General features: G+C 68.7%; 51 protein-coding genes and 3 tRNA genes (2 of these 54 running past the window's edge). 26 read left to right on the forward strand and 28 right to left on the reverse strand.

Features of this window, described 5'->3' with window-relative positions; translation table 11 throughout:
* A protein-coding gene (locus tag ACWEQQ_RS10430; protein WP_452348006.1) for a GAF domain-containing sensor histidine kinase crosses the window boundary here: on the reverse strand, positions 1 to 980 show its 5' portion. The gene continues 232 nt to the left of window position 1, outside the view; only the first 980 of its 1,212 coding nucleotides appear in the window; the start codon lies at positions 978 to 980; its stop codon lies off the left edge, out of view.
* A 361-nt stretch (positions 981 to 1,341) separates the two neighbouring features.
* On the opposite strand from ACWEQQ_RS10430, the gene ACWEQQ_RS10435 reads away from it, so the two are divergent.
* Complete coding sequence (locus tag ACWEQQ_RS10435; protein WP_452348007.1) at positions 1,342 to 1,821, forward strand: hypothetical protein; 480 nt, start codon at positions 1,342 to 1,344, stop codon at positions 1,819 to 1,821.
* Position 1,822: 1 nt separating this feature from the next.
* Here ACWEQQ_RS10435 and ACWEQQ_RS10440 read toward each other — a convergent pair whose 3' ends face one another.
* Entirely contained in the window at positions 1,823 to 2,842 is a 1,020-nt protein-coding gene (locus ACWEQQ_RS10440) for a zinc-dependent alcohol dehydrogenase family protein (protein ID WP_452348008.1), read from the reverse strand.
* A 346-nt stretch (positions 2,843 to 3,188) separates the two neighbouring features.
* Complete coding sequence (locus ACWEQQ_RS10445; protein ID WP_452338540.1) at positions 3,189 to 3,782, reverse strand: TetR/AcrR family transcriptional regulator; 594 nt, start codon at positions 3,780 to 3,782, stop codon at positions 3,189 to 3,191.
* Between the two features lie 114 nt (positions 3,783 to 3,896).
* Between ACWEQQ_RS10445 and ACWEQQ_RS10450 the strand changes: the two genes are divergently transcribed.
* Positions 3,897 to 4,799 carry an alpha/beta fold hydrolase gene (locus ACWEQQ_RS10450; RefSeq protein WP_452348009.1) on the forward strand — a complete coding sequence of 301 codons (903 nt, stop codon included), beginning with the start codon at positions 3,897 to 3,899 and terminating at the stop codon, positions 4,797 to 4,799.
* Between the two features lie 16 nt (positions 4,800 to 4,815).
* Here ACWEQQ_RS10450 and ACWEQQ_RS10455 read toward each other — a convergent pair whose 3' ends face one another.
* Both ACWEQQ_RS10455 and ACWEQQ_RS10460 read right to left on the reverse strand, forming a co-directional pair.
* The gene (locus ACWEQQ_RS10455; RefSeq protein WP_452338538.1) at positions 4,816 to 5,643 is read right to left on the reverse strand and encodes a DUF1542 domain-containing protein; all 828 of its coding nucleotides are present in this window, start codon (positions 5,641 to 5,643) and stop codon (positions 4,816 to 4,818) included.
* Positions 5,644 to 5,711: 68 nt separating this feature from the next.
* Entirely contained in the window at positions 5,712 to 6,725 is a 1,014-nt protein-coding gene (locus ACWEQQ_RS10460; protein WP_452338537.1) for a diguanylate cyclase domain-containing protein, read from the reverse strand.
* Between the two features lie 394 nt (positions 6,726 to 7,119).
* Between ACWEQQ_RS10460 and ACWEQQ_RS10465 the strand changes: the two genes are divergently transcribed.
* The 4 genes from ACWEQQ_RS10465 (at position 7,120) to ACWEQQ_RS10480 (ending at position 10,344) form a co-directional block, all read left to right on the forward strand.
* Positions 7,120 to 7,190 (forward strand) — tRNA-Gly (locus ACWEQQ_RS10465).
* 38 nt (positions 7,191 to 7,228) lie between these two features.
* Positions 7,229 to 7,305: transfer RNA gene (locus tag ACWEQQ_RS10470), tRNA-Pro, on the forward strand.
* A 368-nt stretch (positions 7,306 to 7,673) separates the two neighbouring features.
* A complete protein-coding gene (locus tag ACWEQQ_RS10475) occupies positions 7,674 to 8,996 on the forward strand; it encodes a phosphatase PAP2 family protein (protein WP_452348131.1) in 1,323 nt (440 codons plus the stop codon).
* A 61-nt stretch (positions 8,997 to 9,057) separates the two neighbouring features.
* Positions 9,058 to 10,344 (forward strand): glycosyltransferase family 87 protein, encoded by a 1,287-nt coding sequence (locus tag ACWEQQ_RS10480; protein ID WP_452348010.1) that lies wholly within the window; start codon positions 9,058 to 9,060, stop codon positions 10,342 to 10,344.
* An 86-nt stretch (positions 10,345 to 10,430) separates the two neighbouring features.
* On the opposite strand, the gene ACWEQQ_RS10485 is transcribed toward ACWEQQ_RS10480, so the two are convergent.
* Positions 10,431 to 11,237: a LysR family transcriptional regulator gene (locus ACWEQQ_RS10485; protein ID WP_452348011.1), complete on the reverse strand. Its 807-nt coding sequence runs from the start codon at positions 11,235 to 11,237 to the stop codon at positions 10,431 to 10,433.
* A gap of 67 nt (positions 11,238 to 11,304) precedes the next feature.
* On the opposite strand from ACWEQQ_RS10485, the gene ACWEQQ_RS10490 reads away from it, so the two are divergent.
* A complete protein-coding gene (locus ACWEQQ_RS10490) occupies positions 11,305 to 12,198 on the forward strand; it encodes an NAD(P)H-binding protein (protein ID WP_452348012.1) in 894 nt (297 codons plus the stop codon).
* A 100-nt stretch (positions 12,199 to 12,298) separates the two neighbouring features.
* Here the strand turns inward: ACWEQQ_RS10490 and ACWEQQ_RS10495 are convergent, their stop codons facing one another.
* Positions 12,299 to 13,111 carry an Fpg/Nei family DNA glycosylase gene (locus ACWEQQ_RS10495; RefSeq protein WP_452341939.1) on the reverse strand — a complete coding sequence of 271 codons (813 nt, stop codon included), beginning with the start codon at positions 13,109 to 13,111 and terminating at the stop codon, positions 12,299 to 12,301.
* 3 nt (positions 13,112 to 13,114) lie between these two features.
* Positions 13,115 to 13,585, reverse strand: coding sequence for a ribose-5-phosphate isomerase (locus ACWEQQ_RS10500; RefSeq protein WP_040860227.1), 471 nt, complete (start codon positions 13,583 to 13,585; stop codon positions 13,115 to 13,117).
* A 238-nt stretch (positions 13,586 to 13,823) separates the two neighbouring features.
* Between ACWEQQ_RS10500 and ACWEQQ_RS10505 the strand changes: the two genes are divergently transcribed.
* Complete coding sequence (locus ACWEQQ_RS10505) at positions 13,824 to 14,837, forward strand: M48 family metallopeptidase (RefSeq protein ID WP_452348132.1); 1,014 nt, start codon at positions 13,824 to 13,826, stop codon at positions 14,835 to 14,837.
* A gap of 179 nt (positions 14,838 to 15,016) precedes the next feature.
* Here ACWEQQ_RS10505 and ACWEQQ_RS10510 read toward each other — a convergent pair whose 3' ends face one another.
* The gene (locus ACWEQQ_RS10510; protein WP_379398955.1) at positions 15,017 to 15,664 is read right to left on the reverse strand and encodes a mycothiol-dependent nitroreductase Rv2466c family protein; all 648 of its coding nucleotides are present in this window, start codon (positions 15,662 to 15,664) and stop codon (positions 15,017 to 15,019) included.
* 169 nt (positions 15,665 to 15,833) lie between these two features.
* Here ACWEQQ_RS10510 and ACWEQQ_RS10515 point away from each other — a divergent pair, with 169 nt between their 5' ends.
* From ACWEQQ_RS10515 to ACWEQQ_RS10525, 3 genes are all read left to right on the forward strand, one after another.
* Positions 15,834 to 17,030: an NAD(P)/FAD-dependent oxidoreductase gene (locus tag ACWEQQ_RS10515; RefSeq protein WP_452348013.1), complete on the forward strand. Its 1,197-nt coding sequence runs from the start codon at positions 15,834 to 15,836 to the stop codon at positions 17,028 to 17,030.
* A gap of 105 nt (positions 17,031 to 17,135) precedes the next feature.
* The gene (locus tag ACWEQQ_RS10520; protein ID WP_354834706.1) at positions 17,136 to 17,537 is read left to right on the forward strand and encodes a YciI family protein; all 402 of its coding nucleotides are present in this window, start codon (positions 17,136 to 17,138) and stop codon (positions 17,535 to 17,537) included.
* Positions 17,537 to 18,793, forward strand: a complete 1,257-nt coding sequence (locus ACWEQQ_RS10525; RefSeq protein WP_452341937.1) for an RNA polymerase sigma factor — start codon at positions 17,537 to 17,539, stop codon at positions 18,791 to 18,793. The genes ACWEQQ_RS10520 and ACWEQQ_RS10525 overlap by 1 nt, the downstream gene beginning before the upstream one ends.
* A gap of 15 nt (positions 18,794 to 18,808) precedes the next feature.
* Here ACWEQQ_RS10525 and ACWEQQ_RS10530 read toward each other — a convergent pair whose 3' ends face one another.
* Both ACWEQQ_RS10530 and ACWEQQ_RS10535 read right to left on the reverse strand, forming a co-directional pair.
* Positions 18,809 to 19,360 carry a cupin domain-containing protein gene (locus tag ACWEQQ_RS10530; RefSeq protein ID WP_452348133.1) on the reverse strand — a complete coding sequence of 184 codons (552 nt, stop codon included), beginning with the start codon at positions 19,358 to 19,360 and terminating at the stop codon, positions 18,809 to 18,811.
* The gene (locus ACWEQQ_RS10535) at positions 19,339 to 20,175 is read right to left on the reverse strand and encodes a phosphoribosylaminoimidazolesuccinocarboxamide synthase (protein WP_452341936.1); all 837 of its coding nucleotides are present in this window, start codon (positions 20,173 to 20,175) and stop codon (positions 19,339 to 19,341) included. The genes ACWEQQ_RS10530 and ACWEQQ_RS10535 overlap by 22 nt, the downstream gene beginning before the upstream one ends.
* 336 nt (positions 20,176 to 20,511) lie before the next feature.
* Here ACWEQQ_RS10535 and pepN point away from each other — a divergent pair, with 336 nt between their 5' ends.
* From pepN to ACWEQQ_RS10555, 4 genes are all read left to right on the forward strand, one after another.
* A complete protein-coding gene (gene pepN / locus ACWEQQ_RS10540) occupies positions 20,512 to 23,103 on the forward strand; it encodes an aminopeptidase N (RefSeq protein WP_452348014.1) in 2,592 nt (863 codons plus the stop codon).
* A 187-nt stretch (positions 23,104 to 23,290) separates the two neighbouring features.
* A complete protein-coding gene (locus ACWEQQ_RS10545; RefSeq protein WP_354834689.1) occupies positions 23,291 to 23,680 on the forward strand; it encodes a hemophore-related protein in 390 nt (129 codons plus the stop codon).
* A gap of 81 nt (positions 23,681 to 23,761) precedes the next feature.
* Positions 23,762 to 24,364, forward strand: coding sequence for a ClpP family protease (locus ACWEQQ_RS10550; protein WP_452341934.1), 603 nt, complete (start codon positions 23,762 to 23,764; stop codon positions 24,362 to 24,364).
* A complete protein-coding gene (locus ACWEQQ_RS10555; RefSeq protein WP_452348015.1) occupies positions 24,361 to 24,951 on the forward strand; it encodes a ClpP family protease in 591 nt (196 codons plus the stop codon). The genes ACWEQQ_RS10550 and ACWEQQ_RS10555 overlap by 4 nt, the downstream gene beginning before the upstream one ends.
* 69 nt (positions 24,952 to 25,020) lie before the next feature.
* Here the strand turns inward: ACWEQQ_RS10555 and ACWEQQ_RS10560 are convergent, their stop codons facing one another.
* From ACWEQQ_RS10560 to ACWEQQ_RS10580, 5 genes are all read right to left on the reverse strand, one after another.
* Positions 25,021 to 25,410, reverse strand: coding sequence for a helix-turn-helix domain-containing protein (locus ACWEQQ_RS10560; RefSeq protein ID WP_452341933.1), 390 nt, complete (start codon positions 25,408 to 25,410; stop codon positions 25,021 to 25,023).
* Between the two features lie 176 nt (positions 25,411 to 25,586).
* Complete coding sequence (locus ACWEQQ_RS10565; RefSeq protein WP_452348016.1) at positions 25,587 to 26,054, reverse strand: DUF5130 domain-containing protein; 468 nt, start codon at positions 26,052 to 26,054, stop codon at positions 25,587 to 25,589.
* The gene (gene ctaJ / locus ACWEQQ_RS10570; RefSeq protein WP_328289985.1) at positions 26,041 to 26,319 is read right to left on the reverse strand and encodes an aa3-type cytochrome oxidase subunit CtaJ; all 279 of its coding nucleotides are present in this window, start codon (positions 26,317 to 26,319) and stop codon (positions 26,041 to 26,043) included. The genes ACWEQQ_RS10565 and ctaJ overlap by 14 nt, the downstream gene beginning before the upstream one ends.
* Before the next feature lie 77 nt (positions 26,320 to 26,396).
* Positions 26,397 to 27,998 carry a glycoside hydrolase family 13 protein gene (locus ACWEQQ_RS10575; protein WP_452348017.1) on the reverse strand — a complete coding sequence of 534 codons (1,602 nt, stop codon included), beginning with the start codon at positions 27,996 to 27,998 and terminating at the stop codon, positions 26,397 to 26,399.
* 134 nt (positions 27,999 to 28,132) lie between these two features.
* Positions 28,133 to 28,537 (reverse strand): globin, encoded by a 405-nt coding sequence (locus ACWEQQ_RS10580; RefSeq protein ID WP_452348018.1) that lies wholly within the window; start codon positions 28,535 to 28,537, stop codon positions 28,133 to 28,135.
* Positions 28,538 to 28,804: 267 nt separating this feature from the next.
* Between ACWEQQ_RS10580 and ACWEQQ_RS10585 the strand changes: the two genes are divergently transcribed.
* On the forward strand, positions 28,805 to 29,536 hold the full coding sequence (locus ACWEQQ_RS10585; protein WP_354834668.1) for an HNH endonuclease: 732 nt from the start codon (positions 28,805 to 28,807) through the stop codon (positions 29,534 to 29,536).
* 4 nt (positions 29,537 to 29,540) lie between these two features.
* On the opposite strand, the gene ACWEQQ_RS10590 is transcribed toward ACWEQQ_RS10585, so the two are convergent.
* Positions 29,541 to 29,996, reverse strand: a complete 456-nt coding sequence (locus ACWEQQ_RS10590) for a MarR family winged helix-turn-helix transcriptional regulator (RefSeq protein ID WP_452341930.1) — start codon at positions 29,994 to 29,996, stop codon at positions 29,541 to 29,543.
* Between the two features lie 51 nt (positions 29,997 to 30,047).
* On the opposite strand from ACWEQQ_RS10590, the gene ACWEQQ_RS10595 reads away from it, so the two are divergent.
* Positions 30,048 to 30,419: a hypothetical protein gene (locus ACWEQQ_RS10595; RefSeq protein WP_452348019.1), complete on the forward strand. Its 372-nt coding sequence runs from the start codon at positions 30,048 to 30,050 to the stop codon at positions 30,417 to 30,419.
* Between the two features lie 30 nt (positions 30,420 to 30,449).
* On the opposite strand, the gene ACWEQQ_RS10600 is transcribed toward ACWEQQ_RS10595, so the two are convergent.
* Positions 30,450 to 31,088, reverse strand: coding sequence for a helix-turn-helix domain-containing protein (locus tag ACWEQQ_RS10600; RefSeq protein WP_452348020.1), 639 nt, complete (start codon positions 31,086 to 31,088; stop codon positions 30,450 to 30,452).
* 74 nt (positions 31,089 to 31,162) lie between these two features.
* On the opposite strand from ACWEQQ_RS10600, the gene ACWEQQ_RS10605 reads away from it, so the two are divergent.
* Both ACWEQQ_RS10605 and ACWEQQ_RS10610 read left to right on the forward strand, forming a co-directional pair.
* Positions 31,163 to 31,909 (forward strand): AzlC family ABC transporter permease, encoded by a 747-nt coding sequence (locus ACWEQQ_RS10605; RefSeq protein ID WP_452348021.1) that lies wholly within the window; start codon positions 31,163 to 31,165, stop codon positions 31,907 to 31,909.
* A 43-nt stretch (positions 31,910 to 31,952) separates the two neighbouring features.
* Entirely contained in the window at positions 31,953 to 32,270 is a 318-nt protein-coding gene (locus tag ACWEQQ_RS10610) for an AzlD domain-containing protein (RefSeq protein ID WP_379444312.1), read from the forward strand.
* Positions 32,271 to 32,323: 53 nt separating this feature from the next.
* On the opposite strand, the gene ACWEQQ_RS10615 is transcribed toward ACWEQQ_RS10610, so the two are convergent.
* The 8 genes from ACWEQQ_RS10615 to ACWEQQ_RS10650 all read right to left on the reverse strand — a co-directional run bounded on the left by ACWEQQ_RS10615 (position 32,324) and on the right by ACWEQQ_RS10650 (position 45,273).
* Positions 32,324 to 33,052, reverse strand: coding sequence for a dienelactone hydrolase family protein (locus ACWEQQ_RS10615; protein ID WP_452348022.1), 729 nt, complete (start codon positions 33,050 to 33,052; stop codon positions 32,324 to 32,326).
* A gap of 420 nt (positions 33,053 to 33,472) precedes the next feature.
* The gene (locus tag ACWEQQ_RS10620; RefSeq protein ID WP_452348023.1) at positions 33,473 to 34,147 is read right to left on the reverse strand and encodes a hypothetical protein; all 675 of its coding nucleotides are present in this window, start codon (positions 34,145 to 34,147) and stop codon (positions 33,473 to 33,475) included.
* Between the two features lie 13 nt (positions 34,148 to 34,160).
* Positions 34,161 to 34,556 carry an acyl-CoA thioesterase gene (locus ACWEQQ_RS10625; protein WP_379382851.1) on the reverse strand — a complete coding sequence of 132 codons (396 nt, stop codon included), beginning with the start codon at positions 34,554 to 34,556 and terminating at the stop codon, positions 34,161 to 34,163.
* Positions 34,557 to 34,651: 95 nt separating this feature from the next.
* Complete coding sequence (locus ACWEQQ_RS10630; RefSeq protein WP_452348024.1) at positions 34,652 to 39,556, reverse strand: NAD-glutamate dehydrogenase; 4,905 nt, start codon at positions 39,554 to 39,556, stop codon at positions 34,652 to 34,654.
* Positions 39,557 to 40,010: 454 nt separating this feature from the next.
* Positions 40,011 to 41,687, reverse strand: coding sequence for an energy-dependent translational throttle protein EttA (gene ettA / locus ACWEQQ_RS10635; protein WP_452341923.1), 1,677 nt, complete (start codon positions 41,685 to 41,687; stop codon positions 40,011 to 40,013).
* Positions 41,688 to 41,697: 10 nt separating this feature from the next.
* Entirely contained in the window at positions 41,698 to 42,147 is a 450-nt protein-coding gene (locus ACWEQQ_RS10640) for a single-stranded DNA-binding protein (protein WP_354834641.1), read from the reverse strand.
* 130 nt (positions 42,148 to 42,277) lie between these two features.
* A complete protein-coding gene (locus ACWEQQ_RS10645) occupies positions 42,278 to 43,222 on the reverse strand; it encodes a threonine/serine dehydratase (protein WP_379399035.1) in 945 nt (314 codons plus the stop codon).
* A gap of 11 nt (positions 43,223 to 43,233) precedes the next feature.
* Entirely contained in the window at positions 43,234 to 45,273 is a 2,040-nt protein-coding gene (locus ACWEQQ_RS10650) for a cytochrome c oxidase assembly protein (RefSeq protein WP_452348025.1), read from the reverse strand.
* Positions 45,274 to 45,476: 203 nt separating this feature from the next.
* Between ACWEQQ_RS10650 and ACWEQQ_RS10655 the strand changes: the two genes are divergently transcribed.
* Positions 45,477 to 45,550: transfer RNA gene (locus ACWEQQ_RS10655), tRNA-Arg, on the forward strand.
* 406 nt (positions 45,551 to 45,956) lie between these two features.
* On the opposite strand, the gene ACWEQQ_RS10660 is transcribed toward ACWEQQ_RS10655, so the two are convergent.
* Together ACWEQQ_RS10660 and ACWEQQ_RS10665 are read right to left on the reverse strand one after the other, a co-directional pair.
* On the reverse strand, positions 45,957 to 46,838 hold the full coding sequence (locus tag ACWEQQ_RS10660; protein WP_452341884.1) for a pentapeptide repeat-containing protein: 882 nt from the start codon (positions 46,836 to 46,838) through the stop codon (positions 45,957 to 45,959).
* 556 nt (positions 46,839 to 47,394) lie between these two features.
* Positions 47,395 to 48,039, reverse strand: coding sequence for a TetR/AcrR family transcriptional regulator (locus ACWEQQ_RS10665; protein ID WP_452341883.1), 645 nt, complete (start codon positions 48,037 to 48,039; stop codon positions 47,395 to 47,397).
* Positions 48,040 to 48,118: 79 nt separating this feature from the next.
* On the opposite strand from ACWEQQ_RS10665, the gene ACWEQQ_RS10670 reads away from it, so the two are divergent.
* The 6 genes from ACWEQQ_RS10670 to ACWEQQ_RS10695 all read left to right on the forward strand — a co-directional run.
* Positions 48,119 to 49,024: a TIGR03620 family F420-dependent LLM class oxidoreductase gene (locus tag ACWEQQ_RS10670; protein ID WP_452348026.1), complete on the forward strand. Its 906-nt coding sequence runs from the start codon at positions 48,119 to 48,121 to the stop codon at positions 49,022 to 49,024.
* A gap of 210 nt (positions 49,025 to 49,234) precedes the next feature.
* Positions 49,235 to 52,495: an AfsR/SARP family transcriptional regulator gene (locus tag ACWEQQ_RS10675; protein ID WP_452348027.1), complete on the forward strand. Its 3,261-nt coding sequence runs from the start codon at positions 49,235 to 49,237 to the stop codon at positions 52,493 to 52,495.
* Between the two features lie 73 nt (positions 52,496 to 52,568).
* Entirely contained in the window at positions 52,569 to 53,006 is a 438-nt protein-coding gene (locus ACWEQQ_RS10680) for a DUF4267 domain-containing protein (RefSeq protein WP_452341880.1), read from the forward strand.
* A 7-nt stretch (positions 53,007 to 53,013) separates the two neighbouring features.
* Positions 53,014 to 53,475, forward strand: coding sequence for a DUF2871 domain-containing protein (locus ACWEQQ_RS10685; RefSeq protein ID WP_452348028.1), 462 nt, complete (start codon positions 53,014 to 53,016; stop codon positions 53,473 to 53,475).
* Positions 53,472 to 54,935, forward strand: coding sequence for an amidase family protein (locus ACWEQQ_RS10690; RefSeq protein WP_452348029.1), 1,464 nt, complete (start codon positions 53,472 to 53,474; stop codon positions 54,933 to 54,935). Before ACWEQQ_RS10685 ends, ACWEQQ_RS10690 begins: the two co-directional genes overlap by 4 nt.
* A gap of 26 nt (positions 54,936 to 54,961) precedes the next feature.
* A protein-coding gene (locus ACWEQQ_RS10695) for an FAD-binding oxidoreductase (RefSeq protein ID WP_452348030.1) crosses the window boundary here: on the forward strand, positions 54,962 to 56,125 show its 5' portion. 144 nt of this gene lie beyond the right edge of the window; 1,164 of the gene's 1,308 nt are visible here — the first part of the coding sequence; the start codon lies at positions 54,962 to 54,964; the stop codon falls past the right edge of the window.

Raw genomic sequence — 56,125 nt, forward strand, 5'->3', positions numbered from 1 at the left:
ACATTCGACAGTGACTCACGCAGTACGGCCAGCGCCTGCCGCCCGGTCTCCGGCGGCACCCGGGTGTCGAGGGGACCGTCCTGCCGCAGGCTCGGTGTGCAGCCGAGGTGGCGGGCGGCGGTGGACACCAATTCGGTGATCTCACTGCGCAATCCACCCTGCTCACCGGTGGTCGGCGGCAGCGCGAAGAGGGTGGCGCGGATGTCCTGGATGGCGTCGTCCAGGTCGGCCGCCACGCGGGCGAGCCGCTCCCCGATCTCGGGCGCCGGGTTCATCCGGAGCGCGCTCTGCAGAGCCTGGCCCGAGGCGTGGATGCGCTGGATCACGGAGTCGTGCAGGTCGCGGGCGATGCGATCACGCTCCTCGAGGACGGCGATCGTGGCCGCGTCCCGGCGGCGGCGTTCGGTGTCGTGCTGCACCTGGTCGTACATGCGCACATTGACGATCTTCACGGCCGCGATGACGGCCAGCGCCTCGATGATCCGTTCGTCCTCGTCGCTGAACGCGCCCCCGCGCTTGTTCGTGAGGTACAGATCGCCCAGGACCGTGCCGCGATAGCGCAGCGGCACCCCGAGGAAGCTGCGCATGGGCGGATGCCCGTCGGGCCAGGCCGCGAAGGCGGGGCTCTTGGTGAGGTCGGCCAGCCGGACCGGATGCTCCCCGGACAGCACCGTGCCGAGCACGCCCCGGCCGTGCGGCCAGTGCCCGATCCGGCGAATGGTCTCCTCGTCCATACCGACCGGGACGAATTGCGCCAGCTGCCGTTCACCGCTGCCGTTCTCGGGTTCGAGCAAACCCAGTGCGCCGTACTGGGCACCGACCAGCCGGACCGCCGCGGTCACCAGCTGCCGCAGCACCAGATCCACATCCAGGTCCGAGACCACCGTGTACACCGCCTCGACCAGATCGTGTAGCCGTTCTCGCGAGGCCGTCAGTTCACGCAGCTCGTCCGGTACGACACCCCACAGCTCATCGGACATTGGCACAGGCTACCCACAGGCAACCTGAGGACATTTATCTCTCGGGCCGGTGTCGCCGAGAAGAACCACGAAATCAGACCTTTCGGACGAAGACCCAACGCAGCAGTCGCGTTGAGAGCGACTGGGGCACAGGCTTATCCAAGCTTCCCGCGATCACACTGCAGCCACCCCGGGGGAACAGTCGTCACCATCGGCTCGGGCGGCGGTCGCAGGTCTGGTGTCAGCTACTGATGGACTCGCAAGATCAGGTCGAGCAGACCTCTTCCGTGACGCTCGAACGAGTGGTGTTCTGGATGTGGGTCACCGACCCCGGTCTTCAGAACCGGAGCGGATCATTCGAGTGTCAAGGAAGGCGTGCGCCATGACCACGATCCATCTCCACAAGACGACCACCGCGACGCCTGAGCAGTTCCTGGCCGGCCTCACCGACTTCGGGCCGGGCCGGCACGAACTCTTCGGCAACAGCGCAGACAGCTACCTCGAGGTGCATCACGAAGGCCCCCACGACGCCGATGTCACGGAGGGCTCGAGCGGCATCTGGGAACGTCTGCACTACGACTGGAGCGACCCCCATCACGTGGTGATGACGACCACCGACTCCAACCTGTGGGGTGGCGGTTCGGGCCACACCTACACCCTCACGCAGCTCCCCACGGGCATGACCGACGTGGACGCCGTCGTGGTCCGCGACGGCAAGAACCTCAGGGGACGGCTGCTCGCGACGGTGCTCGGACTCTTCGGCACCCGCGTCCTGGGAAGGCCGTTCGAGAAGTCCATCAAGGCCATCGAAGCTCGCGGCGGCGGCGCGAGTGGAAAGAACACGCAGACGCCAGGAAGGTGAACTACGGTTCGAACACCAGCAGCGGTTTGCCCCCGTGTGCGGGAGCTTCGGCCAAATAGACAGCTTCGCTGAACTTTTCGACGAGAATCGGCCGACCCTCCGGCACCCGCAACGCGCCGCTGCCGGCGAGCTGAAGTGTCCGGTCGATCGTCGCGGCCATCCGATCCTTCGGGGTCTCGGTGAACCAGCGGAACAGCCAGAACCCCCGGACGGTCTTGGTTTCATAGATCAGCGAGCGCACGAAGACGGGGATGGTGAGTTTGTCGGGATCGGTCTGGCGGTGCGTGGACAGCGCACCGAAGACGACCAGCTCACCGTGCGGTGCCAGCGCACGCGACACGTCCGCACCCACCTGACCGCTGACACAGTCGATCGCCTTGGACACCCCGTCGTGGCCCGCTATGTCGGCCACTCGTTCGCGCAGGTCCTCGTCCTCCGTGCAGATCACCGCGGTGCCGCCCAACGCGAGAATGTCCTCGACCGCGGATCGACGGCGGACCACATTGAGGGTCTTGAAGCCGACGTGCACGCCGAGCTGGATGACCGACTGGCCCACGGTTGAACCCGCCGCCGTCTGCAGGAGCCATTCACCCGGTCGAACATCGAGTTCATCACCGGTCAGGATTACAGCGGTGAGCGGATTGCTGAGAATCTGCGCGGCCGTGGAATCGCTCATGCCGACGGGAACGGGCAAGACCCGCTCGGCATCGGCAACGACATACTCCTGCCACGTTCCCCTGACTCCGACCGTAATGACGCGTTGCCCGATGGTCAGACCGTCTGTGCCGCTACCGAGTTCGTCGATCACACCAACCGATTCGATTCCGGGCACGGTGGGGAATTCCGGGGCGAATCCGTATCTGCCGCGGACGGTATGCAGGTCGCTGGCATGAACGGGTGCAGCCGCCACCCGGATCCGGACCTCGCCGGGACCAGGCTCCGGAACGGGGCGGGTCCGCAGGTGCAGAACCTCGGACGGCTCGCCCACCGAATCGGCGACAACAGACTGCATGGTTCTCATCTGCCTGACCCTCCTTCGGTCGGATCCAGGTCCCACAGCGGTTCGACGTGCCTATCGTCGCCCCGCCCTACGACGGCGAAGATTCGAAACAGCGCGGCCCAATTCCAGCCCTACCCTCCAATGCTGCCACCGCTGGGGTTGCCGGGCGTTCGTCGCCGGTGTCGGGCAGGCGGGAGGCGGTGTCGAGATAGTCTGCGACCCTGGGGAATCTGGTGCGCAGCCGCGGCTCGGCGCCGAGCAGGGCGACCAGTTCGGCTCGGCGTTGCGGGGTGAGCGCCAGGTCCGTCATCCCATCGATTCCGGGGTCGCCGGCTCGGATTCCGGGGCGTATCGCGCGATTCGGTGTCTAGACCCGTAGACCGTTGATCAAGGCCAGCACCGCGGGTTCGGTTCGGGCGCGGGCGGTTTCGGGATCGTCGGCATTGGCGATGAACATGGCGGCCTCGCCGAGGGCGGAGAGGATCATCAGGGCCAGGGGACGGACGTCGAGGTCGGCGCGCAGGATGCCGGCCTGGATACCGGATTCGAGGCCCGCGACGACCAGGCCCAGGCCGTACTTCTCGTCGACCGCGCGCCACTCCTGCCAGCCGAGCACCGACGGCGCGTCGATGAGGGTGATACGGACACGTTCGGGGTCGACGCAGGAGAGCAGGAAGTTGTGCAGTCCGGCTTCGAGAACGGCCATGGTGTCCGTCGACGGGGCCTCGGCCATGGTCTCGGCGACCTGCTGGAGGATCTCCTGCTGCACCTGTTCGTAGACGGCGCGGAACAGGTCCTTCTTGTCCTTGAACTGGTGATACAGCGCGCCCCGGGAGCTGCCGGCGCGCTCCACGATCTCGGGGGTGCTGACCGCCGCATAGCCGCGCTCGGCGAAGAGTTCGCGCGCGGCGGCCATCAGATTCGCGCGGGTCGACTCGGACCGCTCGGCTTGCCTGATCATCGACACCTTTCTGGCTCGGTGCCTGGATCGTAACGCGAAACCATTGAAAACAGGCAGCCTGTTTGTTAGTTTGAAATCGTCTTCATCGTCACTGCTCCCGGAGGAGTCATCCAGATGACGCACACCATCTCCCCTGAATCCCGCGCCGCCTGGCGCGACCCCGCCCTCGGCGCCCGACGCGAGCTCACCCTGCCGCAGGGCACGCTGACCGTCTTCGACAGCGGCAGCGGCGATCCCGTCGTCTTCGTGCACGGACTGCTGGTCAATGCCAACCTGTGGCGCCGGGTCGTTCCAGCGCTCGCCAGCGAATTCCGCTGCGTGGCAATCGATCTGCCCTTCGGTTCGCACACCACCGCCATGCCCGGCGCCGACCTGAGCGCCCCCGGCCTGGCCCAGCTGGTCATCCAGGCCATCGAGAAACTGGACCTCGGCCCGGTCACCCTGGTGGGCAACGACTCCGGCGGCGCGGTGAGCCAGCTGGTCGTGGCCGCCCGCCCGGACCTCGTCGCCCGCCTGGTGCTGACCTCCTGCGACGCCTACGAGAACTTCCCGCCGCCGTTCTTCGACTACGTCGGCCTGGCCGCCCGCACTCCGGGGGCGCTCGCCTCGCTGGCCCTGAGTCTGCGCATCCGCGCCGTTCGCCGCCTGCCCATCGCCTACGGCTGGCTGGCCCGCGGCCCGATCGACCGCGCGGTCAGCGACTCGTACGCCCTGCCGGTCGGCACCAAGGCCATCCGCGAGGACGTCCGCCGCGCCATCGGCGGCCTGGACAGCCAGTACACCCTCGCCGCCGCAAAGACTTTCGCCGATTTCAAGAAGCCGGTACTACTGGCCTGGTCGGCGGGCGACCGCTTCTTCCCGGACCGCTACGCCGAACGTCTGGCCGCCGAATTCCCCGACGCCCGCATCGAATGGATTCACGATTCGCGCACCTTCTCCCCCGAGGATCAGCCCGAACAGCTGACCAGCGCGATCCGCGCCTTCCTGGACTCGACCCGGGCCGAGACCCGGCACTGATCCCCTTCCCGAGGCGTCAGAAGTCGCTGTCGAATCCGTCGAAGCCGCCGAAATTGCCGTAGTCGCCGAAGTCCTGGCCGCCCAGGTCGGCCCCGGGGTCGTAGCCACCCTGGTCGTAGCCGGGGTCCGAGGCGTTCTGGTCGTAGCCGCCGTCGGCATATCCGCCGTCGGCGGCGTCCAGCCCGGCCTGATAGCCGTCGCCGTAACCGCTTTCGAAGGCGGCCGAGTCATACCCGACCCCGGACATGCCGCTGAAGAGGGCATTGAACAGCACCGCCGAGCCGACGCCCCAGGCACCGGCGACCAGGGCGGTCTTCCACCACGGCTCGGAGTACCAACCGGCCGGAACGGGACGACCGGCGACGCGACCGCCCGGGTAATAGTTCGGAGTGGAGGCCGACGGCGTGGGCGAGGCCTCGATGCGCCGCCCGTCGTATTCGATCGCACGGTCCTCGGTGACCCGGCCGGCACTGCGCTGGCCGTCGAGCTCCGGAACAGCCGGACCGGGGTCCAGGCCCATGGCCGTCCGCGCGGCCCCCACGTAGTAAAGCCCTTCGAGCGCCGTCTCTTTCGCGAGCCGGGCCTGCGCGGGTGTGGTGGCCTGCTCGATCTGCGAGCCCGCGGCATTGAACCGCTCGCCCGCATCGGCGAGGGCCTGCTTCGACGCGTCGTCCGTGCCGGCGAGGTTGTAGACCTGCCCGCCGAGGCGCTCGATCACCCGGCGCGCATCGGCCTTGGCATCCTCGAGCTGGGTGTTGGAACGCGATTGCTGCGCGCGGTTGACAGCCACCACAGCAAGCAGGACAACCACCATGACAATGAGCAGAACGACGACCGTAGCCACGCGACCAGCCTACGCGGCAGAATTCGCCGAACTGTTGCTACTCGCTGTGAGCTTCCCCAAACCCCGAATTATCCGGCCACCGCAGCGAAATGCGAGTTGCGGCGACCTGGATCAACCTCCTCTTCGTCTAGCTCCGACACCGCGAACTGACGTTTGCCCGCCGTTTTCGCCGAATACATGGCCCGGTCGGCGCTGCGCAGCAGATCGGAGAAGTCGCACTCCCGTCCGGGCGGACAGAACGCCGTGCCCACACTCGCCGACGCCGGGACCGGACCGGCCGCCGTGGGCACCGGCTCGCACAGCGCGGCCAGCACCCGCATGGCCAGCTCGCCCAGGGTATTGCGGCGGGACGGCAGCGCGACCACGAATTCGTCGCCACCGTAGCGCGAGATCACGGTGTCGGGCGGGCAGGTCGAGCGCAGCCGCTGGGCGATGGTGACCAGCACCTCGTCGCCGACCGTGTGGCCGTAGGTGTCGTTGATCACCTTGAAGTCGTCCAGATCGATGAGCAGCAGCCCCACCCCGCGCGCCGGATCGGTGGACATCACCCGCACCCGCTCCTGCAGTAGTGAGCGATTGGCCAGATCGGTGAGAGCGTCGTGTGTGGCCTCGTGCCGCAGCCGGGTCTGCAGTGCCGCGATCTCCTGCACCCGTACCGAGACCGCCTCCGAGAGACTGCGTTCCTGCTGGGCCAGGGCGCGCTGCTGCAGCGCCTCGGCATAGGCGTCGATGGCCTGGCTGGCGATGAACGACCAGCGGGTGGCGATCAGCGAACCGCGCTGGCCCGGCGAGAGCCCCAGCAGCGCACGGCTGGCGGGGGCGAGCATGCGGGTGCGTTCGAACGGCGATTCGGCCAGACTGCGGCCGATGCGGCGGGCGGACTGCACCGGAAACGGTTCGGACCCGGCCAATTCCAGCAGATCGTCGATGATCCGGCCGAAGATGCGCTCGAGTTCATCGGAGGGAACCGCGGGCGCTTGGCCCAGCGCGGCGCTGCTCGCGCCGGGGTGCACTGCCCGCACCCATTCGCGGATGGTCGCCGCCACGATGGCGGAGGTTCGGGTGTCGAGACGGATGGACATACGCGCTCACCCGACGCACGAGATGCCAGGACCGGCCGCCACGCCGGTCACGCCCTTCGGATCGAACTCACTACTACGCGGTCGGCCACACCAGTGGTGCATGCTCACCGCCCCCTTTCCAGATACCCCCGTCCGGACTAAAAGGATCCTAGCAAGCCACCCGGCATCGAAAACCCCTGATTCAGAACAGGTTCCCGCTGCCTCGCGAATGGCGATCGGATGTCTCATCGCTGGTGAGGCCCCGGTGTTACACCCAATTTCGGCGGGTTTTCGGCGACTCGCCGACCGACTCGTCCTACTGGCCGCGACATGCGGCAACGGCACCTGATTGGCATTCCAGGAGTGAGGTTCGGTACAGTGCTCAACGCACACAGCATCCATGGATGCGGTCGCTGCGGGTGTAGTTCAATGGTAGAACCTCAGCCTTCCAAGCTGATGGTGCGGGTTCGATTCCCGTCACCCGCTCTTTCCCGTTCAGCGGGAGCGTCGAGTCCGACGTGCAACGGGGTGTAGCGCAGCTTGGTAGCGCATCCGCTTTGGGAGCGGAGGGTCGCAGGTTCAAATCCTGTCACCCCGACCATCTTTCGATTCGCACCACCACGGATGTCACCGCCCACCGCGGGCAATGGCCGTGCGGCGCAGCGCGTTACGGTCCTCGCGCCCTGCATGGTCAGCGTCCACCTCGATGTCCGCCGGAATCCGTTCACCAGTGATCGATCCACGATTCTGCCGCCTCCGGACCTATCCAGGGTGAACGGGCAGCCCTGCCGATCAACCCGTGGCGTCGCCCGAACCGGCGGCGAACTCCCCGATCACGCGCCGCGCGATCGGCGACCCGCACTATGGCATCGCACACTCCGGACCCGCCCGAAAATGGGATTCCGGTAACCGGATGTTGTGCCTCCGTTTGCGCTGTGTTATCGATTTACAGTGCTGGTCGACCACAAGATGAACGTTTCCACCTCGGTGCTGTCCGGCACCGGGACTCGTTCTCGGCTCCTCCCGGCCGCCGGGCTGGGCGTGGCGGTGGTGTTGCTGACCGTCGCGCAGGTATGGGCGTCGGCGCACGGGGTGATGGGCCCGCTCCGCAGCCTGATCGACGACTACTTCGCGAACCCGCAGTCGGCGGCCGTGTCATGGGCCGGACTGGGGCTGGCATGCATCGGGGTGCCCACCCGGGTCCGGGTCGTCAGCTTGGTTGCCGCCGCAGTGCTGGACCTGTTGACCTTGGCCCTGCAAATGGCCTGCGGCTGGCACATATCGATCGGCACCGGACCGACGCTGGTCCTGACCGCCCTGACCGTGGTCGCGCTCCGCTGGGAGGGCGAGCGTCGCCGAACCGCCCTGCAGGCCATCGCCTTCGGCGTGCTGCTGGTCATGGCCTCCAAGCTCGCCGACACCTGGCTGATGGTCAGCATCGTCGCCGGACCCCGCGTGCTCGATCAGTACGTCCAGCTGGCCGACCGGGCGCTCGGCGAACCGGCGTGGCTGGTCGGCCGCGCGCTCGAGGCGCTGGGCCCGGTGCCCTCGCACGTGCTGCACGTGGTCTACATCCAGCTCCCGGTGGCGGCGGTGGTCGTCGCCGTCTGGCAGCTGCGCCATGTCTCGACGAGCGCGTGGCCGCGGCACCACCTCGTGCGAACCTTCCTGGTACTGGGCGTGATCGGCCCACTCGGCTATGTGCTCTTCCCCGTCGTCGGCCCGGTCTTCGCCTACGGCCCGCTCGGCCACGGCCTGGAGATCGGTGACTGGCCGCAGGTCTGGCCCGCGCTGACCCACGATCCGCAGCCGATGCTGTTCGACTCCGAGACCGCCCGCAACTGCATGCCCTCCATGCACACCGCCTGGGCCACGGCCCTGTTCATCCACTCCCGCACCGCGCCGCGCTGGCTGCGCTGGGCCGGCGCCTTCTGGCTGGTGTGCACGCTGCTCGCGACGCTCGGCTTCGGCTACCACTACGGCAGCGATCTGGTGGCCGGCGCGGTGCTGTGCCTGACGGTGGAGTCGGCGCTGCGGGATCCGGAGCGCGGCTGGGACCTGTCCCGGGCCCGCATCGTGTCGCTCGGCGCGGCGGTGCTCGCCGGTTTATTGCTGTCCTATCGGTTCCTGTCGGCGACCATGGCGGAGTATCCGGTACCCGCAGGGGGCATCGTGCTGGGCGCGCTGGCCGCCGTATCCTTCCTCTTCTACGCGACCTGGTTCGCGCGTCCGGGCAGCCGGTTGGCGCACTGGGGCGGCCGAACCCCGATCGATGGATTTGCCATCGATTAACCAGTCTCCCAATGCAATCCGGACATCCTGCGCACCAGCCGAAAGGGTTACTGTCTCCCTGATGATCACTACGCGGGCGGGGCAACGTAACTTGCTGCGCAATCTGAAGTCGGAGGGCCGCCCGGGCCTGCCCCGCATTCCGATCGTGATCGGAATCCTGGTGTCGGTGGCGATCACGGCGATCTTCTCCGCCATGCACGGTTTCCTCGACCTGCAGGTGTACCGGGTCGACACCCGGGGCTGGCTCGAGCACGGCACCCTGTACGGCCCGACCCTGCCGGTGGCGGGCCACACCGACCTGCCCTTCACCTACCCGCCGTCCGCGGCGGTGCTGATGATCCCGCTCGCCATCATGCCGCTGTGGCTGGCCGAGCTCATGGTGACCGCCAGTTCGCTGGCGTGCCTGGGCGTTACGATCTGGCTGGTGCTCTCCCGTGTCCGCCCGGATCTGGACCCGCGCACGAAACTCACGCTCAGTGTGACCGCGGTCGTGCTCATGCTGGCTGTCGAACCCGTCCGGACCACACTGTGGTTCGGGCAGATCAACCTCGTTCTCATGGCCGCCGTCGCCCTCGACTGCCTGACCGAGAAGCCCCGCTGGCCGCGGGGCGTGCTGATCGGCGTCGCCGCGGTCACCAAGCTGACGCCCGCCGCCTTCGTCCTGTACTTCCTCATCCGGCGCGACTGGAAGGCCGCGGGCACGGCGGCCGCCACCGCGGCGGGCGTGATCGGCGCCGGATTCGTACTGTTCCCAAGGGAATCGCGCGACTACTGGCTGCACGCCATCGCCGACACCAACCGCATCGGCTCCCCCGACTATGTCGGCAACCAGTCCCTCAAGGGCATGGTCTTCCGCCTCGGCCTGTCGAATCCCGCCGCCACCGCGGTCTGGCTGGGCCTGGCCGTGGTGGCGGTCTGCGCGGGCGCCGCCCTGATGCACCACCTGGTCGGTCTCGAACGCCGCAGCGCGGACCCGGCCGGTCCGGCGGGCCCGGTGACCATTGTCTCGGTGACCGCGTTGCTCGTGAATGCCGCGGTCCTGCTGCTGATCTCGCCGGTGTCCTGGACCCATCACTGGGTCTGGGTGGCGCCCGCCCTGATCACGGCCGCCGCCTGGACCACCACGAATCCACGTGTCACCCCGTTCGCGGTGACCAGCGCCTTCGCACTGTTCTTCCTGATCGGCCCGGGCATCGTCCCCAATGGCAAGCATCAGGAACTCGCGTGGTCGTGGTGGCAGCACATTCCGGGCGACATCTACATCATCGCCACTGCGGCCCTGCTCGCCGTCGGTGTCGGGCAGCTGCTCAGGCTGCGGGCCCGCGCCGCCCTCGACCGGACCGCGTAGATCGTCAACGCCATCATCCCCGAGCTGCAGATGCCCTGTGCGGTCGCGATTTCCAGCGGTCCGTAGCACGCGGATTCCGGCATGGTTCAGGACCGCAGGGTTGCGGTGGCGATGTCGAGGAATTCGCGGAGGAGCTTGTCGTGGTGGTCCGAGGCGACTGCCAGGCAGGTTTCGGCGCTGGGGGCGTCGGTGACGGGGCGGTGGACGAGGTCGGGGCGGACGTAGGCGCGGGCGACGCTGCGGGGGACCAGGGCCATGCCGTGGCCGGAGGCGATCAGCTCGAACTTTTCTTCCAGCGAGGCGGTGCGGCGTTTCGGGGTGTCGAGCATTCGCTCGCCGTCGAGGTCGGCCAGGGTGAGTTCCCGGCGCGCGGCCAGCGGATGGGTGGCGGGCATGCAGGCGACCCTGGGGTCGTGGCCGACGGGGATGGTCTGCAGTCCGGATTCGTTGAAAGGCCTCCGGAGGTAACCGATCTGGGCTCGGCCGTCGCGTAGCGGCGCGTCCGGCTCCCACCAGCGTGCGGGCACGACATCGGTTTCGACCTCGGGGTGACGTGTCGCGAATTCCCGGATCGCCTCCGAGACGTACAGTCCGGCCGAGAAGGCGACCACCAGGCGTCGCACGCCGTGGTCGGCGTCCTGTACGCGCCGCACCGCCGCGTCGACGGCGGCGAGAATCCCCTGCGCCTCCTCGTAGAGCTGCTGTCCGGCAGCGGTCAGCTCCACGGTGCGGGTGGTCCGCACCAGCAGCGCGCAATCCAATTCCTGCTCGAAAGCCTTGATCTGACGGCTCAGCACGGGCTGGGCGATGTAGAGCTTCTCCGCCGCCCGGCCGAAGTGCCGATGCTCGGCCACCGCGGCGAAGTAGCGGAGCTTGCGCAGATCCAGATCCATACCCTCACGGTATCAATCCGCGGAAAGGGTCTTGGACGCCGCGACGAACCGTCACCAGACTCGAAGCATGATCGTCATCACCTCCCCCACCGGCCAGATCGGCAGCCAACTGCTCGACCGCCTCCTCGAAACATCCACTCGCAGTGAAGAATTGCGCGTCATCGTGCGCGATCCCGGGAAGCTCCCGGAGACGATCCGCGCCCGCGTCGACATCGTCACCGGATCGCATGGCGACGCCGATGTCGTGGACCGGGCCTTCGCCGGCGCGGACGCGGTCTTCTGGCTGGTCCCGCCCGACCTGTACGCGCCGAGCCTGGACGACGTGTTCACCGGATTCACCCAAGCCGCCGCGAAGGCGTTCACCACCCACGGGGTCGGGCACGTCGTCGGCGTCTCGTCGCTCGGGCGGGGTACTCCCCTCGCGGGTCGGGCCGGGCACGTGACGGCATCGCTGGCGCTGGACGATCTCATCGCGAGCACGGGCGTGGCCTATCGCGCACTGGCGAACCCGTCGTTCATGGACAATCTACTGTGGCAGGCGGTTTCGATCCGGGACGACGGCGTGTTCACCGGCAGCGAGACCGCCGACCGCCCGACGCGGATGGTCGCCACCCGCGATATCGCCGCGGCGGCCGCCCGCCTGCTGCTCGACCGCTCCTGGACGGGAACCGGCGAGGTCCCGGTACTGGGCCCGCAGGACCTGACACCGAACGAGATGGCGCACACCATGTCCGAGGTACTCGGCCGCCGAATCCGTTACCAGCAGCGATCTCTCGACGACTTCCGCGCCACCCTGACCGCGCGCGGCATCGGCGACCCGATCGCGACCGCCTACGTCGACATGATGCACGCCAAGAACAACGGCCTCGACGACGCCGTCCCCCGCACCGACGAAACCGCGAGCCCGACAACCTTCCGCGAATGGTGCGAACAGATCCTCGCGCCGGCGGTCCGCGCATAACCACCCCGGACCGCCCGGATCTCGGCATGAGCGTGCGTCTGCCGGAACGCCGATTCGGATCCAGCTCGAGACGGACGTGCCGCTCTGGTCCGCGACGGGTTCAGCGGGGCTGACAGGTGGGGCACCAGAACAGGTTTCGGGCGTCCAGCACCGAGTGCAGGACCGTGGTGCCACACAGACGGCACGGGTCTCCCGCCCGCCGGTACACGTAGGTTCGCGGCTTGTCCTTGGCATAAGCCGGTGCGCCGTGGTCGTCTTCGGGGCGGACCACCACGATCTTGCCGCGGCGCACGCCCACCTTCATCAGGTCGACCAGGTCGGACCAGATCGCCTGCCACTCTTCGTACGAGAGCTGGGTTCCCGGACGATCAGGCGAGATGCCATGGCGAAAGAGGACTTCCGCGCGGTAGACATTGCCGACCCCGGCCAGGATCTTCTGATCCATGAGCAGCGCGCCGATCGGCCGCTGGGAGCGGCGGATGCGGTCCCAGGCACGGTCGGGTTCGGCGTCCCGGCGCAATGGGTCGGGGCCCAGGCGGGAGGTGAGCGCTTCGACCTCGGGGTCGAGCAGGATCTCGCACGCGGCGGGGCCGCGCAGGTCGGTGCCGTGCAGGTCGCCGGTGCGGCCGCCGCCGATCAGGCGCATGCGGACCTCGCCGACCGGATCGTCCATGGGCACAGCGGATTCGGTGAACTTGCCGTACAGGCCCAGGTGGATGTGCAGGGTGACGCCCGAATCATAGTGGTGGAGCAGGTGTTTGCCCCACGCTTCGGCGCGGGTCAGCACCCGGCCGTCGATCAGCGCCGCGCCCTCGGCGAATCGCCCCTGCGGGCTGGAGACTCGGACCTGACCGCCGGCGAAGCGCTTGTGGTGCAGCTTCGCCAGGCGGTGCAGCGTATGGCCTTCGGGCACAGGTCAGTTCGGGAGGGCCGGGGGCACGCCGGTCTTCTCGTACTCGGCGAGGATGTCGATGCGGCGCTGGTGGCGCTCCTCGTTGGACCACGGGGTGGTCATGAAGGCGTCCACGATGGCGAGGGCTTCCTCGGTGCTGTGCATGCGGCCGCCGATGCCGAGCAGCTGGGCGTTGTTGTGCTGGCGGGCGAGCTGCGCGGTCTCCACGCTCCAGCCCAGGGCGCAGCGGGCGCCGGGCACCTTGTTGGCGGCGATCTGCTCACCATTGCCGGAGCCGCCGAAGACGAAGCCCAGCGAACCCGGCTCGGCGACCACGCGGCGAGCGGCCTCGATGCAGAAGGCCGGGTAGTCGTCGAGGGCGTCGTATTCCAGCGCGCCGCAGTCGACGACATCGTGGCCCTGGCCCTCGAGGTGAGCCTTGACGTGGTTCTTCAGTTCGAAGCCGGCATGGTCGGCACCCAGGTATACGCGCATGGCTGCGATTCTGTCAGCACGCCCGCCCCCGGCCCGCACGGGGCTCTCACCCCGGCAGCCCGTCGCGTGTACGGCCCCGCAGCGACGACCGCGCGTCGACGCCGGTGAAACGTACTATCCAGGCATGACGTCCGACGACAGTTCACCAACGCCGAACGCCTACGGGGGGCAATCCGCTGGCGGCCTACCGGGACCGCCGACCGCCGGAAGCAGTCCGGCCTGGAACCCCGTGACCGGCATGACCGGGTGGGATCCGCGGCTGGGCCCGCCGGGATGGGCTCCGCAGCAACCGTATTCGCCGCCCCAGCCGCCGGTGGTGCAGCAGACCCGGGGTCTGTCCCCGTTCGGGATGCCGGCACGGCACAGCTGGGAGATCCCGCTGCTGGTGGTCGTGATCGTGGCCACCGTGCTGGCGTATCTGTTCGCGCTACTGCTGCTGGTGTCCGGCTATGCCGGTCAGCTGGTGCTGGCCCTGGTGTTCGCGCCGTTGCTGGTCTACCTGGGCCGCGGTCTGAACTACGCGGCCCAGCGGGTGAACGGCGTGAAGATGTCGCCGACCCAGTTCCCCGAGGGCTATCGCATGGTGCAGGAGGCCGCGGCCCGGTTCGGCATGCCGAAGGTGCCCGATGCCTACGTGGTGCTGGGCAACGGCCAGATCAATGCGTTCGCCTCCGGGCACGGCTTCCGCCGCTACGTGGTGGTGTACAGCGATCTGTTCGAAATCGGCGGCGCGGCACGCAATCCCGAGGCGCTGGCCTTCATCATCGGCCACGAGGTCGGGCACATCGCGGCCGGGCACGTCTCGTACTGGCGGCAGCTGGGCATGTTCATGGCGCCGTTCCTGCCCATCCTGGGCAGCTCGCTGATCCGCTCCCAGGAGTACACCGCCGACAATCACGGCTTCTGCAACCGGCCGCAGGGTGCGCCCCCGGCCATGCAGACGCTGGCGGGCGGCAAGTATCTGAACAATCTGGTCGGTTTCGACGAGATGGCCGACCGGGCGGCCCAGGAGAAGGGCTTCTTCGTCTGGATCGTGAACGCCATGTCCAGTCATCCGGTACTGACCTGGCGCATGTGGGCGCTGCGCGACCGCAGCCGCCACGGCAAGCTGTTCTGGCGGCCCGACGCACCGCAGCGTCCGGTCGCAGCCCCGCCCTATGGCGGGTACCAGCCGCCGTACCCGGGCGGATACGGCGGTCCGCCACCCGGATACGGCGATACCACCACATATCACGAGTACCGGCCGCAATGACGTCTCGCGACAGCGAGATCGGGCGACGTCTCCAAATATGCGACGGCACAACTCATTTCGTGAGCCGAGGGTACCTCCCCGGGTACCGCGGAAATCGGCTTGCTGCTCAACCGCGGGCACGCGTGCCCGCCGGTGAACGGCTACCAGCCGGGCGCTGAAGCCCCGGGGAGGCGGAGAGCTCAGTCGAAGACGGGATCCTCGGTGCGGGTCCGCTTGAGCTCGAAGAAGTGCGGGTAGGCGGCCAGCGCGACCGCGCCGTCCCACAGCTTGCCCGCCTCCTCCCCGCGCGGGATGCGCGAGAGCACCGGCCCGAAGAAGGCGACGTCATTGATGTGGATGGTCGGCGTGCCGACATCCGGGCCGACCTTGTCCATGCCGGCGTGGTGCGAGGCGCGCAGGGCCTCGTCGAAGTCGGTGCCCTTGGCGGCCTCGGCCAGGTCGGCGGGCAGGCCCACCTCGGCCAGCGACTCGGCGATGATCTGGGCGAGCAGGTCCGCGCGGGAGCCGTCCTCGCGCTCGTACTCGGCGCGGCGGTTGTGCAGGCGGGTGCCCATGGCGGTGTAGAGCGGGGCCAGCACCTTGTCGCCGTGCGCCTGGGCCGCCGCGATGGCGACCCGCACCGGGCCCCAGCCGGTCGCGAGCAGCTCCTCGTACTGCGGGGGCAGGCCCTCGCGGCCTTCGTTCAGCACGGACAGGCTCATCACGTGGAAGTGCGTCTCGATATCGCGTACCTGCTCGACCTCGAGGATCCAGCGGGAGGTGATCCAGCACCACGGGCACAGCGGGTCGAACCAGAAGTCGACCCGGTCCTTCTTGGTGTCGCTCACAGGGAAATCCTTTCGCAGTCGATCGACGGCCGAGGGCAGGGCCGTACTCAATGCGCAACAACCCCGATTGTTGCCGATATTTCCGCTCCGCCCGACTCCACCCGGGCTAGGGTCGGACTATCGGCCTCATCGACGGCGGTCCCGACCGTACTAGCAGGGAGGTTTCGGCATGACCACATCCAGGTTCGTCATCGCGGGCGGTGGACTGGCGGCCGCAAAGCTCGCGGAAGCCTTGCGGGCCAATGATTTCGACGGTTCGGTCACGCTCGTCAGCGCGGAGGATCATCTGCCGTACGAGCGGCCGCCGCTGTCCAAGGAGCATCTGCTGGGCAAGCAGGCGCTCAGCGACTTCACCGTGGATCCGGCGCAGTGGTATCGCGACCACCATATCGAGATGATGCCCGGCACCACCGTCACCGCGCTGGATCGCGGCACCAAAACCATTGCGCTGCCGGACGGTACGACACTGCCCTACGACAAGCTGGCGCTGGCCACCGGTTCGCGGCCGCGGCTGCTGCGGCTGCCCGGCGCGGACGCCGAGGGGGTGCACATGCTGCGCACCATCGAGGAATCCGACGCCCTGCTCGCGATGTTCGGCTCCGCGCGGCGACTGGCCGTCATCGGCGGGGGGTGGATCGGGCTCGAGGTGACCGCCGCCGCACGCGTAGCCGGCGTGGAAGTGACTGTGCTGGAGGCGGAATCGGTGCCGCTGCAGGCCGCGCTCGGGGCCGAGATGGGCGCGGTGTTCGCCGATCTGCACCGCGCGCACGGGGTGGATCTGCGGCTCGGGGTGAAGGTCGGCGAGATCACCACCGCCGACGGCCGGGCCGCTGGCGTGCGGCTCGACGACGGTACCCACATCGAGGCGGACGCGGTGCTGGTCGCGGTGGGTGCGCGGCCCAATATCGAGCTGGCCGCCGATGCCGGGCTGGCGGTCGGCGGCGGCGTCCTGGTCGACGAGAGCCTGGCCACCAGCGACCCGGATATCGTCGCGGTCGGCGACATCGCCGATCAGCAGCATCCGGTGCTGGGGCAGCGAATCCGGGTGGAGCACTGGGCGAATGCGCTCAACCAGCCCGCGGTGGCGGCCCTGACCATGCTGGGCAAGCCCGCCGTGTACGACCGGCTGCCCTACTTCTTTACCGACCAGTACGACCTCGGGATGGAGTACACCGGGTACGTGGCGCGAGGGCAGCAGGCGCACGTGGTGGTGCGCGGCGACCTCGGTGAGCGCGAGTTCGTGGCGTACTGGCTGGACTCGGGAAACCGGGTGCTGGCCGGGATGAACGTGAACATCTGGGATATGCAGGACAAGATCAAGAAGCTGATCCTGAGCGGCGAGGCCGTGAACCCCGAGGAGCTGTGACGACCCTCACATGATCCGGAGTACGGAGTGCGTCGTCCCGGCGTACTGGGCTCCGACCTCTGGACGAGAGCGCCCGCAAGGGTGCACCGACGAAAGGAGCCGACCGTGAAGTACATCCTGATCAAGACCTACTCCGCCGCCGCCTACTGCGACACCCCGATCAACGAGTGGGCGCCCGAGGAGATCCAGGCCCACATCGACTTCCAGCGCGCCCTCGGCGAGGAGCTGGCCAAGTCCGGCGAACTCGTCGACGCCCAGGGCCTCGCCGATCCGGGCCAGGCGCGCACCGTCACGTCCGACGGCCGTTCCGCGCCGGTGGTCACCGACGGCCCCTTCCCCGAGACCAAGGAGTTCCTGGCCGGGTTCTGGATCGTCGATGTCGACAGCCCGGACCGTGCGCTCGAGATCGCGGCCAAGGCATCGGCCGCGCCCGGCCCCGGCGGCAAGCCGATCGGCGAGTACATCGAGATCCGCCCGATCATGAGCGCCCCCGCCGCCGATCTCTGATGCCGGACACCGCGATCGAGGATCTGCTGCGCGACCTCGCGCCGCAGGTCCTCGGCAGCCTCGTCCGCCGCTACGGCGACTTCGACGCCGCCGAGGACGCCCTTCAGGAGGCCATGCTCGCCGCCGCCACCCAGTGGCCCGCCGACGGCGTGCCCGGCAACCCGCGCGGCTGGCTGATCCAGGTCGGCGCGCGGCGTCTCATCGACACCATCCGCGCCGAGTCGGCCCGTCGAAACCGCGAGGCCGCCAACGCCATCCGCGAACCCGAACGACTCGGCGCCGCCGCCCCCGATCCGGCCGACGCCGTCATCGCCGAGGATCGCGACGACACGCTGACGCTGTTCTTCCTGTGCTGCCATCCGGCCCTGTCGCCGGCCAGTGCGATCGCGCTGACGCTGCGGGCGGTGGGCGGGCTCACCACCGAGGAGATCTCGCGAGCCTTCCTGCTACCGGAAAGGACCATGGCGCAGCGGATTACGCGGGCCAAGAAGCGCCTGGCAGCCGAGGAGCGGCCCTTCGCCATGCCTGCGGGATCGAACGGGCAACGGGAAGAATGGAATGAGCGGCTGAGCAGTGTGCTGCGGGTGCTCTATCTGATCTACACCGAGGGGCACACCAGCGGTGGCGAGCGACTGCGGCGGGGCGATCTGTCGAGCGAGGCGATTCGGTTGGCGCGGGCCCTGTTCCGCGTCCTGCCGGACGATCCGGAGGTCACCGGGTTGCTCGCATTGCTGCTGCTGACCGATGCCCGGCGGGCGGCACGCACCGGAAGCCGCGGCGAGCTGATCCCGCTCGCCGAACAGGATCGCGGCCTCTGGGATCGCGAAATGATCATCGAGGGTGTGCGGCTGGCGACCGCGTCGGTGCGCAGCGGCCTCATCGGCCCGTACCAGATCCAGGCCGCCATCGCCGCCCTGCACGCCCAGGCGCTGCGCCCCGAGGACACCGACTGGCCCCGAATCTTGCTGCTGTACAACGCCCTCGAACGCCAGTCCCCCAACCCGATGGTGACCCTCAACCGCGCGGTCGCCACCGCCATGGTCCACGGCCCCCAGGCGGGCCTGGACCTCGCCGACACCCTCACCGACTCGCTCGCGGGCAACCACCGCCTCGACGCCGTCCGGGGCCACCTCCACGAAATGGCCGGCGACTCCGACGAAGCCATCGCCGCCTACACCGCCGCCGCCCGCCACACCACCAGCCTCCCCGAACGCGACTACCTCACCATCCGCGCCGCCCGCCTGCGCCGCCAGTGACCGACCGGCGGCAGGTCAGGCGGCGGTGGCGCGGAAGGCGGTGGGGCTCTGGCCGCGGTGGCGTTTGAAGGCGGCGGAGAAGCCGAACGGGTCGGACAGGCCGCGGAACCAGCCCGGGGCGGCGGGCCCGGCCTGGTCGAACCAGGTGCGCAGGGTGCAGACCAGGCTCCAGTCGAGGAGGCGGTCCACCATGGCCTGTGAACCGGCGCTCTGATCGACGGCGGAGGCCGCGGCGGATTCGATCCAGCCGCACGTGTCGAAGTCGTCGGTGACGACCAGGACGGGCGGGAGCGAATGCAGCAGGCGTTCGTGCCGGCGGGCCGAGGTGCGGTAGGCACCGACCATCAGGGCGGTGGCATTCGCCTCACTGCCCCAATGGATTCCGGACAGCTCCTCGACGGTGCACGCGGAATCGCCGGTGAAGCAGGAGATCTCGTATTCGGTGGGCTTCGCGTCCCGGCAACCTTCCGGAGTCTTCGGTCCCGCAGGGTCCGTCGGGCCGACGCCTTCGTCACGAACTTCCTTGCCGCCGAAGCGGTTCCGGCCTAGCCCGGAACGCCGCTCCAGGTATTGCCGGTGATGAGCTCGTAGGCCGCGACGTACTTCTGGCGGGTCACCTCGATCACCTCGGCCGGAATCTCCGGGCCCGGGTACTCCTTGTTCCACCCGGTGGAGGTGGACCAGTCGCGCACGAACTGCTTGTCGAACGACTTCTGCGGGCGGCCGGGCTCGTAGTCGTCGGCGGGCCAGAAGCGGGAGGAGTCCGAGGTCAGCACCTCGTCGCCGACGGTGAGAACGTCGCCGTCCCAGCCGAGTTCGATCTTGGTGTCGGCGATGATGACCCCGCGCGCGGCGGCATGCTCGGCGCCCCGGGCATAGATCTCGAGCGTCAGGTCGCGCAGCCGCTCGGCGACCTCCCTGCCCTCCTGGTTCACCACGTCCGCGAAGCTGATGGGCTCGTCGTGCCCGGCGTCGGCCTTGGTGGTCGGGGTGAAGATGGGTTCGGGCAGCTTGTCGCCGTCACGCAGGCCGGGCGGCAGCGCGATACCGGACACGGTGCCGGAGCGCTGGTATTCGGCCAGGCCGCCGCCGGTCAGGTAGCCGCGCGCGATGCACTCCACCTTCAGCATCTTCAGCGGCTTGACCCGCACCCCGCGGCCCGCGAACTCGGCGGGCACGTCGGTGGTGGACAGAATGTGGTTGGGCACATCGGAGAAGAACCCGAACCACCAGTTGGACAGCTGGGTGAGCAGCGCGCCCTTGTCCGGAATCGGGGTCGGCAGCACCACGTCGTACACCGACACCCGGTCGGATGCGACCAGGATCAGCGAATCGCCGTCCTCGTACAGGTCGCGCACCTTACCGGCGTGGATGTGCTTCAACGGTCCTCCTCGTGCTGGGCGATTGCTGCCGCCGCAGAGCTTACCGACGGGCACCGCCCGCCCCGACGCCCGGTCGAACGCCCGATCGCAGTCGACCTGGAGCAACCGGCCCGTGCGGGCCGGGACGACCGGCCCGCACGGGCCCGCGCCACGGGTCGGCGGGACGTGGCATTGTGGGGAACGTCGTGTCCGCGCCGGGTCACGAGTGGAGAATTGTTCGGTCCGCTCGATGCCTCGCGCGGGCGCATCGCATCCCGCACCGAGCCCTGGGCAGCGCCGCTCAGCGAGCCGGGTGCACCTGCACGGCAGAAGTTCTCCGAGAGCTAAGGAGCCCCCTTGTCCGCACCGAATCTCACCCGCGAGCAGGCGATCGAACGCGCCGCGACGGTCCAGGTGGAGAACTATCGGGTCGAACTGGACCTGATCGGACAGCCCACCGGTGCCGAAGAGCCGCGCCGTGAGACCTTCCACTCGAAGTCCACCGTGACCTTCACCGCGACCCCGGGTGCGCAGACCTTCATCGACTTCGTGGGCGCGGGTGTGCGCTCGGCCGTGCTCAACGGCGTGGCCCTGGATGTGAGCGGCTACGACGAGGAGCAGGGCCTCACCCTGCCGAACCTGGCCGCGAACAACGAGCTCGTCATCGAGGCCGACGGCGAGTACTCGAACACCGGTGAGGGCCTGCACCGCTTCGTCGACCCCACCGACAACAAGGTCTACCTGTACTCGCAGTTCGAAACCGCCGACTGCAAGCGCATGTTCGCCTGCTTCGACCAGCCCGACCTCAAGGCCACCTACGACGTGATCGTCACCGCGCCCGAGGACTGGGAGGTCATCTCCAACGGCGCGGTCGCCGACACCCACACCATCGGCACCGTGGTCCGCCACACCTTCGCCCCCACCCCGCGCATGAGCACCTACCTGGTCGCGCTCATCGCCGGTCCGTACGCGAAGTGGACCGACTCGTACAGCGATTCGCACGGCGAGATCCCGCTCGGCATCTACTGCCGCGCCTCGCTGGCCGAATTCATGGACGCCGAACGGCTTTTCACCGAGACCAAGCAGGGCTTCGGCTTCTACCACGCCAATTTCGGTGTGCCCTATGCCTTCGGCAAGTACGACCAGTTGTTCGTGCCCGAATTCAACGCGGGCGCCATGGAGAACGCGGGCGCGGTCACCTTCCTCGAGGACTACGTCTTCCGCTCCAAGGTGACTCGCGCCTCCTATGAGCGCCGCTGCGAGACCGTGCTGCACGAGATGGCGCACATGTGGTTCGGCGACCTGGTCACCATGAAGTGGTGGGACGACCTGTGGCTGAACGAGTCGTTCGCCACCTTCGCCTCGGTGCTGTGCCAGGTCGGCGCGACCGAATACACCAATGCCTGGACCACTTTCGCCAATGTCGAGAAGTCGTGGGCGTACCGGCAGGACCAGCTGCCCTCGACCCACCCGATCGCCGCCGACATCCCGGACCTGGCCGCGGTCGAGGTGAACTTCGACGGCATCACCTACGCCAAGGGCGCGTCCGTGCTCAAGCAGCTGGTGGCCTATGTCGGTGAGGAGCCGTTCCTGGCCGGTCTGCGCGACTACTTCACCGAACATGCCTACGGCAACGCCACCTTCGACGATCTGGTGGGCGCGCTGGAGAAAGCGTCCGGCCGCGACCTGTCCGACTGGGGCGCGCAGTGGCTCAAGACCACCGGCCTGAACATCCTGCGCCCGGACTTCACCGTCGACGCGGACGGCAACTTCGCCTCCTTCGCGGTCGTCCAGCAGGGCGCGGAGCCCGGCGCCGGTGAGCGCCGCGTCCACCGCCTGGCCATCGGCGTCTACGACGACCAGGACGGAAAGCTGGTGCGCACCAAGCGCGTCGAGCTCGACATCGATCCCGCCGAGCGCACCGAGGTGCCCGAGCTGGTCGGCGTCGGCCGCGGCAAGCTGGTGCTGGTCAACGACGACGACCTCACCTACTGCTCCGTCCGCCTGGACGCCGGCTCCCTCGACACGGTGGTGGCGCGCATCGCCGACATCGCCGAGCCACTGCCTCGCACGCTGGCCTGGTCGGCCGCCTGGGAGATGACCCGGCAGGCCGAGATGAAGGCCCGCGACTTCGTGGCGCTGGTGCAGCGCGGCGTCGGCGCGGAAACCGAGATCGGCGTCGTCCAGCGGCTGCTCATGCAGGCCGCCACCGCGCTCGGCGCCTACGCCGATCCCGAGTGGGCGCGCACCGAGGGCTGGCCCGCCTACGCCGACCGCCTGCTGGAACTGGCCCGCGCCGCCGGTGCGGGCTCGGACCACCAGCTGGCGTTCGTCAACGCGCTGACCGGCGCGCTGCTCTCGCCGCAGCACATCGAGGTGCTGCGCCGGCTGCACGCCGGTGACCCGGAGGGCGTCGGCCTGCCGGGCCTGACCGTCGACACCGACCTGCGCTGGCGCATCACCCAGGCGCTCGCGGCCGCGGGGGCCATCGACGCCGACGGCATCGAAACCCCGGTCATCGACGCGGAACTCACCCGCGACGACACCGCCGCGGGCCGCCGCCAGGCCGCGGCCGCGGCCACCGCCCGCCCGCAGGCGGCGGTCAAGGAATCGGCGTGGGACACCGTCATCAGCGACGACACGGTGCCGAACATCACCGCACGCGCCATCGTCACCGGTTTCGCCCCGGCGGGCCAGGCCGCGCTGCTGGCCCCGTACGTGGAGCGCTACTTCGCCGAGATCGCGTCGGTGTGGGAGCGGCGCTCCAGCGAGGTCGCCCAGACGGTCGTGGTGGGGCTGTACCCGCACTGGGCCGTCACCGAGGAGGCCGTCGCGGTGGCCGACAAGTTCCTCGCCGATGACCACCCGCCGGCCCTGCGCCGCCTGGTGGTGGAGGGCAAGGCGGGCATCGAGCGCTCGCTGCGCGCCCGCGCCTTCGACCGCAGTTAGAAAGCACTGCACGGCAGCATATTTCGACCGGCACAGCCCCTCCCGAATCCATTCGGGAGGGGCTGTCGGCGGTGCGGGGCCGCTGACTGAAGAGTCGCTGAAGAACCCCCGCCGGACAGGTCCGCGGGGCCGGGAGTCCGACATGATCGGTGCCGCAAGCCATCCCGACCGAATGAGGCCATCCACCATGACATCCTGGACCCGTCACGCCGCCGCCGCTCTCGCCGTCACCGGAATCTGCTCCGCCGCAGTGCTTTCCGGCACCGGTGTGGCGGCCGCCGACGACGATGACTCGCTCACCCGTTCCACCTGCAGCTGGGCCCAGATCGACACCACTCTCAACGATCAGGATCCGGTGCTGGCCCGGCTCATCGACGGCCACCCGGAACTCACCTCCGGGCTCGCCGTGATGTACCAGCTGCCGCCCGAGGCCCGGCCCGAGTCCTTCTTCCGCATCGTGTCCCAGTACCCCGACGTCGAGGACCGCATCGAGCAGATCCGCCACGACCACGCCCCCGGCAGCGAACCCGTGCGCGCCAAGTTCGACCGCGTCGCCGACACCTGCCACCGGCACTAGCCCGGCAGACGCTGCTGTGGGCGGATCCGCCCACAGCAGCGCGGCAGGACTTCCGGCGATCCGCTGCGGCACCGTGAAGGCATGGCAGAGAACAAGACTCCGATGTTCAACTGGCACACCAGGGAACAGCTCTTCGCCCGCCGGGTGCTCGTACTGGACGGGCCGCTCGACGACGACAACGGCACGCTGCTCATGACCCAGCTGCTCACGCTGGCGGCCGAGGATCCCGAGGCAGGCATCTCGCTGTGGATCCACTCGCCCGGCGGGTCCGTGCCCGCCATGCTCGCCATCCGCGACGTCATGCGGCTGGTGCCGGGCACGGTGTCCACACTGGCCCTCGGATTGGCCTGCAGCGCGGGACAATTTCTGCTGTCGGCGGGGACACCCGGGCACCGCTACGCCCTGCCGCACGCCCGCATCCTCATGCACCAGGGTTCGGCGGGCATCGGCGGCAGTGCCGTCGAGGTGGAGGTACAGGCCGACGACCTGCGCTACACCGTGCAGACCGTCCTCGGCCTGATCGCCGCCGACACCGGCCAGCCGTACGACCAGGTCTTCGAGGACTCCCTGCACGACCGCTGGTTCACCGCGACGCAGGCCCGCGAGTACGGCTTCATCGACGGCATCGTGGACTCCTTCCACCAGGTCGTCCCGCAGCGCCCGAAGCTGGGGATCTCGGCATGAGCAGCTACACCATTCCTAATGTCATCGCCCGCGACCCGCGCGGGGAGCGGATCATGGACGTCTACTCGCATCTGCTCACCGAACGCATCGTCTATCTCGGCACGCCCATCGACTCCGGTGTCGCCAATGCCCTGATCGCCCAGCTCCTCCACCTGGACGCGGAAAGCCCGGGCCAAGACATCAACCTCTACATCAACTGCGAGGGCGGCGACCTGCCGGCCATGCTCGCGGTCTACGACACCATGCAGCACATCCAGTCCCCCGTGGTGACCACCTGCGTCGGCCAGGCGATCGCGGTCGGCGCCGTGCTGCTGGCCGGCGGCGCGAAGGGCCGCCGCAATGTCCTCCCGCACTCTCGAATCGTCCTGCACCAGCCCGCGATTCGAGGTCAGGGCACCATCCCCGACCTGATCCTGCAGGCCGACGAAATCGTCCGCATGCGCGCCCAGATCGAAGCCATCCTCACCACCCACACCGGCCAGTCCGCGGAAACCCTGCGCCGCGACACCGACCGGGACCGGGTCTTCACCGCGCGAACGGCGCTCGACTACGGCCTGGCCGACCATCTCCTCGGCCCCCGCGCCTGAACGCCGCCGAGCATGCGCTGGTGCACGCACAACGCCGAAAAGGCAGGTGCGCCAACGCATGCTCGTGGATCAGGCGGCCAGCAGGACGGGGGAGATCGCCAGCGGCGAGATGGCCGGGTGCCGGGCCGGGGCGGGACGGGCGCGAAGCAGGTCCTCGGCCACCTGCCGTGTGAGCGAACCCAAGCTGGTGCCCAGAGCCCCCGCCAGGGCCGCGATCATCTCGCTGGACGGCTCCTTGCGCCCCCGTTCGACCTCGGACAGATACTGCGGCGAAATACCCGCCCGCCCAGCCGTTTCCGTCAGTTTCTCCCCCCGCTCCAGCCGAAGTGAGCGTAACTGACCGCCGAGTGCCTCCCGCCACAGCGGCTCGCGCACCGGCGCCGGACGCATCGCACGTCGCGCCACGGCCCCTTCGTCGAGACCACCGGGAATTGCTTGCAAACGCGGATGCTCGGCCATCTCCCGAGCGTAAATTCCCCCACCCCGCCCCCGCGCCCCGATCTGCTCAGGGCGAAATGTCGTCGGGGCGTGCGGGGGTCGGTGCGTGACCTTCACCCCTCGGGGTTTGGGGGCCGAGCCCCCAAACGTCCCTTGGGGTTTCAGGGGCGAAGCCCCCGAGAAGAGCCGGAAGTCGGCTAGACCCGCCCGATGGCGGCGGCCATCACGCGCACGGCCGAGACCAGGCCGTCGATCAGCTCGCCCTGGCGGAAGGAGCTGGTGGCGGCGGTGGCGCCGAGCTGACAGACGCGGTCGTTGGCGCGGTCGGCGACGTCGCGGCCGGAGCGCACCTCGACAGAATTGGCGTTCGGGTCCACCGCGATGAGCACCGAGCGGGCGGCCTCGGGGGTGGAGGGGAACAGGGCGTCCACGCCGGCGGCCGAGTCGGAGCCCAGGTCACCGATGTAGATGTTGAAGCGCACCTTGGTGGCGCGGGTGGCGTCGGTGAGCGCATTGTCCATGAGCAGCCGCTCGCGGTCGCTGAACGGCGCTTCCTTGAAGACGTCGCCGGCCTCGTGCACACCGGAGACGCGTCCACTGGTGGTGATCGCGTAACCGTGGGGTAGGTCGGCCTCGTCCACCGCGGGCCAATTAGAACTTGCCACTTGCCCGGCCTCCGATCAGCTCCGCGTGGGCGGATTCGATAGCAGCATGGTCACCATGCGAATCAGCAGTGTCGTGGTGGCCGGATCCGGTCACCTCGTCGGTCGCGCTCCACAGCACCGGGGGCTGGGTCCACTTCGCACCGAGTTCGTAGTGTTCCGGCTTCTTGCCGGGCAGCGGCTTGCCGAGGAACGACAATCCGGCGATCACCAGATAGATCGCGACCGGGATGCCGACGTAGATCAGCACTGTCTGGAGAATGCTCACGGCCCAACGGTAGTCGATGCCCGTATGACTACTACGACCGGTAAGGGCTAGTGCGGCCGTGTCGTGACAAACCCCTTTCAGACCAGCCAGGCCGTCGAGTTCGCCGGAAGTTCCCGCCGCGCATTGATCGCCGCGCTCGCCAGCAGCACCTCACCCGCGGGGAGCAGGATCGGCGCATCGGTGGCATTGAGCACGCACAGCAGACCGCCCTCGCGCCGGAACGCGAGGCAGCCGGGCGGACTCGCGTACCACTCCAGCCCGAACCCCCCGAATTCCGGCCGGACGGCCCGCAATTCGATCGCCATCCGGTACAGCGACAGCATGGAATCCAGTCGCTCCAGCTGCGCCTCCACGGTCAGCGCTGCCCACTCCGGCGGCATGGGCAGCCACGGCACCCCAGTCGTGAACCCGAACGGCGGCGACTCCCCCTCCCACGGCAGCGGCACCCGGCAGCCGTCCCGGCCGCGCTCGGTGTGCCCGGAGCGTTCCCAGGTGGGGTCCTGCAGCGCCCACTCGGGGAGGTCGTCCACATTGGCCAGCCCCAATTCGGCTCCGTTGTAGACGAATACGCTGCCCGGCAGCGCCAGCTCCAGCAGGATCATGGCCCGCGCCCGCGCCTGCCCGACGGGCCCGCCGCCGTAGCGGGTGACCTCGCGCTCGATGTCGTGGTTGGACAGCGTCCAGGTGGGCGTCGCGCCGACCCCGGCCACCGCGCGCAGCGAATTGTCCACGGCCGCGCGGATCCGATCCGGCCGGAAGGGCGTCTGGGCGAGCCGGAAATTGAAGGCCAGGTGCAGTTCGTCGGGCCGGAGGTATTCGCCGAAGCGGGTGTTGTCGTCGACCCACACCTCGCCGATGGCGACCGCGTGCGGATACTCGTCCATCACCTTCCGGATCCGCCGGTGGATGTCGTGCGCGCCGGGGTTGTTGAAGCGCGGATCGTCGTCCTCGAGGTGGAGCATCCGCGTGTCGACGCGCTCCATATCGGGCAGGCCCGGGGGTTTGGCCATGCCGTGCGCCACGTCGATCCGGAAGCCGTCCACGCCGCGGTCCAGCCAGAACCGCAGGGTTTGTTCGAAATCGGCTGCGACCTCGGGGTTTTCCCAGTTCAGGTCGGGTTGTTCGGCGGCGAAGATGTGCAGGTACCACTGCCCCGGTCTACCGTCCGGTTCGGTCACCCGGGTCCAGGCCGGACCACCGAAGATGCTCGGCCAGTTGTTCGGCGGCACAGCGCCGTCCGGCCCGCGGCCGTCGCGGAAGAAGTACCGCGCCCGCTCCGGACTCCCCGGCCCCGCCGCCAGCGCCGCCCGGAACCAGGGATGCTGATCGCTGGTGTGGTTGGGCACCAGGTCCATGGTCACCCGCATGGCCCGGTCGTGCGCCTCGGCGATGATCTCGTCCAGCGCCCCGAGGCCGCCGAACAGCGGGTCGATATCGCGCGGGTCCGACACGTCGTAGCCGCCGTCGGCCATGGGCGAGCGCATCACCGGGCAGATCCACAGCGCGTCCACCCCGAGTAGCTCGAGATACCCCAAACGGTCACGCAGCCCACCCAGATCACCGACACCGTCACCGCCGGAATCGGCGAAGGAACGCGGGTACACCTGGTAGAACACAGCAGATCGCCACCACGGAGCCGGACCGGCCCCGCCCCCGGCTGCGGCGGAAAAATCAGTCACAGCCGTAATGGTGCCAAAGCACAGTGACTTTCGCGGCCACGTCGAATGGACTTGTCCAGTTTCAGCAAATGATCAGCGGACAGCTGCGGGCGCCCGGAAACACTGTGAGGCGCTGGGATTTCTGCGGATCCAACTCAGAAAGGCGAGTTGATCAGCGAATTGGCGGCCATCTCGAAGTAGTCGAGCAGCTGCTGCCGGTGCACATCGTCGAGCACCTCCGGCTCGATTTCCGCCACCGCGATGCGCATGGCCCGCAGCCACGCGTCCCGCTCGATCGGCCCGACCTTGAACGGCATGTGCCGCATCCGCAGGCGCGGATGCCCGCGCTCGTCGGAGTAGGTCCGCGGCCCGCCCCAGTACTGCTCCAGGAACATCCGCAGGCGTCGCTCGGCCGGGCCCAGGTCCTGCTCCGGATACAGCGGCCGCAACACCTCGTCCTGCGCCACCTCGCGGTAGAACGCCGCGACGATCCGATGGAACGTCTTCTCGCCGCCCACGGCTTGATAGAAGGAGGTTGCAGTCTGCTCGCCGGAAGTCACGTCCCCATTGTGCCCACTCCCGCGACGTCCGGCCCGGGTGCACCCTCGATGCGGCCGATCGACGCCTCCCAGCACACCGTTCGCAGCCCGGAACAGCGTTTCTCGACCCCCCGGCGGCCCGCGTGCACGATTGTCACGTCCCGTTCATCCGAATGTGCCCGACAATGTGCGAAATCACCGTGCAATATGCGGCAAGTCATGGTCAACTGGGTGGCAGTCTGCCGAGATACCACACAATCGGACGAATACGAAACCGGGGTATGGCCCATGAAGCAGCGGCACGGCGCCCGACACGAGGCGCGGACCCATCGACAACTCCAGCCCGCCGACGTCCACAATCGTGGGTCGGGGGCTACTCCGCTGCACTTGCTGTCCGAACATTCTCATTCCGAGCATCACCTGGGCGCTCATCCCGAGCCCGCCCATCCGGGCGACCACCGCGAGCACGCGCATCATCCGCCCACCGCAGCACCCGTTCCCGCCTGGGCCAAACGCCGCGTGCTGCTGCTGAACGCCACGTACGAGCCGCTCACCGCCCTGTCCGCACGTCGCGCCATCGTGCTGCTGATCTGCGACAAGGCCGACACCGTGCACGACAATCCGGAGGGTCCGGTCGTGCATTCCGCCGGCACCTCGGTGGCGCTCCCCTCGGTCATCCGACTACGCAACTACGTGCGCGTCCCCTACCGGGCACGGGTCCCCATGACCCGAGCCGCCCTCATGCATCGCGACCGCTACCGCTGCGCCTACTGCGGCGGCAAGGCCGAAACCATCGATCACGTCATTCCGCGCAGCCGTGGCGGCGCCCACTCGTGGGAGAACTGCGTCGCGTCCTGCGCCCCCTGCAACCACCGCAAGGCCGACAAGCTCCTGAGCGAACTGGGCTGGACACTGCACCATCCGATGGTCGCGCCGAAGGGTCCGCACTGGCGGTTGCTGTCGGCCAGCTCGGAACTGGATCCGATGTGGCTGCAGTACCTCGGCGAGGGCGCGGCCTGACGCGTCACTCCCCCGTGGGCAGACCGGCTTCGGCGGCCAGTACGCCGAGCGCGCGCAGGAAGGCCGTGCGCTCCTTGTCGGTCAGCCCGGCGGTGAGTTCGTCGTCGAGGTCTCGCGCGGCCTTTTCGCATTCCGCCAGCAGCGCGTAGCCGTGCCCGGTGAGCGTCAGCACCTGCCGCCGCCGGTCCCCGGGATCACGCACGCGCTCGATCGCGCCGAGTCGTTCCAGATGATCGGCCAGCGCCACCACCAGGCTCGGCGCGACGCCGAGCCGGCTCGCCAATTCCTGCTGTGACGCAGCCTCGCCGTGGCTCAGCGCGGTCATCAGCCCCGCGTGCTTGGGCTTGAGATCGAGGGTTTCGATGCGCGCGGCGAAGCGGTCTGCGACCACCGAACCCACCGTGCCCAGCCGGAACGAGACGGTCTTCGGGAGTCCGGTCGGCTTCTTGACATCGTTCACGGGTCAGATGATACTTCCCTCGAAACATTCAGACGCTGAATGATTTAGGGAATGAAGGAAATGGACGCGTACACCGGAATCGCCATCGCGAACGCGGCGGTCGCTTTGATCTCGGGAGTCTCCAGCGTGGTCGGCATGGCACGGCCCGCGATGGCGGTGCCGGACGGTGCCCAGATCAATACGGGCACACTGTTTTTCGCGTATGCCTACGGGGCGCGGGCGGTGCCGCTGAGCATCGTGATGCTGATCCTGCTCGCGGTCGGGGCCCGCAGCGGACTGGCGCCGATCCTGGTGGTCGCCGGACTGGCTCAGATCGGCGACGCGGTCATCGGTGCGGGACGGCGCAACTGGCCGATGGCGGCCACCTGCGTCGGATTGGCGGCCGTGCACCTGCTGTCCGCCTGGTGGGTGGCCGGTCAGTGAGATCGGCTGCGCCGCAGCCGGATTCGCGGATCAGCTGTATTCGCTGACCAGCAGGGCCCAGGTGCCCGGCTCGAGGGCCTCGAAGACGTGCGGCAGATCGCCGGGGTAACAGATGTAGTCGCCGGGCCCGAGTTCCACCGGATCCTCGGCGAGCCCGACCTTGGCGCGACCGGCGCACAGCACGATGTGCTCGACGACGCCACGGGAGTGCGGGGCGGAGTCCCGGGGGTGGCCGGGTTCGGCGGTGACGCGATACACGTCACGGCGAGCCGCGGGCGGGGAGGCCGCGAGCAGGGTGGTCCGGTACTCGGACCGCGCCGAGGCGAGGACCGGGCCCTCACCCGCGCGGATCACCTGGACCTGCGGGGTCGGGGGATCCAGCAGCCGCGAGAACTGGATGTCGAGGGCGAGGCAGAGCGCCCACAGCGTTTCGATGCTGGGGTTGCCGGAGCCCGATTCCAGTTGGGACAGTGTGGATTTGGCGATCCCCGCGCGACGGGCGACCTCGGTCAGCGAGAGTCCGGAGCGAGCCCGCTCCCGGCGCAGAGCGGCGGCGATCGCCTCCTGCGGCGACGCGAGCGCCTGCGGCGGGGACGCCGGCGCCTGCGGGGCAGACTCGGGCACCTGCGGGGCAGACACAGGCTCGGAGCGGTCGGACTGCTGGGTCATGGTGGCGTTCACAGTACCGGGATGTCGGCACGCCCCTTTGACGAACCTGGCCGGTTGTGTTCATTATAGAAAACATGCGTTCGGCATGGCGAACACTCGATCGGGGTGTGCTCACAGGTATCGCGGCGATCTGCCTGGCAGTCGCCATGATCGGCGTATCCTACGGCGCTACCGCGGTGACGTCCGGACTGCCCGGCTGGCTGCCGGTGCTCATGAGCGTCGCCGTCCTGGCGGGCGGCTCGGAATTCGTCTTCATCGGCATTCTCACCGCCGGCGGCGGGCTGGTCGCCGCCGTGCTGGCGGGACTGCTGGTCAACGCCCGGCACCTGCCCTACGGACTGTCCGTGCCCGATGTGGTCGGCACCGGCTGGCGGCGGCTGCTGGGCACCCACGTCATGAACGACGAATCGGTGGCCATGGCCCTGGCCCAGCCGGATCGGGATCGGCGGCGCGCCGCCTACTGGGTGTGCGGGCTCTCGGTGCTGGCCGCGTGGCCGCTGGGCGCGGCGCTCGGCGCCATACTCGGGGCGGTGGTGCCCGACCCCAATACGTTCGGTCTGGACGCCGTCTTCCCAGCCGTACTGTTCTCGCTGGTGCTGCCCGCCCTGCGCGAACCCCTCACCCGCACAGCCGCTCTGGCCGGCGCGGTGGTCGCCGCGGCGACCACGCCGTTCCTGGGCGCGGGGCTGCCGGTACTGCTCGCGCTGACCGCGGTACTGCTGGTCGTGCGCCGCGCGGGCGCGAGCGAAGCCACCACCACCGCGAACGCGGATCAGGCGACGAGGACCGAGTGCACCCCCGCTGCGGCCGGGACCGTGTGATGCGGGCGATCTTTCGACGGCTCGGCTCCAGGAGCGCGCGCCGATGACCAAGACTCTCCTGGTGGGTGCCATGGCCTTGGCCATGGGCACCTTCGCATTCCGATTCGCCGGGCCGCTGTTGCGCAGCCGGGTCAGGATTTCGCCGCGCACCATCCGGCTGCTGGAGATCGCGTCGGTCGTGTTGCTCACCGCGCTGGCGGTCACCACGCTGGTGCCCACGGGCAGCGGCCAATTCGGGTGGGCGTTGCCCGCGGGCGTGCTGGTCGCGGCGGGGCTGGCGTGGAAGCGCGCGCCGCTGCTGGTGGTGATCCTCTCCGCGGCGGTGGTCACGGCGGGGCTGCGGATGCTCGGCGTGCACTGAGGAACGAGTCCTCGGTGTCTGCTGAGGAGCGCACCTTCGGCGTGCCGTATTCGCTAGCCGCGCAACAGGTCCGCGAGCCGGGCCCAGGAATCCTCGGCGACCTCGGGCCGGTACCAGTCGCGGCCGGGGAAGAGGAAGCCGTGCGGGGCGTCGTCGTAGACCACGATCTCGTGCTGGATATTGGCCGTGGTCAGCGCCTCTTCGAGTTCGTCGCGAGCCTCGGCATCGATCAGCGGATCCCCACCGCCGAAGAACAACACGACCCGGCCCGTGATGCCGGGGGTGGCTTCGACGGTGGGTTCGGGTGTGGACAGCGGGATATCGGTATTGGTGAGCCAACCCGGGTAGAACGCGGCGGTGGCGGCGAGCGGGAGCTGAGTGGCGGCGTAGTAGGCGACATGCCCGCCCGCGCTGAAGCCAACCATGTTCAGCGAGACCGCGCCGCGGCCGCGCAATTCGTCGAGACAGGCCGAGACATCGTCGACCACCCCGGGACGGGTCAGGGTGCGCAGCAGTTCCAGGCCACGTTCCCGGTCGACGTGCAATTCCAGCTCGGCGCGCGGCGCGACGCGGTGGAACAGGTCCGGCAGGACGGCGATGACGCCCAGGGACGCCAGGCGGTCGGCGGCCGCTCGCGCCGTGGCGTGCTGGCCGTAGATCTCGTGTCCCACAACGACTCCGGGATACTCACCCGGTTCCGCCGGACGGGCCACATAGGCGCTCATCACGGCATCGCCGACCTTCAGGTCGGTCCACTCGGTCACGATCGCGGCATCGCTCATGCCGCCAAGGTAATCGGCACGGGGCGGGGCGACCAATCGTTGCGGCTATGCCGGCCATCGCGATTCCGATGGCCGGCGGACCGGCTGTCGTGTCAGCCACCCACCACGGGCGCGAAGGCCGGAGCCAGCAGGGCGATGCCCAGCGCCACACCTGCGAGAATGCACCTCAGGATCGTCATGATGATGGCCCCTCACTGTGGTTACGTTCGGCCCGACTCGAACGTAGCTGGGCTCGAAAAACCTTACGAGCCAGGAAATTCGGTGCCCCGCGCATTGGGGGCGGGTTCGGGCGGGACTCGGCGCCGGAAGGGCGGCAGAGCCTCCGTGCGGGAGCAACAGCAGAGCCTCCGTGCAGGAGCAACAGCAGAGCTCAGTGCAGGAGCAGCGGCAGAGCCTCCGTGCAGGAGCAGCGGCAGAGCCTCAGTGCAGCAGCAGCGGCATGGCGGGGCCGCGACGGCGGGCCACCGAACCGTAGCGGGCGTCCAGGCGTAGCCAGGTCCGGGCCGCGCGCACCCGCACGATCTCGTCCACCGGGATGCGGCGGGAGTCGGTCTTCTCGCCGCCGTGCGGAATGAAATCCATGGCGGCGAGGGCGAACACCACCCGCATTGGCACCTCGACCTGCTCGCCGCCGCCGGATACGGTCAGCACCGTCTGATCCAGCAGGGCGGCCGGCGGGCCGTGCTGGCTGCCGTGCTCCTGCGCCAATTCGGCGCCGCGCTCGGCCAATTCGACGAGCATGCGGGCGGGCACGTCCTCCACGTGGACGAAGCCCGCCTCCGGCGGCAGCGCAGCGCGCCAGGCGGAGTCCATGGCATAGCCCAGCCCGAACGCGGCGCCCGCGTCCGGCCCGTGCAGCCCGGCGAGGACGGCGTCCGCGCCGACGGACACATCGTCCATCCCTAGCTCGGCCACCACCGTCCGCACCGCCAGCGCCTCGAATCCGGTGGTCGCCCAGGCGGAGACGTAGCGGTCCCCACGCCGGCGCAGCCGGATGACGGCCGCCGGGTCGAGGCGGATGGCGTGCGTGATGAAGGTGGCCAGGTTCTCGCGTTCCGCGGGATCCGGAACGTGCAGGGTCAGTTGTCCCGACAACGGTCGTTCTCGGTCAGTCGGCCAGCCACTGCGCGAGGTAATCGCGTTCCTCGGCGGTGAGGCGGCGTAGGCGCTGGGTGTCGATATCGAAGGCGGCCAGCTGGGTGGAGGCGATCACCGCCGGCGGGGAGTCCGGGGCGGCGCCGGCCGCGCGCACCTCGTAGCCGACGGTGAAGTCCACCGCGCGCAGCCGGTCGATCCACATGGACACGTCCAGCGGCGAATCCTCGTGGCGGAGCTGGCCCTTGTACTGCACCCGCAGATCGGCCAGCACACAGCCGGACCGCAGCGCAACCGTCGGTCGCTCATCCAGGAACAGCCACGGGATGCGGGCCTCCTCCAGCAGGGTGACCATGCGGGCATGGTTGATGTGCTGGAAGGCGTCCATATCCGACCAGCGCACCTCCACCGTGGTGTGGAAACGCTTCGGCTCGGCCGAGACCGGGGACTCCCCCGGACTCGGTGCTGCCGTCTTCGCCTGGCCGTTCAGCGAACCGACACTTGTCAACGCGGTACCTCCGATTGCGCACCCACCCCACTTACCATGCTGCGCACCTGCCGCGCCGCAACCGACAGCGTGGCCAGATCGTGGGTTCCGGACTCGAACAGTTCCGACAGGGCAGAGCGCGCACGGCCCAGCCGGGACTGGTTCTTGGACTCCCAGTATGCAATCTTCTCCTCGGCCGTCTCCTCCGGGTCACCGCCGGAGAGCACGTCGAGGGTGAGCGAGCGCAGCGAGCCGTACATATCGTCGCGCAGCGCGAGCCGGGCCAGCGCGTGCCAGCGATCACCGCGCTCGAGGTGGCTGACCGCCTGCAACAGCCAGTCGATCTTGAGGTGATCGTTGAGCGCGTAGTACAGCGCGCCCACCTCGTCACCGCTGCGATCGGTGATGTCGGCGATATCGAGCACATCCAGCAGCGGGAACTGGTTCAGCAGGCCGAACACCTCGGTGGCCAGCTCCGAGGGCGCGCCCTGCTCAACGATCGCCTGGGACTGCGCATTGAGACTGTCGATGTGGTGACCGCGCAGCCAGCCCGGCACCTTGGGCGAGAGCGTGCGCACACCCTGCGCATAGCGATGGATCTCGGCGCCCACCGCGACCGGCTGCGGGCGGTTGTTGAGCAACCAGCGCGAGGCCCGGTCCAGGGTGCGCTTGGTCTCCAGCTCCAGCACGTCTTTCGTCCCGGTGGAGATCTCCGCGGCGCGAATACGTCCCCACACCGAGTGCAGATCGAAGATCTGGGTCGCCGCGGTGAAGGCGCGGACCGCGTCGGAGGCCGAGGCCCCGATCTCCTCGCCCAGACGGAAGGCATAGGTGATGCCGCCCAGGTCGACCACCTCGTTCACCAGCATCGTGGCGGTGATCTCCCGGCGCAGGCGATGCCGCTTGATGGCCACACCGAAGCGGGTGCGCAGCGGGGTCGGGAAGTACAGCGGCAACCGTGCGGAGAAGTACGCCATATCGGGCAGATCGCTGGCCAGCAGATCGGCCTTGAACGAAAGCTTCACGTGCGCCATGAGATTCGACAGCTCCGGCGAGGTGAGGCCGGTGCCCTCCTCGGCGCGATACTTCATCTGCGCGTCGCTCGGCAGCGCCTCGAGCTCGCGGTCCAGGCCACGGCGTTCCTCGAGATCCTCGATGACGCGCTGGTGCACATTGAGCATGTGCGGGGCCTCGGCCCGGGACATGCCCATAAGGATGTTCTGGGAGACGTTGTCCTGCAGCACGAGTGCGGAGACCTCGTCGGTCATCGAGGCCAGCAGCGGATTGCGCTCGGCCTCGGGCAGCTCGCCGGAGGAGACCACGCCGTCGAGCAGGACCTTGATGTTGACCTCGTGGTCGGAGCAGTCCACACCGGCGGAGTTGTCCAGCGCGTCGGTGTTCATCTTGCCCTCGTGGCGGCAGAACTCGATGCGGCCCAGAGCGGTAACGCCGAGGTTGCCGCCCTCGCCGATCACCTTGACCCGCAAGGCGTTCGCGTTCACCCGGACCGCGTCATTGGACTTGTCGCCCACCTCGGCATTGGTCTCGGTGCTGGCCTTGATGTAGGTGCCGATGCCGCCGTTCCACAGCAGCTGCACCGGGGCCTGCAGGATGGCGCGGATCATCTCCGGCGGCGACAGCGAGACGACGTCGGCGGCCAGGCCGAGCACCTCGCGGACCTGGTCGGTGACCGGGATGGCCTTCACCGTGCGGTCGTAGACCCCGCCGCCCTCGCTGATCAGGGACCGGTCGTAGTCGGCCCACGACGAGCGCGGCAGCGCGAACATGCGCTCGCGCTCGGCGAAAGACGTTGCGGCATCTGGGTTCGGGTCCAGGAAGATGTGGCGGTGGTCGAAGGCCGCGACCAGCCGGATGTGGCGCGAGAGCAGCATGCCGTTGCCGAACACGTCACCGGACATGTCGCCGATGCCGACCACCGTGAAGTCCTGGGACTGGGTGTCGATATCCATCTCGGCGAAGTGCCGCTTCACGCTCTCCCACGCGCCCTTGGCGGTGATGCCCATGGCCTTGTGGTCGTAGCCCACCGAACCGCCGGAGGCGAAGGCGTCGCCGAGCCAGAAACCGTACTGCAGGGCAACATCATTGGCGATATCGGAGAAGGACGCGGTGCCCTTGTCGGCGGCGACCACCAGGTAGGTGTCGTCGGCGTCGCGGCGCAGCACCCGCTCGGGCCGCAGCACCGCGCCGGTGGCGCGATCGACATTGTCGGTGACGTCGAGCAGGCCGGAAATGAAGGTGCGGTAGCAGGCGATGCCCTCGGTCTGCAGCGCCTGCCGATCGGCGACCGGATCGGCGGTCGCGGCCGGCGGCTGCTTGACCACGAAACCGCCCTTGGCGCCGACCGGGACGATCACCGCGTTCTTCACCGCCTGCGCCTTGACCAGGCCCAGGACCTCGGTGCGGAAGTCCTCCAGACGGTCCGACCAGCGCAGGCCGCCGCGCGCCACCGGGCCGAAGCGCAGGTGCACGCCCTCCACCCGCGGGGAGTAGACGAAGATCTCGAATTGCGGCCTGGGCTTGGGCAATTCGGTGATCTCCTGCGGTTCCACCTTGAACGACAGGTAGTCACGCACAGTGCCCTCGGCGTCGGTGACGTAGTAGTTGGTGCGCAGGGTGGCCTTGATCAGGCCGAGGATGGCGCGCAGGATGCGGTCTGCGTCCATGCTCACCACCTCGTCGATGCGGTAGCGGACCACGGCCTCCAGCTCGGTGGCATGGTCGGGGTTGGCCGAGTCCGGATCGAAGAGCGCGGTGAACAGCTCGACGAACATGCTCGCCGCCTCCGGATAGGCCAGCAGCACGCGGGTGATGGCGGCCTGGCTGTACTGGAATCCGGCCTGCTGCAGGTACTTCGAGTAGGCGCGCAGGATCGCGACGCCGCGCCAGTGCAGGCCGGCGCGCAGCACCAGCTCATTGAGTCCGTCGGCCTCGGCGCGGCCGTACCAGAGCGCTGCGAACGCCTCGGTGAAGCGTTCGCGTAAACCGCGCACCTGGGCGTCGAGCACGTCGAGCCTGCTCGCGGACTCCACCAGTTCGGCATCCATGTTCCGGTCCAGGGCGCTGCGCAGCAGCTCGGGACGGGCCAGCAGGCCGAAGTCGTAGATCCACTGCTCCGGACCCTGATCGCGCTCGACGTGGTGCGGGCGCTCGTCGATCACCTCCACACCGAGGCTCTGCAGCAGCGGGAGCACCTGGCTCAGCGAGATGCCGCCACCACCACCGATGTAGAGCGTGAAACGCCAAGAGCCCGGGTCGGAGTCGGACCAGCGGTACAGATGCTGGTCGATGCCCCCGTCGGGCAGCCGCTGCAGCCGCAGGATGTCGGCCACGGCACGGGTGGGCTCGAAGTCCTCCTTGTAGCTCTCCGGCAGCGACTCGGCGTAGCGCTGCGCCACCGCCGGGTCGAGCACGGTGGAGTTGGCCACCTCGTCGCGCAGGTGGTCGTCCCAAGTGCGGCTGGCCTCGGCGAGCAGGTGCTGGATGCGCAGCCGGTTGGGCTCGCCGGTGTCGGCCACGATGCCCTGATCAGGCAGCCGGACCGTGAAATACACACTGGCGAGGTCACTTTCGGACACGCGCGCCGAATAGTCGATGGATACGCCGCCCAGCTCGCGCACCAGGATGTCCTGCATCTCCAGGCGCACGCGGGTGGTGTAGCGGTCACGCGGCAGATACACCATGCAGGCCACGAAGCGGCCGTAGCCGTCCATGCGCATGAACAGCCGAACCTGGCGGCGCATACCGACATTCAGCACCGCGCTGGCGGTGCGGCGCAGTGCCTCGCCTTCGGAGGAGAACAGCTCGGTACGCGGGAAGGCCTGGATGACCTCCAGCATCTCCTGGCCGGAGAAGGAGTCCAGGTCGAAGCCGCTGGACTCGATGATGGAGCGCACCCGGCGGTCGATGACGGGGATGTCGAGCACGTTCGCGTGCAGGGCGGTGACGGTGAAGACGCCGATGAACAGGTGCTCGCCCGTGACGGCACCGGAGTCGTCGATCTCGGCCACGCCGACGAAGTACGGGTAGACCGCCCGGTGCACGGTGGCCGGGACGAGGCCCTGGGTCAGCATGAGCAGCGGCTGGTCGCCGCTGTTGTCGGGGACCCGGAAGTCGGTGCCGACGTTGGGGCGCAGCACGCCGAGGCTGGTCTCCGGCACGATGATGGACTTGGCCTGACCGTTCACGGTGCTCCGCTCGTAGCGGGCGTAGCCCAGCACGGTGAAGTGACCGTCGGCCAGCCAGCGCAACAGATTGGCACAGTCGGTGAGATCCGTTGCGGGAAAGGCGGATCTGCCCGCGGTGACCGCGGTGTCGAGCTCGGCGGCGACCCGCTCCTGCGCCTCGCGCATGGCCTCGGTGTCCTCGATGACCCGGCGCACGTCGGTGAGCACGTCGGGCAGCGCGGTCTCGATCTGCTCGAGCTGGGCGCGGCTGGTGGCGGGGTGCAGCTGCACGTGCATCCAGGACTCGGGCAGGCCCGTGGTGCCGTTGGAGTCGACCTCGTGCGGCACCGCCTTCTCCAGGCGGCCCGCGGCGTCTCGGGTCACCTCGAAGATGGGGTGCACGACCTCACTGACGCTGACGCCGATCCGGCTCAGCGATGAGGTCACGGATTCGACCAGCAGCGGCATGTCATCGGTCACGAGCTGGATGGCGACGCCGAGCCCGGCCTCGTCATCCGCATGGTACACACGGACATTCGCGGTGCCGGGGGTGCGCTGGATGCCGAGATCCAGATGGCAGCGGAAGATGTGGGTGGATGTCGCGGGGATCGCGCAGTCAGCATCGCCGGCGTCGACGTGGCGGAAGTACGCCTCCTCGAGGGATACGAGATTGCCCCGCAGAGACGCGGGCAAACTCGCAGCCCAGGCCGCGCTGGACAATTCGGACGAGACCGTCATTTCGCCAACTCCTCGGATTCGGTTCCGTAACAAAGTGACGCCGATGCGAGAGTAGCTGGGCGCTAGAACTGCCGGGCTGAATTCCTCTCAATGCCGCGCCGCGTCTATCATACGGACGAACCGGACGGTTCGGCCGTCGCCGACTTCGTCCGATATCGCCAGGTCGCATACGACAAACCTTGCACCAAAACAGTTTTCACGCACAACTGCGAATGCGAAACCGCTGAGTTCGCTATTCGATAACCGTTCATCTGGCCGGTCACGGCCCGCCATCCAGCGGGCCGCGAACCGTCCGGTAAACGTCTTCGGCCCGACGAAACGGTGATCAATCGACCGTCCTTCGATGGACCGTACGGAATCCAGCGCTCGATAGCGGACCGATGACGGACGCGATCCAGCTAACTCACCCGCGTCGGCGGGTGAGGGCGGCGGTGAATTCGGTTGGGGTGACCCGTTATCCGCGGGTCAGCTTGCGGTGGGTGACGCGGTGCGGGCGCGCCGCTTCCGGACCCAGGCGCTCGATCTTGTTGGCCTCGTATGCCTCGAAGTTGCCCTCGAACCAGAACCAGGAGGCCGGGTTGTCCTCGGTGCCCTCCCACGCCAGGATGTGGGTACAGGTGCGGTCGAGGAACCAGCGGTCGTGGGAGATGACCACCGAGCAGCCGGCGAAGTTCTCCAGCGCGTTCTCGAGCGAGCTCAGGGTCTCGACATCGAGGTCGTTGGTGGGCTCGTCGAGCAGGATCAGGTTGCCGCCCTGCTTGAGGGTCAGCGCCAGGTTCAGGCGGTTGCGCTCACCACCGGAGAGCACACCGGCCGGCTTCTGCTGATCCGGACCCTTGAAGCCGAACGCCGAAACGTAAGCGCGGGAAGGCATTTCCTGATTGCCGACCTGGATGAAGTCCAGCCCGTCGGAGACCACCTGCCACACCGTCTTGTTCGGGTCGATGCCGGAGCGGCCCTGGTCGACGTAGCTCAGCTTGACCGTCTCGCCGACCCGCACCGCACCGCTGTCCGGCTGCTCCAGACCGACGATGGTCTTGAACAGCGTCGACTTACCGACACCGTTCGGGCCGATGACGCCGACAATGCCGTTGCGCGGCAGGGTGAACGACAGATCCTTGATCAGCTGCCGGTCGCCGAAACCCTTGTCCAGGTGCTCGACCTCGACGACCACATTGCCCAGGCGCGGACCGGCCGGGATCTGGATCTCCTCGAAGTCCAACTTGCGCATCTTCTCGGCCTCGGCGGCCATTTCCTCGTACCGGCCCAGACGCGCCTTGTTCTTGGCCTGCCGTGCCTTGGCGCCGGAGCGGACCCAGGCCAGCTCCTCCTTCAGGCGCTTCTGCAGCTTCTGGTCCTTCTTGCCCTGCACCTCGAGGCGCTCGGCCTTCTTCTCCAGGTAGGTGGAGTAGTTGCCCTCGTAGGGGAAGGTGCGGCCGCGGTCCAGCTCGAGGATCCATTGCGCCACATTGTCGAGGAAGTACCGGTCGTGGGTGACGGCCAGCACCGCGCCCGGGTAGGAGGCGAGGAACTGCTCCAGCCACAGCACCGACTCGGCGTCGAGGTGGTTGGTGGGCTCGTCGAGCAGCAGCAGGTCGGGCTTGCTCAGCAGCAGCTTGCACAGCGCGACGCGACGGCGCTCACCACCGGAGAGGTTGGTGACCGGCTCGTCCGGCGGCGGGCAGCGCAGCGCGTCCATGGCCTGCTCGAGCTGGGAGTCGACATCCCACGCGTCGGCGTGGTCGAGCTCCTCCTGGAGCTTGCCCATCTCCTCCATCAGCTCGTCGGAGTAGTCGGTCGCCATGAGCTCGGCGATCTCGTTGAAGCGGTCCAGCTTCACCTTGATCTCGCCGAGGCCCTCCTCGACGTTGCCGCGCACGGTCTTCTCTTCGTTCAGCGGCGGCTCCTGCTGCAGGATGCCGACCGTCGCGCCCGGCGCGAGCCAGGCATCACCGTTGTTCGGCTGGTCCAGTCCCGCCATGATCTTCAGCACACTGGACTTACCCGCGCCGTTCGGGCCGACGACACCGATCTTGGCGCCGGGAAGGAAGTTCAAGGTCACATTGTCGAGCACGACCTTGTCGCCATGCGCCTTTCGCACCTTCACCATCTGGTAAATGAACTCAGCCATATCGGCAAGCCTAACTGTGTGTAGTAGCGGGTTCTCCGGCAGTGTCCGCATCCACGGACAGCCGTTCCACGGGTTCGGTCCGGTCGGTTCGACCGAAGGTTTTGCGCACCACCGGGGCGGTGCAACGACCCAGGTCGGGGCCCAACGCCAGGGCCCGCATCTCGAGGTCGGTGCGCTCCGCGCCATCTCGGGTGGTGTACTCGTTCGAGCGCAGCTGCCCGTACGCGATGATCGGATCACCTCGCTGCAGTGACGCCTCGACTCCTTCGATGATCCCCCGTCGCCAACAGTTTACGGTGAGGTACAGGGTGCCACCGTCCACCCAGTCCCCCGCGCCCTGATCGTAGCGGCGAGCAGTACTGGCCAGCCGGAAACTCAACAGCTGTTCACCGTTCTGCAGCGCGCGCCGCACCGGATGGGTGACGATCCGGCCGATCACCGCGGTGTTCGCCTCGTACATTGCACTCCCCCTTGTCGATTCGAGCCTGTGCCTGCCGTCGATCTCAAGGTTCTCGCGCAAGCGCGGGCGGCGACAGGACCGGATCGGCGAGTGTGGACAACTCGCGGGGTGTGGATAGGTTCGCGGCGCGCTACAGCGTCGCCAGGTCGGTATTGGCCCCGCACAACACGATTACCGGCCGCTCCCCCGGTGCCGGCACGTACGCGCCGCTCTGGATCGCCGCCACCGCCGTGGCGCCGGCCGGCTCCACCACGATGCGGAACTCGCGCCACAGATACTCGCGCGCCATCACGATGGCATCGTCGCTGACCAGGATGGAACGCACCGCGTAGCGCTGCGCCACCTCCATGGCGATATCGCCGATCCGGTTCGCGCCCAGCGAATCCGAGGCCACGCTGGAGACCTCGACATCCACCGGGTGCCCGGCCGCCAGCGCCGAGTGCAGGGTCGGCGCGCCCTGCGGCTCGACCCCGATCACCCGGCCACGCAGCCCCAGCGCCGCCGCGACACCGGCGACCAGACCGCCGCCACCCACCGCGACCAGCACAGGCGGCCTGCCCCGCACCTGCTCCTCGATCTCGAGCCCGACCACACCCGCGCCCGCCACGATCTCGGGCAGATCGTAGGCGTGCAGCTGCATGGCGCCGCGCTCGGCCGCGAGCTGGCGGGCGTACCGGTGCGCCTCGGCGTAAGTCGTTCCGTGCCACAGCACTTCGGCGCCGTGCGACCACATGGCCGCCACCTTGGTGTGCGAGGCCGACTCGGGAACCACCACGGTGCACGACATTCCGCGCAACGCGCTGGCCAGCGCCGCCGCGATCCCGGCATTGCCGGCCGAGGCCAGCACCACATGGGTCTTGTCACCGCGCGCCTGCAACAGCGCGTTGAGACAGCCGCGCACCTTGAAGGTGCCGCCGTGCTGGAGGTGTTCCAGCTTGAGGGTCACCGGGACCGGGCCGCGCGGGCCCAGGATGTCGGTGTGGAAGACGGGGGTCTTGCGGGTGTGACCACGCAGCAGGCGGCGGGCCTGCCGCACATCGGATCGATAGAGCCGCTTGACTTTCCGGGTCGCCATGGCGACGTCGTTCACTTGCGCACCTCTCCGTCACGCCGGGCGAGCTCGGCGAACATGGCGTTGTACGCCGTCAGGTCCGCGTCGTCGTCGCGTTCGGCCTTGCGATCGAGCCGGTTCGCCAGGCGTTTGTCGCTGCGTGACCACTGGATGAGCAGCGCCAGCATCACCACCACCAGTGGCACTTCGCCGCTGGCCCAGGCGAGGCTACCGCCGGTGTGCTGATCGGCGAGCAGATCATGGTTCCAGGACAGGCCCAGACCACGATAGAACCAGCCGCCCATCACGGTATCCATGCTCATCAGCGCGATGCCGAAGAAGGCGTGGAACGGCAGCGAACCGAACACCATGCCCAGCTTGGTGAGCGGCTCCACCGGGCGCGGCTTCGGATCGATACCGATCACCACCCAGTAGAAGAGGTATCCGCTGAGCAGGAAGTGCACGTTCATCACCAGGTGCGCACCGTGCGTGCCGACGAACTTGTCGAAGATGCCGCCCAGGTACAGCGCGTAGAAACCGGCCACGAAGAACACCGAGGCCACCACGGGCTGCGTCATGAAGCGCGACACCGGATTGTGCACGGCCGCCAGGATCCACTCGCGCGGCCCGGGCGGCGCGTCCCGACCGGCCGGTTGAATCGCCCGCAGCGCCAGCAGCACCGGGCCGCCCAGCGCGAACAGGATCGGGGCCAGCATGGACAGCATCATGTGCTGGGCCATGTGCACGCTGAACATGGCCGGGGCGTAGCGGCCGACACCGGAACTGGTGGCGATCAACAGGGTGGCGCAACCCGCGAGCCAGGCAATGGTACGGCCGACCGGCCAGGAGTCGCCGCGCTTGCGCAGCCGCAGCACGCCCAGCACGTAGACCACGGCCAATACGAGCGCGAGGGTCCCGAAGACGAGATCGAAACGCCAGTCGAACAGCAGCCGCCCGATATTCGGCGGGCCGGCCAGGTTGTAGCCGATCTCCACCTCGGTCGGCGTGGGCACCGTGCGCAGGTCCGGCGGCGGGGTGCGGCCCAGGCCCACGGCCAGGCCGACGGTGGCCGCGAAGATCAGTGCCTCGACGCCCGCGAAGCGAATGAGCGCGCCGCGATCCTGCGGATCCTTCTCCAGATCCGGGATGGCGCGCTGCCGCTGCAGGAACCCCACGACGCCGAGCAGGATCAGCGCGGCGGCCTTGGCCAGCACGAGCTTGCCGTAGGTGGTGCTGAACAGATCCGACAGCGGCACCCGGACATAGGCGTTGATCACACCGCTGATCGCGATGACCACGAATGAGACGGTCGCCACTTTCGAGAACCGGAGCACGGCGAGCGCGGTGTATTTGCCGTCCCGCAGTGCGTAGGCCAGCACCGCGAACAGGCCGCCCACCCAGAAGCAGGCCGAAACCAGGTGCAGGATCAGGCTGTTGGTGGCCAGATCGTGCGCGCCGCCCGACGAGGAGTGCCCGGTCAGGGCGACCGGCAGCAACGACAGCACCGATAGCCACAGCAGCACCGGCGTCCAGCCCCAGCGCAGCGCAACCCGGCAGCCGATGGCCAGCACCACCACCATGAACACGGTGAATCGCCACGACCCGGCCACATCGACCTTGTCCGCGGCGCGCCACACCTCCTCCGGGCGCAGCGAATCCTGCAGCGGTTGCCCGGTGGTGTCCGACAGGGTCAACGGCACCAGCAACGCTGCCGCGACCGCCCATGCCAGCGCCGCGTTCCCAGCGCGCCGCAGCGCCCGATACCCGCCCACGTCGAGCAGCCCGCTGCTCTGCGGCGGCACGAAGAACGCGGCGAACAGCAGCGACCCGACGGTCAGGGCGGCCGAGAAATCCGCGACCGCCCGGACCGCCGGCAGCCCGTAGGTGGTCAGCGGCCCCGGATCCGGAATACCCAGCAGGGTCAGCGCCTGCGCCGCGGACAACGCCACGACCAGCGCCGCCACCAGCGCGGTCGCCGCGCCACCCAGTGCCGTGATCGCCGCGAACGTCACCCCCGAACCCGACCGATTCGGCGAAACATCCGATCCCGCGGGCGGGTCCTGCACTGACGACATGGGCCCAGCGTAGTTCGGAGCGCCCGTCCAGACTCCCCTGGGGTTTCCGGTCCTCCGGTCTGCACAACCGCCCCGACGCGCCGAACAGTTGCTACGCGACCCAGCTTTGCTGATCTGGACGCTCGCTATACTTAACGCGCTGGACACCGAGATCGATTTCGGTCAAGGTGTTTGGAGCCCGCATCACCGCCGATGCCCGCACTGCCTCCGTAGCTCAGTTGGATAGAGCAAGGGCCTTCTAATCCCTAGGTCGCAGGTTCGATTCCTGCCGGGGGCGCACACGGGGTGACTGACCAGCGACAACGCTGGCAGTTACACCAATACCCGTACCGGGGAACCCGCAAACCGCACTGTAACCCCAACCAACTCCCAACTAATTCACTTGGCGCTGACCGCGTTGTGAAGCGCGGCGGCCGCCGGATGCACCCGCCCCGGACGATGTACCGCCCCTGGGTCATCGAGGGCTCGGCGTGCCGAGGGCGTCGGCTGCGACACGCGCAGACAAGCCGGCTTCGTCCAAGATCGTCGCCACGGCACCGCCACCATCCTCCACAGCACCGCCACATTCCTGACAAACCGGGGCTTGCCATCCCGTGCCACGCCGCTGCACTGGCCCCTGGAGCACCGTCGACGAGCCCGTGACCGGGCTGCTGGCCCCGTTCGTCAAGGTTCTTCGTAACGGCTCAGAGAGAAGGGCACTTGAGCGTTCGGGTAGGCGGAGGAACATATCCGTTCGGCCAGATCGTGGCTGACGAGTAGCACACGGATTCGAGGTCCGCGCCGGTCAGGTCGGCGTCGGCCAGGCCCGTGCCAGTCAGGTCCGCACCCTTCAGGTTTGCCCTGGTCAGGTTCGCGCCGAACAGGCTCGCGCCGTTCAGGTTCGCGCCGTACAGGTTTGCCCCGGTCAGGTTCGCATTGAACGCCAGTGCGCCGATCACCTGTGCCCCACCCAGATACGCGCCGGTCAGGTTCACGCGGTTCAGTTGCGCGCCATTCAGGTGCGCGGCGGCCAGGTGCGCGCCCGACAGGTCTGCGCCAGTCGGGGCTGCGCCGGTCAGATCCGCGCCGTCCAGCGTCGCGCCCGTCAGTTTCGCTTCGAACAGTCGCACGAACGTCAGGTGCGCGTAGGCCAGATGCGCGCCGGTCAGATGGGCGCCGTCCAGCGTCGCCCCGCCCAGATCCGCGCCGGTCAGGTTCGCCCCATCGAGCCGGGCCGCCGCCAGGTCGATACCTGCCAGGCACGAGGCTTCGAGGTCGATCGGATTGGGGCCATCATGGCTTGTTGCGCGACGGCCGACGGCCGCGACCGCAGCCTGCACATCGACCGGTAACAGCGATCCAGAATGCGTCCCGGGCTCGGGTGCGACACACGGCGTGAGGGGCGAATGAGTTCGAACGAAGGCGGTGAGCACTTCGTACACAGTCGGATGGTCCGCGGGCGAATCGTGGGCCACGCGTTCCAAGGAGTAGATGCCGCCGAGGCGTATGTCGATCGTGGTTGAACCGAGGTGCTCGATTGCTTTGCCGAACCGGTCGGCTATCTGGCCTTGCTCGGACAAAACCATTTGATTTTGGTTGGCGTGCAATGACTGGCCTGTAAACCATAGTGCGGATACGGCCGTGAATGCGGTGGCGAAAGCGATTGGAAGAGCGGCCACGCAGCCGGTCGGTAAAACGAGTCACCGTACCTCCCAACCAGATTCGCTCGATCCACGTGGCGAACCATGCCGTCTAGTTCGGTTTGGGAAACTTTACCCGATTACTTGTCCATATCACGAAGGCCGCGGCAGCAAAGACGTCGAACGAGCGAGCAAGTTATGGACTTCGACATGTGAACTGACGCGCAGCCGTGAATGTTTCAGCCTTACAAGGGGCTCGGTAGCTCTGGCGCGAAATACAACGGATAACCTGGCCAGGGGCACAGGGCTGCCATAGGTGTTGCGGCCGGGCTCGCCCATGGAGTGAGGGATCGACGAATAGAGCACTGTAGACCGGCAGGCCCGGTCCCGGCGGATTCCGGCATCATCTTGCGGTAGTGCGCTACGGGGCCTGCGGAAGTGCTCGAACTGCTGGATTATCTGCGGCGTTGGCGTGACTGCCGGATCCTGGGCATCTGCACCACTATCCCCGGGTTCCGCAGTCACGAGTTTCCGTGGAGCCCACCGCTTCTGCATTGTTCCGGGCGATCGGCTGAGTGAGTACTCCGCACAGGACCAGATCGAGCAGGCGGTCGACGGACGCGTCGTCGGCCGATCGGTCGCCGGTCCATGCGATAGCCGTCGCCATGCGGACCAGGTCGTCGACAGCGACCCCCGCCCGCGCGTACCCGGCCCGCTGCGCTTTCGACAACAGGCGCTCGGCAGCGACCATGGCCGCTTCACAGTGCGGCGCCAGCGGATTTCCTGGGGTCTCGAGCGCGCGCGCGATCTCCTCCGACAGCCCGCGGACCCGACGAATGTGCGACACCAGCGCGACCAGCCACTGCCGCAGTACGTCCTCGAGATCGGTTTCGGCACACAGGGATTCCGCCAGCGCAGTCACCTCACCCAGGCTCTCGCCGACGGCCGCGGCAATGAGGTCCTCCCGCTTCGGGAAATGCCGGTACAGCGTGGCCGCGCCGACCCCGGCACTGCGCGCGATCTCGTTGAACGACACCGCAACGCCCTCGGTTGCGAAGGTCGCGCGCGCGGCCTCGAGCACGCGTGCCCGGCTGCGCCTGGCATCGGCCCGCACACCGCCCGGCGGGGGCGAGTCAGCATCGCTCACGAACTACTCCTTGCTCAATCGGAATGCCGTTCCATATATTCGGAACGGTATTCCGAATCATAGATCACCGAGGTTGACCGTGACTCTTCCACCGAACATGCCGCGCACCGGACTCTGGGTGAACGGCCTCGATCTACAACCACCCACGATGGTCGCCGAACTGGCCGCCGAACTCGAGGCGACGGGACTGGGCGCGATCTGGCTCAGCGAGGGGCTCGCGCACGACCCGTTCGTCACCGCCGCCGGGCTGCTCGCCGCGACCCGGTCGCTGGTGGTGGGTACCGGGATCGCGGTGATCTACGGCAGGCATCCCCATTGGATGCGGGCCTCGGCGCGAGCGGTGCTCGACGCGCACCCCGGCCGGTTCCTCTTCGGTCTCGGGACGTCGAATCCCCTTGTGGTGGAGGAAGTCCTGAGGCTGGAGTACCGCAAACCACTGGCCGCACTGGGCGAATACCTCGACGAGCTCGACCAGCCAGACGCCCTGCGGGGTCGGCTCGGGCTACCCGACCCCGGCCCGCTGCCCCGCTTGCTGGCTGCACTCGGTCCGCGCGCCCTGCGGTTGGCCGCGGACCGCGCCGACGGTGCGATCACCTATCTCGTTCCGCCCGAACACACTTCGCGGGCTCGCGCCATTCTCGGTCCGGAGCGTGCACTCGTGGTCGAGCAGGCTGTCGTGGTCGGAACCGACGACGACAGCGCCCGCGCCCGAGCCCGGGCGCATGTCGGTGCGTACCTGTCCAATCCCGGATACCGTGACAGCTGGCGCCGGCTCGGATTCACCGACGCCGATCTCGCCGGGACCGGCAGCGATCGGCTTCTCGACGCCCTGGTCGCCGTCGGCCAGGACGAAGTAGACCGGCGGGTCGCGGCCCACCTCGCCGCCGGCGCCGACCACGTCTGCCTGCAGGCTCTGCCCGCCGAGCCGTTCACCATCCCCGTGGAGCAGTGGAAGCTACTGGCCTCCATGGAGATCGGCCGCTGACCGCCGGCCCGGTCAATGGATGTTGTGCCGGCGCTTCCCGCAACGGCCCGAAATCCCTGGCGCCGACACCGATCTGGTCCTCGCGGCCGTCGGCCATCGTCGGCTTCGGCCTGAGCTGGTTCGATGGCCGCGATGCGGCGAAGCCCCGGGTTGGCCCAGGTTGACGAGAGGCGCGGCGCCACGCAGGATCGATCGTGAGATGGACGATTCATGCTGGTAGGGCTATTGGGTCCGGTGGTGGTGGAGGCCGCGGACGGGACGAGGGCGGCGGTCGGGGGGCCGCGGGTGCGGGCACTGCTGGGGTTGCTGGCGCTCGAAGCCGGACGAGTGGTGCCGGTGGCGCGACTGGTGGACGGGGTGTGGGGGGAGGACCCGCCGGCGGGGACCGGGAATGCGTTGCAGACCTTGGCGAGTCGGTTGCGCGCAGCGGCGCCGGGGGTGGTGCGGAGTGACGGGGGCGGGTACGTGCTCGAACTGGCGCCCGAGGACGTCGATGTGCATCGGTTCACGCGTGAGGTCGTGGCGGGGCGGGCATTGCTCGCGGCCGGCGAGGCCGAACCAGCCATCGCGTGCTTCGATACCGCGCTCGGGTTGTGGCGCGGGGAGCCGTTGATCGATATGGGGGAATCGGAGGTATTGCGCGCCGCGGCACTGCGATTGACCGAACAGCGGCTCGAAGCAGTCGAACTGCGAGCGGACGCCTTTCGCACCCTGGGCCGAGGCGGCGAGGTATTGCGTGAGCTCCGCACGGAAGTAGCGGCCCATCCGTTCCGGGAGACACTGGCCGCACGATTGGTGCGGGCGCTGGCGGCAGCGGGACGAAAATCCGAGGCGATACAGCAGTTTCAACGAACCGAGGCCCTGTTACGTGAGGAGCTCGGCACGCCGCCCGCCGAGGCACTGCGTTCAGCCCTGGCCGAAATTCACACGGACGCAACTGATCCCGCATTCGACGGACCTGCCTTCGAAACGACGCGCGGATCGGGTCGTACGGGAGTCGCGGCAGCATCCCGAACCACCGGGACATCGAAGGCGTCCGTGCCGCTGCTGCCCCGGCGGTACACCAGCTTCGTCGGACGCGGACGCGACGTGGAAGGAGTGCGGCGGGCGTTGCGCGAGGCCCGACTGGTGACACTGTCGGGTACCGGGGGCGTGGGGAAGACCCGGTTGGCCGTCGAGACGGTCGGGGCGCACGCCGTGGACTGGGCGGATGGTTACGCCTTCGTCGAACTGGCCGCACTCGAGCGGGAACGGGCGGACCGGCCGGCCGTGACCGCGGTCGGAGTGGCGATAGCGAACGCGCTCGCACAGTTCGAGCGACCCGACGAATTGTCCACGGAGTGGGCCGAAGTACTGGAGCGGACGCTGTCCGGCCGCCGAATGCTGTTGGTACTCGACAACTGCGAGCATGTCGTGGAGGCGACCGCGCGCCTGATCGACGACCTGTTGCAGCGGCTGCCTCTGCTGCGGGTGCTCACCACCAGCCGGGAGCCGATCGGCGTGGACGGCGAGCGACAGTATCCGGTCCGCACCCTGGACCTGCCCGAAGCCGACGCGGATTTCCTGGCGGCCACCGCATCGCCCGCGGTCCGGCTGTTCATCGACCGCGCCACCGCCGCACTCCCGGATTTCGCGCTGTCCGCTAGCAATTCCGCGGATATCCGCGCCATCGTGCGCAGCCTGGACGGCGTGCCGCTGGCCATCGAACTCGCCGCCGCCCGCGTGCGGAGCCTGCCGCTGCCGGACCTCAGCGCGCGGCTCACCGATCGCTTCCGGCTGCTCACCAACAGCACTCGCCACGCAGTCCCGCGCCATCGCACCCTGCACGCGGCCGTCGCCTGGAGCTGGGCACTGCTCACGGATGCGGAAGCCGCAGCAGCCCGGCGTTTTTCGATGTTCGCGGGCGGCGCGACCTTGGACGCCATCACCCGGGTGTGCGGTCCGGACGCCATCGACACGGTCACCTCGCTGGTGACGAAGTCGTTGGTGGACTTCGATGGACACCGCTATCGAATGGCCGAGACCATCCGGGCCTATGCGACCGCAGAATTGATCGCGGCCGGCGATGCGGACGAGGTCGCCCGCACCCATGCCGACTGCTTCCTGGAATTCACCGACGCCGCCGCCCCTGGATTACGCACTGCCGCACAGCCCGATTGGCTCGCGCGCCTGATCGCCGAACACGGCAATTGCGAAACCGCGCTGCGCTGGGCGCTGCATGTTGGCGACGGTGAGCGCGCGGTTCGCCTGTACGCGAACCTCGTCTGGTATTGGCTGCTGCACGGGATGCACGGCGACATCTCCGAACGCCGCCGCGAGGTCCTCGCCCTGCTCGGCGACACACCGCCGCCAGGGTGCACCGGGGCGTATCTGGCCTGCCGGTACGCCGAGGAGCTGCCGGCGTACTTCACCAACATCTGGTGGGGCCAAATCCTGGACAACACAGGGCAATTCGAGCGGCTGACCCGCGCGGCCCTCACCGAGGATCGGCCCCCGCACCCGATGTTCGTGCTCATCCTGGCGCTGCGTGACCTGCTCGGCGACGACGACCACCTGTTGACCGCGTGCACCACCTCCGATGACCCATGGCTACGCGGAAATGCGCTGATAGCAAAAGGTTTCGATGAACTCGGCGGCGACCATCCGGCCCGCGCCCTGCCCACCCTGGAGGCGGCGCTGACCTGCCTCGGCGCGCACGGTGACGCCCGGTCGCACAGCCGCGCCCTGATCTCCCTGGCCAGCTACCGTACCCGGATGCTCGGCCTGGACAGCGCCCGCCCGCTGATCGCGAGCGCGCTGGAACTGCTCAGTGCCGACCTGGGCGCCGGCGAGCGCATGGGCGTGCTGCTCTTCGCGGCGGAGATGTACCTGGTGGGCGGCGATACCGACTGCGCGGCAACCTGTATCGACCGGGCCGAGGCCGTGATCACCCCGCACATCATCCCCGCCCCCGGGCGCTTCCTGGCGGCGACGCAGGCGCACCTGGCGCACCTGCGCGGCGACAACGACCGCGCGATCGAACTGTACCGGCGGATGTCCGAGCATCCGCTCCCCGCGGGCCCGCCGCCCGCGGGACGCCATGACACGGTCCGCTTCGTGAACCTGGTCTTCGTGAGCACCGCGCACGCGGCGGCCCTGGTCGCGGCGGGTCGGCCGGACGACGCGCTGCGAGAGCTGGCCATGCCCCGCGATCTGGCCGCCCAGACCTCGGCGGCGCTGCTGGCCGAGGTCGGTATCGGTTACGCCCTGGTTGATCTGGCGAAGGGCGCCCCGGAACGCGCGGCCCGCATTCTCGGCGCCACCGACCGGATCAACCGGAGGGCCGGGGTGATCCGCATCGGCCCGTTCCGACGGCGTGCGCTCGATCAGGCGGAAGCGGCGCTCGGGCCCGTGCGCCTGAGCGCGGAATTCCTGGCGGGCGCCCGGCTTTCGGACGAGGCGGTGCTCGAACTGCTGCGCACAGTTCGCTGACAACGACCGTCAGCGAACGGTACGGACCGCACTGGATGCTCGGGACGCGTATCCCACCGATCCAGGAGTGCTCATGTCCGTCCTCTCGAACACGGAATCAGTTGTTGCCGTGCGTGGTTCCCGCCGACTCGGCGAACGGCTCGGCATGGCCGGCGCCGTCCTGGGCGCCGGGTTCATCATGGCCGTCGGCGGCGGCTATCTGCTCGCCCCGCAGCGAATGGCCGCGGGGTTCGGTTTCACCGAGTGGCCGCACGTCGAGGCCGACGGCTTCCTGAACGTCAAAGGCGTCCGCGATGTGGTCACCGGCCTGATTCCGCTGGCCCTGCTCGCGGCCGGGCAGCGCCGCGCCCTCGGCGTCACCACCCTCACCCTCGCCCTTATCCCGACCGGCGACATGCTCACCATCCTGGGGCGCCGCGGCTCCACCGCCACCGCCCTGTCGGTACACGGCTCCACCGCCGCCCTGGTGGCCGCCAGCGGCGCGCTGCTGCTGCGCCGTGAAAACCGGTGAGCGCCCGATGAACCCGATGAAGACGCTGGTCAATACCGCTCACATCTATATGATCATCGGCCTGATCTCCGGGTTCTACTACCGCGAGATCACCAAGGCCGAACATTTCACCGGGCAGTCGCAGCTCGGTGTCGTGCACACCCACGTGCTGGCGCTGGGCATGCTGTTCTTCCTCATCGTGCTGGCCTTGGAGAAGCAGTTCACGCTCAGCGCCCGGAAGACCCTGTACGCCTGGTTCTTCTGGCTGTACAACACCGGCCTGATCATCACCATCGCGCTCATGACGCTGCACGGCACCCTCACCGTGCTGGGCAACAGCAGCGGTGAGGCGATCGCGCTCTGCGCGGGTCTGGGCCACATCCTGCTGACCGCCGGGCTGATCGTCTTCTTCATCACCCTCGGCAAATCCATCGACGACAGCCGGACACCGCGCACCGCAGCGGTATTCGCCGAGCAGGAGGCATCGTGATCACCGGCCGGGACAGCGCGCTGTGGACGCGGGACGCGGTCTCGCTCGCGGCGCTGATCGCCGAGGGCACGGTCACCGCGGTCCAGGTCGTCGAGGCGCATCTCGAGCGCATCGAGCAGGTTGATTCCGAAATCAGTGCTCTTACAACGGTATTCGCCGAGGCGGCGCGAGCGGAGGCGGCCGCAGCCGACCGCAGGGCGCCGACCGGGCCGCTGCACGGGGTTCCGGTCACCATCAAGAACAACCTCGATGTCGCGGGCAGCCCGACCACCTGGGGCGTGGCGGCCCTCGGACAGGCCGTCGCGACAGCGGATGCACCCGCGGTGTCCGCACTGCGGCGAGCCGGGGCGATCGTCATCGGGCGAACGAACATGCCGGACTTCGCCACTCGCTGGCACACCGACAACGACGAGGCGGGCCCGACGGTGAATCCGTGGAACCCGACTCGCAGCCCGGGCGGTTCCAGCGGCGGTGACGCCGCCGCGGTAGCGGCGGGCATGACACCCCTCGGCCTGGGCACCGACTTCGGCGGTTCACTGCGCGTACCCGCCGCGTTCTGCGGAGTCGCCTCCCTACGCACCACGCCCGGCCGGGTGGCGGTGGCCTCGTGCCTGTCCGGGGCCGCACCCGCGCCGACGAACCAATTATTCGCGGCGCCAGGGCCGTTGGCGCGCACCGTGCGCGATCTGACGACCGCCTTCGAGGTCCTCAGCGGCAGCGCCGACCTGCGCGATCCCGGATGGATTCCGGTGCGTGACGCGACCGATACCGCCCTGCCCGCGGTGGCCGTCACGCTCGGTGACGATATCGATCCGCAGGTGCGGGCCGCACTGCTCGGCTGCGCCGACGCCCTCGAACGCGCGGGATATCCGGTGGCCGAACTGGATCCGCCGCAATTGGGCGAGGTGGCGGCGGACTACGGCCGATTGGTCTCCACCGAGGTGGTGGTCCAGCGCCGCGAAGCCATGCGGCAAGTCGGCAGCGCCGGACTGAACATCTTCATGGACGCGGCGATCGACCTGTTCCCGCCGCTGGATCTGGCGGGCTACATGACCGCGCTGGGTGAGCGACTCACCCGCCGCGCGGCCTGGTCGCGCTTCCTCGCGGAGCATCCGATCGTGCTCGGCCCGGTCTCGGACGAACTGCCCTGGCCGGTCGGCTACGACCTCGGCGGCACCGCGCAGGTCGCGACCATGTATGCGGCGCACCGCCTCACCATCGCCGCCAACTACCTGGCCCTGCCCGCGGTCACGGTCCCCGCGGGCGTCTCGGCCGAGGGTCTTCCCATCGGGGTCCAGTTGATCGCCGCCCCATTCGCCGAGCGCCGCGCGCTGACCGCCGCCGCCCCTATCGAAGCGGCCTTTCCGATGCCCACACCCATCTCCCCGGCGACCGACCCGGCCACTCGGACCCCTGCCCGGGGCCAGGCTCCGTCCAGTGGCTCGGGCACGACGCGGTGAACATTCTTGTAGCGAAGGGAATCCAGATGTCACACAACACTTTGCGATCCGCCGTGCGCGGACGGGTACTGCTGCCGGGTGACGAAGAGTTCGATACGGCACGGACGCCGTGGAATCTGAATATCGACCAGCCGGTCGCGGCCGTCGTGCACGTCGCAGACGCGGAGGATATGGCCGCCGTGGTCGGCTACGCCCGTGACGTGGGCCTGTCGGTGACCGCTCAGCCCAACGGTCACGGCGCTTCCGGTAATGCCGCCGGCACCATCCTGGTGCGCACGCGCCTGCTCGATCGGATCGAGGTGGATCCGGCGCGGCGACGTGCCCGCGTCGGCGCGGGAACCAATTGGGGCCAACTGCAGGCGGCGGCCGCCCCGCACGGCTTGACCGGGCTGGCCGGAAGCTCCCCGGTGGTCAGCGTTGTCGGCTATACCCTCGGTGGCGGATTGTCGTGGTTCGGCCGTAAATACGGTTGGGCGGCCGACAGCGTCCGGGCCTTCGACATCGTCGATGCCGATGGTCGTCCAGCCCGGGTCACCGCCGAGTCCGACCCGGAGCTGTTCTGGGCATTGCGTGGCGGCGGCGGGGATTTCGCGCTGGTGACGGCGGTGGAGTTCGATCTGTTCGCGGCTCCGGCCTTGTTCGGTGGCCTGATCGCCTGGCCGGCCGAGCAGACCGAGGCGGTCCGTGATGCCTTCCAGGACATCACCGATCACGCACCGGCCGAGCTCACGGTCTGGCTCAATCGGCTGGAGCTGCCGCAGGCTCCGCCGGTAATCGCGATCGCCGCCGCCTACCTGGGCGAACCGGCCCGCGGACGGGAACTGCTGCGACGGCTGGACACGATCGACGGCATCCTCGCGGACACGCGCCGGGAATTGTCCCCGGCCGAGTTGGGCGCCATCGTCAACGAGCCCACCGCCGCGGGCCCCGGACTGCTGCGGACCGACCTGCTGACCGCGCTGGACGAGAGCGCCGCCGAGATTCTGCTGCACGCGCCGATCGATCCGCTGATGGGCATCCAGATCCGGCAGCTGGGTGGTGCGCTCGCCGAGCCCACCCGAGGGGCGGTTCCGCCGTTCGCGGAGCCCTACGCGCTGTTTCTGCAGGCGACCGGCTCGGACCCCGACACGGTTGCCGCGGTGCACGCCACTCAGAAGCGCATCATCGCCGATCTGGGCGCGCGGGTCAGC

It is taken from the genome of Nocardia sp. NPDC004123 (assembly GCF_053603795.1).

Excerpts from the sequence above, each read along its gene's own strand:
- ACWEQQ_RS10600 (WP_452348020.1), bottom strand. The coding sequence starts at position 31,088 with ATGACCCAGCAGTCCGACCGCTCCGAGCCTGTGTCTGCCCCGCAGGTG.
- ACWEQQ_RS10675 (WP_452348027.1), top strand. The coding sequence starts at position 49,235 with ATGCTGGTAGGGCTATTGGGTCCGGTGGTGGTGGAGGCCGCGGACGGG.
- ACWEQQ_RS10630 (WP_452348024.1), bottom strand. The coding sequence starts at position 39,556 with ATGACGGTCTCGTCCGAATTGTCCAGCGCGGCCTGGGCTGCGAGTTTG.
- ACWEQQ_RS10545 (WP_354834689.1), top strand. The coding sequence starts at position 23,291 with ATGACATCCTGGACCCGTCACGCCGCCGCCGCTCTCGCCGTCACCGGA.
- ACWEQQ_RS10475 (WP_452348131.1), top strand. The coding sequence starts at position 7,674 with ATGAACGTTTCCACCTCGGTGCTGTCCGGCACCGGGACTCGTTCTCGG.
- ACWEQQ_RS10550 (WP_452341934.1), top strand. The coding sequence starts at position 23,762 with ATGGCAGAGAACAAGACTCCGATGTTCAACTGGCACACCAGGGAACAG.
- ACWEQQ_RS10560 (WP_452341933.1), bottom strand. The coding sequence starts at position 25,410 with ATGGCCGAGCATCCGCGTTTGCAAGCAATTCCCGGTGGTCTCGACGAA.
- ACWEQQ_RS10605 (WP_452348021.1), top strand. The coding sequence starts at position 31,163 with ATGCGTTCGGCATGGCGAACACTCGATCGGGGTGTGCTCACAGGTATC.
- ACWEQQ_RS10685 (WP_452348028.1), top strand. The coding sequence starts at position 53,014 with ATGAACCCGATGAAGACGCTGGTCAATACCGCTCACATCTATATGATC.
- ACWEQQ_RS10485 (WP_452348011.1), bottom strand. The coding sequence starts at position 11,237 with ATGGATCTGGATCTGCGCAAGCTCCGCTACTTCGCCGCGGTGGCCGAG.
- ACWEQQ_RS10505 (WP_452348132.1), top strand. The coding sequence starts at position 13,824 with ATGACCGGGTGGGATCCGCGGCTGGGCCCGCCGGGATGGGCTCCGCAG.
- ACWEQQ_RS10450 (WP_452348009.1), top strand. The coding sequence starts at position 3,897 with ATGACGCACACCATCTCCCCTGAATCCCGCGCCGCCTGGCGCGACCCC.
- ACWEQQ_RS10525 (WP_452341937.1), top strand. The coding sequence starts at position 17,537 with ATGCCGGACACCGCGATCGAGGATCTGCTGCGCGACCTCGCGCCGCAG.
- ACWEQQ_RS10640 (WP_354834641.1), bottom strand. The coding sequence starts at position 42,147 with ATGTACGAGGCGAACACCGCGGTGATCGGCCGGATCGTCACCCATCCG.
- ACWEQQ_RS10615 (WP_452348022.1), bottom strand. The coding sequence starts at position 33,052 with ATGAGCGATGCCGCGATCGTGACCGAGTGGACCGACCTGAAGGTCGGC.
- ACWEQQ_RS10610 (WP_379444312.1), top strand. The coding sequence starts at position 31,953 with ATGACCAAGACTCTCCTGGTGGGTGCCATGGCCTTGGCCATGGGCACC.
- ACWEQQ_RS10435 (WP_452348007.1), top strand. The coding sequence starts at position 1,342 with ATGACCACGATCCATCTCCACAAGACGACCACCGCGACGCCTGAGCAG.
- ACWEQQ_RS10460 (WP_452338537.1), bottom strand. The coding sequence starts at position 6,725 with ATGTCCATCCGTCTCGACACCCGAACCTCCGCCATCGTGGCGGCGACC.
- ACWEQQ_RS10660 (WP_452341884.1), bottom strand. The coding sequence starts at position 46,838 with ATGGTTTTGTCCGAGCAAGGCCAGATAGCCGACCGGTTCGGCAAAGCA.
- ACWEQQ_RS10480 (WP_452348010.1), top strand. The coding sequence starts at position 9,058 with ATGATCACTACGCGGGCGGGGCAACGTAACTTGCTGCGCAATCTGAAG.
- ACWEQQ_RS10440 (WP_452348008.1), bottom strand. The coding sequence starts at position 2,842 with ATGAGAACCATGCAGTCTGTTGTCGCCGATTCGGTGGGCGAGCCGTCC.
- ACWEQQ_RS10645 (WP_379399035.1), bottom strand. The coding sequence starts at position 43,222 with ATGGCGACCCGGAAAGTCAAGCGGCTCTATCGATCCGATGTGCGGCAG.
- ACWEQQ_RS10680 (WP_452341880.1), top strand. The coding sequence starts at position 52,569 with ATGTCCGTCCTCTCGAACACGGAATCAGTTGTTGCCGTGCGTGGTTCC.
- ACWEQQ_RS10585 (WP_354834668.1), top strand. The coding sequence starts at position 28,805 with ATGAAGCAGCGGCACGGCGCCCGACACGAGGCGCGGACCCATCGACAA.
- ACWEQQ_RS10650 (WP_452348025.1), bottom strand. The coding sequence starts at position 45,273 with ATGTCGTCAGTGCAGGACCCGCCCGCGGGATCGGATGTTTCGCCGAAT.
- ACWEQQ_RS10445 (WP_452338540.1), bottom strand. The coding sequence starts at position 3,782 with ATGATCAGGCAAGCCGAGCGGTCCGAGTCGACCCGCGCGAATCTGATG.
- ACWEQQ_RS10500 (WP_040860227.1), bottom strand. The coding sequence starts at position 13,585 with ATGCGCGTATACCTGGGTGCCGACCATGCCGGCTTCGAACTGAAGAAC.
- ACWEQQ_RS10595 (WP_452348019.1), top strand. The coding sequence starts at position 30,048 with ATGAAGGAAATGGACGCGTACACCGGAATCGCCATCGCGAACGCGGCG.
- ACWEQQ_RS10555 (WP_452348015.1), top strand. The coding sequence starts at position 24,361 with ATGAGCAGCTACACCATTCCTAATGTCATCGCCCGCGACCCGCGCGGG.
- ACWEQQ_RS10490 (WP_452348012.1), top strand. The coding sequence starts at position 11,305 with ATGATCGTCATCACCTCCCCCACCGGCCAGATCGGCAGCCAACTGCTC.
- ettA (WP_452341923.1), bottom strand. The coding sequence starts at position 41,687 with ATGGCTGAGTTCATTTACCAGATGGTGAAGGTGCGAAAGGCGCATGGC.
- ACWEQQ_RS10515 (WP_452348013.1), top strand. The coding sequence starts at position 15,834 with ATGACCACATCCAGGTTCGTCATCGCGGGCGGTGGACTGGCGGCCGCA.